Here is a 57,076-nt window from a genome sequence, read left to right as displayed (position 1 = left end):
CGGTCGAGCAGTTTCATCGGCAGCAGTTGCGACTTTTTGTAGTCCTCCTTGGACAGCACCTCGTGCATCACCGTTATGGCTGTCTCGCCCATCTTCTCGGGGTTCGAAACGATGATTGCATCCAGCTTGCCTTCGATTACCGCATGCGCTGTAGCCGGCTCCTGCCCCACACCCACGAAATATGGTCGTTGTTTAATCGTGCTCATCACCGTGAGCGCGCCGACAGTTGCAAACTCATCTGAGGTGAAGATGCCCTGCACAGGATGCTCGGCGAGCGTATCGAGCGTCGCCTGTCTGCCTCGTGCCCAGTCTGAGAGGCCATATTTGATGCTGACGATCTTGATCTGCGACTTGGCGGCGATCTCATCGGTAAACGCCTTTTCGCGCGTACTGGAGGCCTCCAGTGTAGGGCTCACGCCGATGATGCCGATTGATCCCCGGCCATGCATCAGCTCAATGAGCCTGTCGGCTGCAAGCACGCCTGCGCGTGCATCCTGCAGACCGATATACGCCGCATAGGCTGACGACGGGAGAGCAATCGGGGCGCCAGCCACCACTACGGCAATGCCAGCTTGGGTAGCACGCTGCAGAATCGAAGCCAGCACCAGCTGATGCGAAGGCGCCACAATGATCCCGTCGACATGCTGCCCGATTGCGTCCGCCACCATCGCAGCCTGCCGCTCGTAGTCAGCCGCCGACTGTGGCGCAGCGAAGCTGATGCGGTACCCGTATTTCGAGGCGTCCGCCTGGATTGCTTTCTGGAAGTCCTCCCAATAGATCTGGCCTCCCGTCATGGGGATGACCGCGATCGTGACTACGTGATGCCGCTCGCGATGGCAGGCAGTCACCAGAAGCGATGAAGACAACAGGAGCAGCGAAGCGATGCGTGCGAGAACCCGCATGGCTGGTCTTTCAAAGTGCATACCAATCAAATTACTCTATAGAGCAGCTTGAGAAACATCTCGATTGAAGTCCAGAGAAAGCAGGGTCATCATGCTGAAAACTGCACCGCGCATCTCCCGCCTTGGTCGCGGCGAAGTCTCCGAAGGAACGGCAGCCATCTATGAGCGCTACATGCGCACCCGCGGCAATGTTCCCAATATGTTCCGCACGATGGCGCATCGCCCTGAGATCTTCGAGACCATGATCGCCCATTTTGAAGCGATCCTGAACACTGGTACTGTTCCCACAAGGCTGAAAGAGTTGCTGATCGTCCGGACCTCGCAGTTGAACCGTTGCGAGTATTGCCTCGGCTCGCACACCCAGATCGCCGCCAAACTCGGCTGGACACGCGACCAGATAGACAACCTTGCCGACTATGCCTCACGCGCGGACTTCTCGCCAGCTGAGAAGGCGGCGCTCAGCCTCGCGGAAAAGATGACCCTGGACGCGAACAACATTCCGGATGAGGATTTTGCCCACCTGCGTGAGTTTTATGATGAGGGTGAGATTGTGGAACTGATGGCCGCCATCGGGCTCTTCAACTACTTCAACCGCTTCAACAATGCGCTGCAACTGGAGCCGACCAAGCCCGGAGAAGGGAACTGAGCTGTAAGCTGTAGCCTGCAGTGGCTCAGCTCGCCGGTTGCGCCCCCATGAAGAGGTAGTCCATCGGCCAATCGGGCTTGATGCCATGCTGCCTGACCAGCGTCCCAAGTTGCGCATAGTGCCTGATGGAGTGCATCAGCGTGTGAACCAGCACTGTCCGGCGCGATGCTTTAACCGTTCCCGCGCTTCGTGTGGCAAAGGTAACAGGCTGCTCCCAGTTGAACTCCGGGGTGACGATAAGCTGCCGAAGCATCTTCATCGCCTGCTCATGGGTTGAATAGATCTCTTCCGCCGTTCCAAAGGCGGTTTCTTCATAGTGGCTCTCCGGCATGCCAGCCAGGCGCTGGGCATACCGGAGTTCAACCGCGACAATGTGTTGCAGCAGCCTGGCGATGGAGCCGGTGGCCATGATGTCGCACTCGATCGCGAGAGCTTCAGGATGCTGGTTGAGCAAACTACGCCATCCCGCCGAGGTCCGCTCGACCCAGGCCATTAACTCATCTACCGTAAGCGCCGTCATTAGCCGACGAAATCCACCTTGACAGGGTGCGGAATAATGCCTCTCTCGTAACCGAGGTCCAGCAGTTTGCGGATCGCTTCACGTCCATCCGCGCCATAGCTCAGAGTGCGTTCGTTCACATACATGCCGACGAACTTGTTGGCCATGTCCGGCTCGAGGTCACGCGCAAACTGCATGGCATACTGCAGGGCCTCTTCGCGATGATCCAACCCATGCTGGATGCTGTCGCGCAGCGCATGCGTCACCTTCAGCATCACGTCTTCGCCAAGCGAGCGGCGGATAGCATTGCCACCCAGCGGCAATGGCAGCCCCGTCTCCTCGCGCCACCACTGGCCCAGATCGATGACTTTGTGCAGGCCGCTGTGGGAGTAGGTCAGCTGCCCTTCGTGGATAATCAGCCCAGCCTGGTAGTTGCCCGCGATCACCTCGGGAATGATGCGATCAAAAGGAACTACTTCCGTCTCAATCTCCGGGGCAAAAAGCTTCAGCGTCAGGTATGCAGTGGTCAGCATGCCCGGCACCGCGACCTTGATCTTCTTGATCTCGGTGGGTGTAAAGCGCTGACTGGAGACGATCATCGGGCCATAGCCCTCGCCTACCGATCCGCCGCAAGCCATCAGCGTGTACTTGTCCTGAATATACGGATAAGCGTGGAATGAAATTGCCGTTACATCGAAGAAAGCCTCATTGATTGCCCGCTGATTCAGCTTTTCGATATCGCAAAGCTGATGCGTGAATTTATATCCGGCAACGCGCACTTTATTCGTGGCCAGGCCATAGAACATAAAGGCGTCGTCTGAGTCCGGACTATGCGCAATGGTGATTTCGCGCTGGTGTGTCGAGTTGGCTGGTTCTGTTGAAGCTGAGGCAGTCACTAGGAGATTTCCTTTCTGCTATTACCGTGAACAAATCAATCTGTAAACTTATCGTTAATTCGGGGGAACCCGGGGAAAGTCCTGCAGTCCTGTTCGCCTCCGCTAATTTACTCTGCGCCAGCGTGTCCATCCTGCTGCAATCCCGGCTGCGGCCGCAGCCTTGAGCGCGTCGCCCGGCAGGAAGGGAAGAATAGACATGGTCCAAACCTTCGCCATGCCGAGATGGGTTACTGTGCCCAGCCACATCGCACCGGCGCCCAGGACGATTATGCTGCCCAGAGCTGCCGCCGCAAGCGAGCCGGCGAACGCAGGACCCAGCTTGGTGCGCAGCCATCCAGTAGCGGCCGCTGCAAAGGGATAGGCGAGCAGGTATCCGCCCGTCGGGCCGAGCAATTGGATCATTCCGCCCGCACCTGGAGTAAAGACCGGCAGTCCCGCGGCTCCTTCCAGCAGGTAGAGCGCCAGGCTCAGGAAAGCGGCCGAAGGTCCAAGCAGCAGCCCCAGCAGCAGGATTGGAAACGGCTGCAGCGTCAGCGGAACAGGCGTAAAGAAGAGGGGAATCGAAACATGAGCGCAAAGAGCGGTGAGCAGGCTGCCCGCGGCAATGGCAATCGCCTTTTGCCAGGAGTTCAGGCCGGCGCGGCTGGCGGAAAAACTAGCGGAAGTGGTTGCGGTGCTCTGACTCGTCATACTTTCTCCGTCTTATCGTTATGACCGCTGGCTGCGGCTGCATCTTCAGTGACTTCCATCTGCCGTATGCGCTCAGCTGAGTGCCGTCGAATAAGACGGGCTACAGCAATAGCTGTCCAGAGCAGGACAGCGGAGCTCAGGACGAAAGCGGCATAGAGAGCGCGCATGGCGGCAACAGTTAGCATAGCAAAGGTGGGCGTTAATCTCCGAGCGATTCGCGCAGCCAGTTCAGGTATCTCTCCCCGCCGCTTTCCGGCCCGAGCACGAGGAGTTCCGGAACCTCATAAGGATGCAACTCGCCGAAAGCCTCTTCGAGCTTTTCAAGTTGATGGACCCCAGTCTTTATCAGCAGCAGGACCTCTTCAGCGTGTTCCACTTTGTCGCGCCATCGATAAATCGAATTCACTGCGCCCATGATGTTCACGCACGCCGCCAGTCGTCGCTCCACCAGCGCTGCAGCGATCCGCCGTCCGTCCTCCAGGGTCTCCGCGGTCGTCAATACAAGTCGAATATCAGTCGCTTCCTGAATAGACATCGGTGCCTGCACAGCGAGTAAGATGATTTGGCTACTGCTTTCCTGCATCATAGAGCAGGTAAAAAACCTAAGAAAAATCAGGCAAGGATTGCGGAAGAAAATGTCCACTCAGATCAAGTTTGGTACCTCCGGCTGGCGCGCTATCGTCGCCGATGAATTCACGATCGCCAACATCCGCCGCGCCACCACCGGCATCGCGAAATATATAGCTACCCAGCCCGCTCCGCATCGCGTGCTCATCGGGCGCGATCCGCGCTTCCTGGGCGAGTCTTTCGTGGCAGAAGCCGCATCCATGCTGTCGGCGAACGGAGTAACGCCGGTTATCATCTCTGATCCCGCGCCCACCCCGGCCATTGCTTATGCTGTGCGTCAGCGCAAGGCGAGCGGCGCAATCAACTTCACCGCCTCGCACAATCCGCCGGAGTACAACGGCATCAAGTTCTCCACTCCCGACGGAGCTCCAGCACTGCCCGAGGTCACCGGCAAGATTGAAGCAGCCATCGCCGCGCTTGGGGATCAGGTCCCGGCAGCCAGCACGAAACAGGAGAAGTACGAAGAGATCGACGTCAAGCCGGAGTACCTCGCGCGTCTGGGCGAACTCATCGATTTCCCGGCGATCAAAAAGTCCGGCATCAAGGTAGTATTCGATCCCTTCTGGGGAGCGGCCCGCGGGTACAGTTGTCACATCCTGCGCGAGCACGGCATAGAAACAGCGACTGTTCATGATTATCGCGACGTGCTCTTTGGCGGCCATGCTCCTGAGCCGGATGACCATCTGCTGGGCGCCTGCAAGGAAAAGATGAAGGAGACAGGGGCAGCCATCGGCATTGCGACGGATGGAGACGCAGACCGCTTCGGCATCGTCGACGGGGACGGAACTTTCATCCAGCCGAACTACATTATTGCGCTCCTCTTCGACTATCTGGTGGAGACGCGCGGCTGGCGCAACGGCGTAGCCAAGTCTGTAGCAACTACCAACCTGGTCAATGCATTGGCAGACTTTCATAAAGTTAAACTTTATGAAACCCCCGTTGGCTTCAAGTACATCGGCGAACTCATCAACCAGGACAAGATCGCCATCGGTGGCGAGGAGAGCGCCGGTCTCACTATCCGTGGCCACGTTCCTGAGAAGGACGGAGTCCTCGCAGGCCTGCTGGTGACGGAGATGATGGCCGTCCGGGGCAAATCTTTGGGGGTGCAATTAAAGGAACTATTTGCCAAGGTTGGTTCCTTTTATCCAAATCGTGAGAACTTCCGCTTGACGCCGGAGGTGAAGACCAAGTTCACTGAAAAAGTAAAGAGCGATCCGCACGAACTGGGCGGACGCAAGGTTTCCTCTGTAGTCAGAACCGACGGTCTCAAGCTCCTGCTCGAAGACGGTTCCTGGGTCTGCTACAGGCTGAGCGGGACGGAGCCGGTGGTCCGTGTCTACACGGAAGCTCGCTCAGAGGACGACATGGAAAAGCTGAGCAAGGCAGCAAAGGACTGGGTACTCGCATAGTAGCGCTGGATGAAAAAGAGCAGCGACAATCCGACGCAGCAGAAGCTACCGCTACCGGCGGCCTCCAAGGCCGCCAGCGTAGCCTATCGGCTGCGTCGCCGCTTTGCAACCATTGCGGCCATCGTAGTGTCGCTGTTTTTCGGCTATCACGTCATCTTTGGCGAAAACGGGCTTACAGCCTACCAGCAGAAGCGTAGTGAAGATCGAACCCTGCAGCACCAGATCCAAGAACTGCAGGCCGAGAACACACGCCTGCAGGGTCATGTAGAGCACCTCAAGAACGACCCTGACGCCATCGAACACGAAGCCCGTGAGCGCCTGCACTACACCCGTCCCGGTGAGGTCATCTACACGCTCAACGAGCCAACCGCTCCTGCCACGCCTGCACACAAATAGACGAGAATGGATCAAGTGTGGGGATTAAAGGGACAGCACTGCACATTCGATCTGATAATGGATTATGTCCGATAACGTATATTCTGTTAAGTTAGGGCGTGGGCATCCCCGCTACCTCAGCCTGACCCAACTCCCAATTCCTGCTTATGATGAAATACCTGAGAGTTCCCGGCCCTCCAGCCTGGCGCCATCAAGGAGAATGCACCTATGAGCTTTAAGCGAATCCTCATTGCCGTGGATGAAAGCACCTTCGCGGCACACGCTGCGAACACTGGCCTGGAACTGGCACGCCAACTCGGAGCCGAGGTTGCGTTTGTCACCGTCGTCGATCCTGCCGTTGCCCAGACTGCCACGGACTCCGGCGTTTCGCCCGATCGCTGGCTAGCCATGGCTCAGACGGACGCCAGAAATCTTCTTCGGGCATTTTGCGAACGGGCTGCGGCGACGCCTCCGGCCCTTGAATTTCTGGAGACCGGCAAACCCGCCGCCAGCATTGTCGTAGCCGCCCGGAACTGGCCGGCGGATCTGATCGTGATCGGTACTCATGGTCGCGGCACGGTCGGCAACCTTCTTCTCGGCAGTGTCGCCCAGGGCGTCCTCCAGAATGCTCACTGTCCTGTCATGGTGATCAGGGCGCCCAAGCAGACTTAAGTCGGGCGGGTTGTGATGAAGGTCACACAGCTTGGCTGCTGAAGTCGAGTAAGATGCGGCGCATGGACACGTTCTTGCTCCACAGGATCCATTTCGCCTTCACGATTACCTACCACTACCTGTTTCCGCAATTGACCATGGGCCTGGCGCTGCTGATCGTGGTGCTCAAGTTCATCGCGCTCAAGAACAACGATGAGCGATACAACGCGGCGGCGCGGTTCTGGGCCAGGCTCTTCGCGGTCAATTTTGTCCTTGGCGTTGTGACTGGTATCCCCATGGAGTTCCAGTTCGGCACCAACTGGGCGGAGTTCTCGCGACGCACCGGCGGCGTCATCGGCCAGCCACTGGCCATGGAGGGTGTCTTCTCGTTCTTTCTTGAGTCGACCTTTCTCGGCCTCTTCCTCTTTGCCGAAAAGCGGCTCACGAAGCTCGCGCATTTCGGGTCGGCGCTCATGGTCTTCATCGGTTCATGGATCTCGGGTTTCTTCATCATCGTCACCGACGCCTGGATGCAGCACCCCGTAGCCTACCATCTGCTGCCCAACGGCACCTATGAGGTAAGCAGCTTCTGGGGGCTGCTTTTCAATCCGTGGGCGTGGCTGCAGTATGCGCACAACATGTGCGGCGCGGTTGTGACGGCCGCCTTTGTAATGGCGGCGACCGGCGCTTTCTACCTGCTCGACGGCAAGCATGTGGAGTACGGCAAGCTCTTCCTCAAGGTTGGCGTCATCGCCGGCCTCGCATCCTGCATCGTGCAGATCTTCCCCACCGGCGATTTGCACGGTCGCGCCGTTGCGAAGTATCAGCCGGCAGCCATGGCCGGCATGGAGGGTCTCTTCCGGACGGAAAAAGGCGCTCCCATCGTACTGATGGGCCAGCCGGATATCGAGCACGAAAAGATCGACAATCCAATCGCCGCGAACAAGGTGCTCAGTTTCCTGATCTACGGCACCACGAGTGCAGAGGTGCAGGGGCTCGATAGTTTTCCCCGCGACCAGTGGCCCACTGCACTGCCGCTGCTCTACTACAGCTACCACATCATGGCAGGGCTTGGAACCTACTTCGCCTTTATCATGACGCTCGCGGCTTTCCTGCTGTGGCGCGGCAAACTCTATACGACACGCTGGGTCCTGTGGCCGCTGCTGCTCAGTTTCCCGCTGCCCTACATCGCCAACACGGCGGGCTGGATGACCGCGGAGATCGGCAGGCAGCCCTGGCTTGTCTACGGGCTCATGCGCACCTCTCAGGGCTACTCCACTCACGTCTCCGAGGGAAACAGCCTCTTCACGCTGCTGGGCTTCATGGGGATGTACACCGTGCTGTCGATTCTGTGGGTCGTGATCGTCTATCGCCTGATTGGCGCAGGACCGCAAACTGCAGAAGCTCACTACGAAACGATGACCGCGTAAACGAAGCCGTCAGGAGAGACAAAGAATGGGTGCAATCTGGTTCTGGATCGTTGCGGTCATGCTGGCTGCGTATGTTGTGTTGGACGGCTTCGACCTCGGAGTAGGAATTCTCTATCCCTTTCTCGCGCGGACTGATGAGGAGCGCAGAACGGCAATCCATTCCATCGGGCCGGTCTGGGACGGAAACGAAGTGTGGCTGCTGGCTGGCGGCGGCACCTTGTTCTTTGCCTTTCCGCTGCTTTACGCCTCGGCCTTCAGTGGCTTCTATCTGCCGCTGATGATCGTGCTCTGGCTGCTCATTCTGCGCGGTCTCGGCATCGAGTTGCGCAGCCACATGGAGAACGCCGTCTGGCGCACCTTCTTCGACGGCATTTTCTTTGTCGCCAGTGCCCTGCTTGCCATCTTCTACGGCGCCGCTCTGGCGAATGTTATTCGCGGCGTGCCGCTTGGCGCTGACCGCTATTTCTTTCTGCCACTCTGGACCAACTGGCGGGTCGGCCCGTCACCCGGCATTCTCGACTGGTACACGGTCCTGGGCGGGGTGGTCGCCCTGGTGGCGCTTGCCCATCACGGCGCTCTCTGGATCGCGCTCAAGACAACCGGATCGCTGGGCTCGCGTGCCACGCTGGCCGCTCGCCGCCTGTGGCCCGCAGTCGCGCTGGTCACGATCATCAGCCTGCCGGCAACGGTTGCGGCGCGCCCTTCCTCACTGGCAAACTACCGCTCCTACCCGGCGCTCTTCGTCATTCCCGTGATGGTGGCTCTGTCGCTCGGCTCTGCGGCCTTCTTTCGTGCCCGAGGAAAAGAGCTCCACGCCTTTCTGTCCTCCTGTCTCTACTTGGCGGTCATGCTCGTGGGTGCCGCTGCGGGGCTCTACCCGACGCTGCTTCCCTCCTCCATCTCGCCTGCACAGAGCATTACGGTTGCAGAGGCGCTCGCCGGCAGCCATTCCGTTCACGTCGGTCTGGCGTGGTGGATCTTTGGCATGCTCCTGGCAACGCTCTATTTCGTCACGTCTTACTGGTTGTTCCGCGGAAAAGTTACGGAGGGGGCTGGTTACGGACACTGATTGCGCCCGGCTGTGTGATGGCCATCACACAGCTATGTATCGCACAACACTGCAGGCCCGCTCCTTTCGGAGAGACAGTAGACCGTAAGGAGAGAGATCGATGAGCATGACCAATCAAGCAGACTTCAACACCAGCCTCTTTGCGGCCCCGGACACCATCGTTGTAGCCACTGATCTTACGGACATGGCCGAACTGCTGCCCCACGCGATTGCCCAGGCCAAAACAGCGCATGCAGTGTTGAAGATTGTCCATGCCATTGCCCCGGAGATGACTTATGATCCGGAATCGGGCATGATCCCCGGCCCCGATCCTCTCAAGGCTTCGCGCGATGCACGCCTGCGTATGCTGGAGATCAGCCATCAGGTTGAGCAGCAGGGCGTGTCCTGCTCCACGGCCGTGCGCCACGGCTTCGCTGCAGATGTCATCGCCGAGGTCGTCCATGAGACTGATGCCGGACGGGTGCTGGCCCGCACCCATGGCCGACGTGGAATCAAGCGCCTGGCTCTGGGTTCCGTCACGCTCCAGTTGCTCCAGCATCTGGATGTGCCCGTCTGCACCATTGGTCCGCGCTGTGCGGGAGTTTCGAACGCCGGCCTCCATCGCATCCTGCATCCGACCGGCTTGGGTCCGGACTGTGATGCAACAGCTCATCTTGCGCTCGATCTGGCGCAGGACAGCCGCGCCGAGCTGACCATGCTCTATGTCCTGCGCGAGGAAACAGCGGTTGAACCCTATCTCGATCCCGACTACAGCTTCGAGCGGCTGGAGTCGCTCCTGCCCGCTATGCGTGGAGACCTTTGGTCGCCGGTGCGCACCAGGATTGCAGCAGGCAATCTGGAGGAAGAGATATTGCGCTGTGCAAAGGACACCTCCGCAGACCTGATCGTAATGGGCGTTCATCCTGCCCAGTCTTTCTGGCCGGGTCACAGCGGCGGCAAAACAGCCTATGCGATCATGGCCGCCGCCACCTGTCCTGTGCTCTCATTCCGCGTGCCCGCAGGTTACAGCATGATGACAAGCCAACCAGAACAGCACGCCTGCGTCCTCGGATAAAGGGCAGGCCAGAATGCTCACGGAGGTGAGTTGTGATTTGTGCGAATCCACACTGTGCTGCTCAGGCTATCTACTTCAGGAGCGGTAGCCTGCACTGGATCAACGAGGCGAAGCAGCAGGCTGGCGGCGGCTCAGAGCGGCAGCGTCCTATCTGGCTTTGTGCCGCGTGCACTGAGCTTTACGTAGTGCAGACATGGCGTCCGGCTGGCGAGCAGTTGCGTCTTAAATCCGTTGCGCCTGTGGAGCTGCCACGGCCGTTGAGGCGCTGGCAGGAGGCTGCCCCTGTCCGGTCGACGCTGCTCGACCTGGTAGCCAGTTAATGGAAGATAGCATCAAATGCGAGTCGCGGGTTTGAAATCTTTGGCGGACGGGAACATACTCATGTAGACCATGTTTCCCGCTTCCTCTCAACCCGCTGAAAAATGTTCGGAATGCGGTCACCGCAAGACGCGGACCTTCTGCAATCTCGGACCTCTTGCGCTTGCGTCATTTGATGACATTGGCGCTCATGTAATGTATCCGGGCCGGTCGGTCTTGTTCGAGGAGGGTCATCGATCGAACGGGGTTTTCGTGGTTTGTGCAGGTCATCTCAAGCTCAGCGCCTCGTCCCGCGAGGGCCGCACCATGATCCTCAAGATAGCCGGCCCGGGGGATGTGCTTGGCCTCGGTGCGACGCTCAGTGACGGCCCCTACGAGGTGACGGCGGAGACGCTAGAGCCCTGCACGATCAAAGCCGTTCGCCGGAATGAGTTTGTAAAGTTTCTCGAAGGGTTTGGTGAGGTCAGCCAGCACGCAGCGCAGTCACTGGCACGCGAATATAGCGACGCTTTCCAGAATGCGCGTCGTCTCGCGTTATCCGGATCGTCTACCGGTCGCCTGGCGCAGTTGCTGCTGGACTGGGCACGCACCGCGGCATGCGGCAAGCCTGAGCTTAGGTTCACCATGGCTCTGACACATGACGAACTCGCGAGTATGGCCGGAACTTCGCGCGAAACCGTTACCCGTCTGCTCAACCAGTTTGAGCGCGAGGGTTTGATCGAACGCCGAGGCGCCACACTGGTAATTCTCAAGCCCAGCCAGCTTGAGGCTCACGTCCGCTAAATTGCTCCTATCGTACCTCGCCTTGTCAGTGATGCAGATCACATGAGATTGTGGTCGCCATCACGGTGCTCGGCCTCCTTCGGCGCTTAAGATCATGGTCAAAAGCCAGTTCTATGGAGAGCCGCAATGACCGCAAAGAAAACTACTTCCGCACCTGTTGAAATTGACCGGGGCGCAGGACGCGCGAAGAACCGGAAGCCCTTTTCCACCATCATGCTCGTCGCGGATCTCTCAGTGGAGGACTCCTCCGCCCTGCGTTATGCGCAGCAGCTTGCACGGCTGCAGCAGGCGAAGCTGCTCCTCGTGCACTCCATTGATCCCATGCTCTATGCCTTCCCGCACGGCGCGCCCTCCGGCGTTCTCCATGATGAGGAGGCTATTAAAGAGTTGGCAAAGGCCGAGAGCGATGCCGCCGAGCACAGGGATACCCATCATTCCATCGTGGAGCGCGACCGCGTATGCCAGGACATTCTGGACGAGGCAAACCGCTCCGGCGCCTCCATGCTTATTCTTGCGACCCACGGACGCACCGCCGCCGGCAGAGCAGCACTCGGGGCGGTCGCGCGGCGTCTGCTGGTGCATGCGCCGTGCCCAGTTCTCACGCTCGCTCCGCTCGCAGGGTTGGGCAAGGCCAAAGCCGATCGCTGGAACAATGTCCTGATCGCCACAGACTTCTCAGCGCAAGGGCTGGCCGCGCTGCATTGCGCACATCACGTCGCCCTGGAACAGTTAACCGTACTCCACAGCGCCCAGTGCGGCAACGAGGAGAATTGTGCTCATTGCCTGGAGCGCTTGCGTCTGCTTGCCCCGCTCAATGAGTCCCACACGCTGCCTGTTGACCACGTTGTCGCCTCCGGTGAAGCCGCGGCCGTCATTGCTGCGCACGCGGCGAAGCTCCATCCTGATCTTCTGGTGCTGGGTGCGCCTGCCAAGGAGATGGAAGGCGATAGTCTTGAGGGGAGCACTGTCTTTCAAGTAATCTTCAACTCACATTGTCCCGTTCTGCTCGTCCCCGCAGCGCGCAGACAAAGCGGTGGCACGCTGATCAAAGAGGTCACGTACGCATGAGGATAGAGGCGACAGTCCAGGCTCGGACCCTGGTGATTCAGGGTGCTATCGCTCTCGGGTTAGGGTTGACCTTTTTCTATCTCGGTGCGGTAATGACAAATCCGCTCTTTGAGGCTATCGCTATCATGATGGCCGTTCTGCTCTCCGCCTCTGCGCTTGCTCTCATCGCGCTCACGGACTGGGCGCTCGCCTATCAATGCGAGCCCAAGGACCCGATACGCGGGGTCTTTTACATGGTCGCAGGCGTTTTGCTGGCGTCCGCCGCCGGGCTGCTTTTCTTCTATGCCGAATGGACCATGCGGATTCTCCTCATCTCAGCAGCCGCGCACGCGGTCGTTGCCGGCTGCTGGGCCATCTTTTTTATTCGCCGTCATCTGCCCACCAGTGGCGCGCGCGTGATCGCTTACAGCTTCGGCGCGATCTCGCTGATCTTTTCGGGGTTGCTGCTCTGGGCGATGAAGTTTAGCCATCGAGGCGCTATCATCGCGCTCGGCCTTTACACTGCCTTTGAAGGCATCAAGCTTCTCCTGCTGGGCTGGCAAACGGCGCGCATGAATGCGGTAGGGCACCGCACGGGGACCATCCGCCCCAGCCACGCCTGAGTCTCCTTCCAGACCGTTGTACGAAGAAACACTCAAGGCGTGGCTGGTTCGGGAAGATGGGGCGTTCTAATTACCGCTCACGCCATGACCCAGCGCCTTCGCAATGGCCTGTTCGGCCAGCGGCGCCATGATTGCGTATCCCTTGGCTGTCGGATGCACCCCATCAAAGGACAGGCCCGGACGCATCGCGCCCTTCTCATCTGACATCGCCGTGTAGTAGTCCAGATAAACGCATCCGTTGCTGGAGCAGAAGTCGCGGAGCCATTGATTCATCGATCGGATTTCCGCGACCGGACTCACCCCCGGCTTCCATGGATAGGCGTACGCAGGTGTAATGGATGCGAGCACCAGCTTGATGCCGCTTTGCTTCGCAATGGCAGCCATCGCGGTAAAGTTGTCCTCGATCATCTGGGGTGTTGATGGACCCGTGTTTCCGGCAATGTCATTCGTCCCCGCCAGAATCACCACAGCTGCCGGGTGGAGATGCACGACATCCTGCTCAAACCGCACCAGCATCTGCGGTGTGGTCTGCCCGCTGATGCCACGATTCACATAGGGCTTGCCCGGGAAAAAGGAGCCTGTTTCTGGTCGCCGTCCCCACCCATCCGTGATGGAGTCGCCGAAGAACACCACCCGTTCTTCTCCGGCTGCCGGCGGCGGCAGAGCTGCGTCATCGGCGCGATAGCGGTTCAGGTCTGGCCAGTCCAGCAGCTGCGCCTGCATCTTTTCTACCTGGCTGGCAGTCGGGGGCGCAGCAGATGCAGGCGATGTGTTGGCTGGTAGCTGGCCTGCGTAGGAAGCCGCTGTCTGTGCTACAAGCAGTGCGGCGCAAATCATCACCGGGCGAATCATTCTCTCTTGTCTCCTCAAATTCGAACTGCTTCTTCAACAAGCGAAGTTTACACGCTTCCCTAAAGAAGCTTTCCACGAAAGAGGTAGACCAGCTCGATGGCGAGGATGATAACGACTGTTACTTCAAGGAAGAAGGCACGGCTCTGGTTAAACTGGTCCACCATGAACCGATAGAGCTCTTCAGCCGTCTGAACCTTCTTCGTCACAAGATCCTTGTAGTCCGGGACGCCCACCTTGGAAGCGGCAAGCTTGTAAAAGCGGGCGGAGAACATGTCACTGAGAAACTTGATGGCATTATCCGCGTGCTCCGTCAGCTCCTGAACATCGAGGAGTACTGTATGCAGCCGGGTCGCCGATCTAGCCATCCTCCATCGCGCGAGAACGCCGGTGTCCTTGTCGAGCAACTTGTAGACATTCTCCAGCTCCCGTGTGAGCAGATTGTCATAGTGTCGGAACTCGAGCAATTGCGAGTTCGCATACTCCAGCAACTGGATGGCAGTTTCCGCATCCGATGCATTGTCATAGATAAACGCGGCGTTCCATCCAATAACCGCCAGGTCAGTTTCATAGTAGGAGATGCGCGACCGCAGCACTTCATTGATCTCGCTCTCAGCCAGTCTCCCCATGTCGCCGCGAACTACTTTTGCAATGGATGGTCCATGGTGCTGGATCAACTCGGAAATCGAGTCTGCATGCGGAGCGTGTTGAATCTGGAAAATCAGGTAGTCCTCGCTCAGCCAGCTGCTGTAGGGCTTCACCAGCGCTGAACCCACCCGCTCAAGTCTTCTACGGACAAGCTCCGTTGCCTGCGCAGCAAAATCAATGTCCCACACCCAGCGGCTGGCCAGCTGCAGCAGATCCTGCCACTCGCCGGCAAACGGCAGTTGAAAGACCACGCTGAGCACACCATAGTCGTAGTATTTGATCTCGCCTGCCAGGCGCTCGCCGCTTTCGAGCACAAGCGTCTCCAGAGGCTCCACGACCGGCGGCCGCTGGTAGCGTATGTAGCCAGGTGCAGGATGATGAGATTTAAGCGAGGCCACCTGGTGTTCGCGAATCAGCTCGCGCAGCTGATCCAGGCGAATCGATTCGCACACGTCGAATTGGAGCAGCACAAGCACCGCACCCTGCAGCGGGCCTTCAACCTGTGGTGGGCGGATGTTGCTCATAGTGCGGACTCAGGGGATGACATTACCACTGCCTCTTCGTGTGGCAATGATACGATGCTCCCCTTTCCGCGAAGATGAAATTCTTCTTTACACGGCTTCCCTGCTTTCACCAGACGCCAATCTCGCATTGCCGGCGTGAAGCTCAGCTGTGTACCAGTCTCTTCGGGTGAGAGGCAGGCCACTGTCTCCGCGATGAGGGCGGCTGAGCAAGGTTTGATAGACGGCAATATCACCTCGATGAAACGCGGCTGCACATCCTGCCATATAAAGGAGCCATATGCGATAGGTAACATTCGGTACGAGCTGGAGGATCTGCGTGGCGTTTTGCTGCAGGTGATCCACCCAGGCACGCAGCGTCAGCTCATAGTGTTCGCGCAGATTCTCAACATCGCGAACTTCAAAACCTGCCTGCTCGGCTATGCGTACTGCTTCAGAGATCGTAGCCAGTTCACCATCCGGGAAGACGTATTTATCCATGAAGGCTGAATCATGAGCATGCCTGATCCAGGGAAGACGGTCGAGCGTCGGCTCAATATATTTATTGAAGAACGACCCGTCGTTGCTCTGCCTCAACGTTGTGCGCGCAATCCCGTGGTTGAGAAAAACCCCTCCGGGTGTGAGGATGCGGTACGCCGTCTGAAAATACCGCGGCAGATTCTGTAGACCCACATGTTCAAACATCCCCACGCTGGCAAGCTTGTTGAACGGAGCAAAGCGGGCCGGAACATCTCGATAGTCCAGCAGATCCACTTTGCAGCTTTGCGTGAGATGTTCACTGTCGATACGTGCCTTCGCAACAGCTGCCTGTTCGCGGCTGATGGTGATGCCCTGCGCATAAACGTTATGCCGGGAAGCCGCATGAAGGATAAGGCTCCCCCATCCGCAGCCGATATCAAGGAAATGATCGTCAGGATGAAGGCGCAGTTTTCTACAGATAAGATCGAGTTTATGCTCCTGCGCTGCGTCCAGATCATCTTCAGGGCACTGAAAGTAAGCGCAGGAATAGACGAGCGATTCACCGAGCCATGGCCGGTAAAAAGTGGCAGGTTGATCGTAGTGATGAGCAATCGCGGCGCGGTCTCTCTTGGCTGAGTGCCGAATCCCGCTGTTCCACGACTGAGCCATGTTGAGTAAGGCGCGGGACGCCGTCTCGAGCAGCTTCTGTCGTTGCCCCTCGGGCCGCCGAAAGAGGTAATCGGCCATCACGAAGACCGAAAAGATATCCCCCGTCACGTCGATATCGCCCTGGAGAAATGCCTCTCCCAGGGTGATTTCGCTGGGCCGTACGATCAGTGCCTTGAATGTTTTGTAGTTATTGATGACGAGGTTGCAGCGCGGCCTTTCGTGCGAATGTGAACACCAGTGCCAGCCATCCCAGAGTCTGATTTCAAATGAGGGCCCCTCGTAGCCCTCAAATAAAAGATCCAACACCTTCGAAGGTTCACAATAGGAGGATGTAGGCATCGCTTTCTGTCTCCCGGTATGAGATCACATCTGCGACTTGCACTCGCTACGCCGTTATCAGGCTGCTCCAGCGGGAGCGACGTGCGAAGATGGCTTCCTGCTCGCCGCTGGGTGCCGTGAGATAGCAGCGATCATATAAGAAGTATGTTCTGCCGTGTCTCGCAATGCAACGTCTGCCTGCGAGACAATGCCTACGCATATCCCCTGCTTGTCGACTACGGGCATGCGCCTTACCTGACGCATGGCCATCTTCGCTTCGCAGGACTCAATCAGGTCCTCGGCCTGGCATGTTTCTACCGATCGGGTCATCACTTCCGACACCTTCACTTTACCGCTCGCTTCCCCCTCAGCAGCAATCCTGAGGCATATGTCGCGATCCGTGATAATGCCGAGCAGCTTCTTTTCGTCACAGTCATTCACCACCGGAATCGCTCCAACATCGTGCGCCTTCATGAGTAGCGCAGCTTCCTGGACCGTATCGGTTGGTTTGCAGCAGTAGGGGAGAGTAGTCATTACATCTTTAACGTTCATGGAGTCTCCTTTCATTTCCGAGCTTCCGTCATTGACGCTACAGCGTTGTCGCACCTCCGCACTGTGATTTGAATCACACCCGGCGTAGAAGCAGCCAATGGGCAGTGCTGCATTTGGCGCGGGATGGGTCTGGCTCTCTCTCAAACCTTTCCGCAGGACCCTGAGATTGTGGGAACTGTTCGCCCTCTGCCTACGTATGCAGCATTCAGGACTAGCTGTTGCCAAGGGCAGCGTGAGTCGCAATGCCCACAAAGGCAAGGACATATGACATTGTTGATCGGTCAATTTAAGCAGGTTTTGCGCAGGCTCGGCCGTGCGCCTCTCTTTACAACCATCACCCTGCTCACGCTCGCAATCGGTGTAGGTGCGAACACCGTTATCTTCAGTGTTGTAGAGGGTGTGCTGCTGAAGCCGCTTCCCTACCCTCATCCGGAGCAGTTGATAGGCGTATGGCATACTGCTCCAGGCATTGGGCTCAAGGAACTGAATATGTCGCCGTCGATTTACTTTATCGACCGCGAACAGAACACCACACTTCAGGACATAGGCGTCTACAGCGGCGACTCCCTGAATGTAACGGGTGCCGGTCAGCCGGAGCACGTGCGTGGCCTGGACGTCACCGATGGGACCTTGCCGATTCTGGGCGTGGCTCCTGCGCTCGGACGCCTGTTCACTCGCAACGACGATTCGCCGGGATCTCCTGAAACGGTGCTGCTCTCCTATGCGTACTGGCAAAAGAAATTCGGCGGCGCATCTTCCGTCCTCGGCCGCTCCATTACCGTGGACGGAAAGCCGCGGCAGATCATCGGGGTTCTCCCCCGAGGCTTTCATTTCCTTGACCAGCAGGACGCGGCGCTCATCCTGCCATTCCGCTGGGACCGCAGCAAGATCAAGCTGGGCAACTTTAGCCAGCGCGCAATCGCACGGTTGAAGCCAGGAGTGACGATGGCGCAGGCCAGTGCAGACATGGCGCGCCTGCTTCCTGTCGTGCTCCGGAGCTTCCCGGCTCCTGAAGGATTCAGCGCCGACCTCCTTGAGAAGGCTCGAATTTCGCCGAGTCTCCGGCCGCTGAAGCAGGATGTTGTGGGAGACGTAGGGAAAGTCCTGTGGGTGCTGATGGCGTCCATCGGCCTGGTTTTGCTGGTTGCCTGCGCCAACGTCGCCAACCTTGTCCTGGTTCGGGTGGAAGGTCGCCGTCAGGAACTTGCGATCCGCTCCGCACTGGGTGCCGGCTGGCGGCGGATCGCCGAAGAGTTGCTGTTTGAGAGCATCGTTCTTGGGGTTGGCGGCAGCGTGCTCGGGCTGGCGTTTGCCTATGGTGGTCTGCGGCTTCTGGTGGCTCTTGCTCCTACGGGTCTACCGCGTATTCATGAGATCGGCATTGATCTGCCTGTGCTGCTCTTTACTCTTGCGCTGGCGCTCTTCACCAGCCTGCTCATCGGCTCCATCCCTGTCGTCAAGTATGCGGGCGCCGCATTGAACAGCGGGCTGCGGGAGGGAGGACGGGGAGCGAGCCAGGGCCGCGAGCGGCATCGCGCCCGCAAGGCGCTCGTCATCGTACAGGTTGCACTCGCGCTGGTTCTGCTCATCTGCTCAGGCCTCATGATTCGCACCTTCCGCGCGCTGATGCATGTCTCGCCCGGCTTCACCGCGCCGGAGTCTATCCAGACATTCCGCTTCTACATTCCCGAAACACAGATACCCGATAGCAAACGTGACCAGCTCATACAGATGAATCAAACCATCATGGACAAGCTGGCAGCGATCCCCGGCGTCTCCGCTGTCAGCTTCTCAAACTCTGTTCCGATGGATGACTATGACTCCAATGACGTGCTTTATGCTCAGGATCATGTGCTGGCCGAAGGGGAGCTGCCGCCAATTCGCCGCTTTCAGTTTATTTCGCCGGGAACGTTCGCCACGCTGGGCACAAAGCTGCTGGCAGGCCGCGATCTCACCTGGACCGACATCTACCAGAAGCGGAATGTAGCAATCATTTCGGAAAACTTTGCGCGCGAATACTGGCAGAGTCCGAACCGCGCAATCGGTAAGAGAATCCGCGTGGGCGGCACCGACGAATGGCGTGAGATTGTCGGCGTTGCGCAGGATGTTCACCAGAATGGTGTGGATCAGCCAGCCCCATCCATCGTTTATTGGCCGCTCATGCAGAACAACTTCGAAGGTCAGAAGGAGATGGTCCGGCGCGGGGTGGCCTTTATCATCCGCAGTCCGCGCGCCGGTTCCCTGTCCTTCATCAATGAAATCCAGCGGCAGGTCTGGTCGGTCAACCCTGATGTTCCTCTGGCCGATATCACCACCCTTGGAGAGCTATACACGAAGTCGATGGCACGGACTTCCTTCACTCTCGTCATGCTCTGCGTCGCAGGCGGCATGGCCCTGTTGCTGGGAATGATCGGGATTTACGGAGTCATCGCCTACTCCGTTTCGCAGCGGACACGCGAGATCGGCATCCGAATGGCGCTGGGTGCGCAAAGGAGGGCGCTGATTGCTATGTTTGTGCGTCAGGGGCTGCTGCTGACCGGCATCGGGATAGGATGCGGCCTGGTAGTGTCCTTCGTTACGATGCGGCTCATGTCCGCGCTGCTCTTCCATGTCAGCCCGGTCGATCCCATCACCTATGCCACCATCACCGCGGGTGTCGTGGCCATTGCCTCTTTCGCCTGCTATCTCCCGTCACGTCAGGCGGCGACGGTCGATCCAATGGATGCTCTGCGGGCAGAGTAGCGACGGGTAGTCCTTCTTTATGCAAAGACTCTCATCCTCATGGCAGTGAACCGGGTAGAATTCACTTGTCAATTGAGGTCGCAGAGATGAAGGCATACCGCATCGCAACCATCCCCGGCGATGGCATAGGCAAGGAAGTGATCCCCGCCGCACGGAGAGTGCTTCAGGAGATGGCGCTCTCCGACGGCTCCTTCAATGTGGAGTTTGAAAACTTCGACTGGGGAGGGGATTACTTTCGCGAACACGGCGCGATGATGCCTGCCGATGGGCTCGATGCCTTGCGCGGCAAGGACGCCATTCTTTTCGGCTCCGCGGGTGATCCGCACATTCCCGACCACGTGACGCTGTGGGGCCTGCGACTTAAAATCTGCCAGGGGCTGGACCAATATGCCAATGTGCGCCCCACGCGAATTCTGCCCGGTATCGACGGACCCCTGAAGCGATGCGCTCCAGAGGATTTGAACTGGGTGATTGTGCGGGAGAATACCGAGGGTGAGTACTCGGGCGTTGGCGGCCGCATGCACCAGGGCCACCCGATTGAGGTTGCCACTGACCTCTCGCTGATGACCCGCGCCGGAGTGGAGCGCATCCATCGCTATGCCTTTCGGCTGGCTCAGTCGCGTCCTCGCAAGCTGCTGACGGTAATTACCAAGAGCAACGCGCAGCGTCACGCCATGGTGATGTGGGATGAGATTGCGGCTGAGGTTGCGAAAGAATTTCCCGACGTGAGCTGGGATAAGGAACTGGTCGATGCCGCTACTGCGCGAATGGTGAATCGTCCGGCATCGCTGGATACGATCGTTGCTACCAATCTCCATGCAGACATCCTGAGCGATCTTGCCGCGGCGCTGGCAGGCAGCCTTGGCATTGCGCCCACCGGCAACATCAATCCTGAACGCCTCTATCCATCGATGTTCGAGCCGATCCACGGCTCAGCCTTCGACATCATGGGCCAGGGCATTGCCAACCCGGTCGGCTCCTTCTGGTCTGTAGTCCTGCTGCTCGAGCACCTTGGCGAAAAGAGCGCGGCCGATCGCCTGATGAAGGCCATCGAGCATGTCACCGCAAATCCGGCGCTCCACACGCGCGATCTGGGTGGCACGGCCACAACCGCTGAAGTGACGGAGGCAGTCTGCGCACAGGTCTCTTCCCTTGCCCGGAAACCTCTGACCATAGCCTGATGATCCCCGAAACGAATGCCTGACGATCTGGAAGCCCGCGTTCTACGCAAGATCAGCTGGCGCATTCTTCCCTTCGTCATGCTGTTGTATTTCGTCAGCTTCCTTGACCGCGTCAATGTCGGCTTTGCCGCATTCACAATGAACAAGGCGATCGGTCTCACGCCAGGCATGTACGGCTTGGGCGGAGGGCTTTTCTTCGTTGGCTACTTTCTGTTTGAGGTTCCCTCCAATCTCATTCTTTGCCGTGTAGGCGCACGACTCTGGATTGCCCGGGTCATGGTCACCTGGGGCATCGTCTCCGCCTGTTCCGCATTTGTGACCGGACCGCACAGCTTCTATGCCCTGCGCTTTCTGCTGGGCGTTGCGGAGGCTGGCTTCTTCCCCGGAATCATCCTCTACCTGAGCCTCTGGTTTCCGGTGCGCTTCAGGGCTGTCACCGCTGCCGTGTTCATGGCTGCCGCGCCGCTGTCGACAGCCATCGGTTCGCCCATTTCAGGCGCGCTGATGGAGTTGCCGCGGTTTGCCGGTCTCAGCAACTGGCAGTGGCTCTACCTGATGGAGGCGATTCCGGCCATCCTGCTCGGCTTCGTAGTTTTGCGAGTGCTGACCGACACGCCGGCGCAGGCCGAGTGGCTGCAGCCGGAGGAACGGGCATGGCTTGTGGCGACGCTGCAAGGCGAACGGCGCGACTCAAAGCCGCACGAGACGAGCATCGCTGCCGCATGGCGCACCATGCTGGACCCACGTGTGCTGGTGCTGTCCATGATCTATCTGGGCACCTCTGCGGGCCTCTATACGCTGGGGCTCTGGGCGCCGCTGATTCTGCGCCAGTTTGGCTTTTCCCCTCTTGCAACAGGCTGGGTCAATGCAGTGCCGAGCGTTGTAGCCGTCGTTGCAATGACCTTTTGGGCTCGCCATTCCGACCGGACGCTTGAGCGCACATGGCATGTCGTGATCCCTTGCGTAGCTGCATGCGCCGGATTCATCTGGGCCGGGAGCGCCCACTCCGCGCTGGGTGTGATCCTCGCTCTGGTGGTCGTGAACATAGGAGTCAGCGCCGCCAAAGCTCCCCTGTGGGCCATGTCGACCACGTTTCTCTCCGGCGCCGGCGCTGCCGCCGGTATCGCCATCATCAACTCCATCGGCAACCTGGGCGGATTCCTCGGCCCATACATGATCGGCTGGCTCAAGGGTAAATGGGGCAGCTATACCGGCGGCTTGTACGTGGTGGCTGCTACGCTCGCCGTATCTGCCTTGTTGACCCTGCTCATCAGCCGACACGCCGGCGGCCCCATGAAATCAGAAGCCGCTCCATAGCAGCAACCCGGTTTCATGGCTGGCAGAAAGGCCGTTTGCGGAACGCCTCAGGCTCGTCCCGCAAACTCTCCAGTCTCGGTTGATACCTTGACCTTTTCACCCTCTTTGATAAAGAGCGGCACGCGAACTTCCAGGCCGGTCTGCAGCTTCGCCACTTTTGTAACGCTGCCGCTCGATGAGTCGCCGCGCACGCCCGGCTCCGTTTCCGCAACCTCCAGTTCGACGAAGTTGGGCAGTTGCAAGCCGATGGGATTGCCGTTGTACTTGTGCAACTGGATCAGGACGCCCTCAATCAAAAAGTCCAGCGCGCTCCCAATCATCCCGTCAGAGAGAGTGAGCGTCTCGTAGCTTTCCTGATCCAGAAAGTGATGACCATCTTTGTCGCTATAAAGATAAGTTGCGGGGACCAGTTGGAGGTCAGGCTCCTTGAACTTTTCATTCGCTTTGAATGTCTTATCGAAGACCGCATTCGTAAGAAGGTTGCGCATCTTCAGCCGCACGAGAGTCTGGCCACCGCGGGCAGTCGGTGAGTTTACCTCTGCTTCCATGCAGTAGAACGGAATATTTTCAAACTCAAATACAACCTTGCGCTTGACGTTGATAGCTTCAATTAAGACGGCCATGAAATCCTCAAAGAATAATCTCGAACCACATCAGAATACGATTCCGATTCTAAATTCAGACGATACGATCAGCCGCAGCCGCAGTCATTCTCCTTCGCAGCCTTCCCTTTCAGCAGCAGGACTCTGCTGTTGCAGGGCCGATGCTTCTCTGGCTTCCATCCACCCGCGCAGGATTACAACAGCCGCGACCTGATCGATCACATACTTGCGATCGCGCCGATCATGACCGGCTTCATCCAGAATCTCATGCGCCGCGACTGAGCTAAGCCGCTCGTCCCACATATGCAGCGGCAGCCCGGCGCGCTCGCGCAACTCTTCGGCAAACTGCTGCACCTTCGCCCCCCAGGGGCTCACTTCTCCGGACATATGCAGCGGATTCCCCACTACAATTTCTACAACTTCATATCTGCGGATCAGTCTGAGCAGACTGCGTAGATCTTCGCTGCGGTTCTTGCGCCAAAGTGTCAAGAGTGGCTGCGCCGTATAGCCCAGTGGATCCGAGAGCGCCACACCGACGCGCGCCTTCCCTACATCCAGTGCCATCACCCGCCCTATCGCCATATTTCTAGTCTAGCGCTCCTGCTCCTGCGCGTTGGCGGCAGCGTTACAATACGTTTGGTTCATAACTCCAGACGGAACCGCTGTTGAAAGTGGGACAGATTCGTGCACAAAACTCAGGACTGGCCGAAGCAGTCTCCGCGCCTTCGCCGTGCTCTCCTCATCCTCATTGCATTCTTTGCTGCCATCCTTTTTGGAAGCCGCACCGTTTTGTCCTATTACGTCGATGCCCTCTGGTTTCAATCTCTCGGCTATCTGGATGTCTTCCGTAGATCGCTCGGCATTGAATGGCTGGTGCTGGCGGTCTTTTCTGTCACTACCTTTCTCATCCTCTACGGATGGTTTCTGGCGTTGAGGCGCATTCATCAGGCAGATTTGCCGCGTGACCACGCAATCATGATCGGAGGACAGCAGGTAACTCTCCCGGTGCAGAGTGTCCTGCGCTTTCTCGGCATCGTTGTTTCGCTCGCCGTTGCGGCAATGGCGGGAACCGTCATGATGGCGGAGTGGCCGACACTCGCGCTTTATTTATACAGCCCGGACGCGGGCCGTGGCGTCGTAGATCCTGTATTCAACAAGCCGCTCAACTTCTATCTATTCACGCTTCCTGCCTGGCAGCTCCTCATAGGATGGCTGCTGATCCTGGCTCTGATCGCCGGTGGCATCGCGATCCTGTTTCTCTTCCTCTCCGGCAGCAACAGGACGATTGCGATCACTCCGGGCAATCAACGGCGCTTCCCCATCCCGCTGCGTGGACTCTCCATTGCATTGGCGTTTTTCCTGGCCGTGCTCGCTGCTCGCGTCTACATCAGTCGCTTTGAGCAGTTGTTCAACGATCACACCATCTTTGGCGGCATCACCTACACGGATGCGCACGTCACCCTCGTCGGGATGCTGGTGATAGCTCTGGCGCTCATGGCTGGTGCAGCGATTGCTGTCTACAATGCCGTATCGTTCCCGCGGTTGCGATTGATGTTGCTGGCGCTCGCTCCGGCCGTTGTCTGCTACTTTGTCTTCCAACTGCTCGGCTGGTATGTCGGCACCTTTATCGTGAAGCCGAACCAGTTGATGCGTGAACGTCCTTACATTGCGTGGAATATCGAGCTGACGCGAAAGGCCTGGGGGCTGGATCGCATCGCGCAGCGTGAATTCCCCGCCGAGACAACGGTTGAAGCTGCCGACCCTGCGAACAACCAGGCTACTCTCCAGAACATCCGCCTGTGGGACTGGAAAGCGCTTCAGGACACGCTGCGTCAGGTGCAGGAGATTCGTACTTACTATGACTTTCCCGACATCGACATCGACCGCTACAAACTAGATGGCACGATGCGCGAGGTGATGCTTGCAGCGCGCGAGTTGAACGTAGACAAGCTCCCTGACAGCAGCCGCAACTGGATCAACGACAAGCTGATCTACACCCACGGCTACGGCATCACCATGAATCCCGTGAACGGGTTCACTCCAGAAGGCCTGCCGAATTTAATTCTGAAGAACATGCCCGTCCAGAGCACCGTGCCCGGCATTACGGTAAAGCGTCCGCAGATCTACTTCGGCGAACTCACCAACACAGACGTCTACGTCAAGACGCGCCAGCAGGAGTTTGATTATCCTCAGGGCCAGGCCAACAACCTGACATCGTACGAGGGCAGCGGCGGCATTCCTTTGGGAGGACCTCTGCGCCGCATCCTTATCGCGGCTGATCGCGGCGATCTCACCAAGGTTCCGTTCAGCGACGACATCACCGCTCAGAGCCGGCTGCTGATGCGCCGCAATGTACGCGACCGCGTCGAGGCCATTGCGCCATTCCTCACCTATGACTTCGATCCCTACGTTGTAGTCGGCGACAATGGCCGCCTCTACTGGATGATGGATGCCTTCACCACTTCAGACACTTATCCGTACTCCACTCACTATCCGCTTAACGACGCGCCCATCAACTACATGCGCAACAGTGTCAAGGTAGTCATCGACGCTTATGACGGGACTACATCGTTCTATGTCTTTGACCCGCAGGACCCCATCATTGCTGCCTATCGCCGGATCTTCCCATCGCTCTTCAAGGATGCAGCGACGATGCCGACGGACCTTCGCAGGCATGTGCGTTATCCCGAGTTGCTGCTCAAGCAGCAGGCGGCCGTATACGGCCTCTACCATATGACCGATCCTGACGTGTTCTACAACCGCGAGGATCTGTGGACCATAGCTTCCGAGGTTGGCATGGGCGAGTCCGGCGAGCAGCAGACCCAGACGCTGGAGCCGAATTTCGTACTGATGAAGCTTCCCGGCGAAACCGCAGCCGAGTTCGTCGAGATTCTCCCCTTCACCCCGGCGAACCGCAACAATATGATCGGCTGGATTGCCGGGCGCAGCGACGGCGCGAACTACGGCACATCAATCGTCTACGACTTTCCAAAAACGAAACTCGTTGACGGTCCTATGCAGATTGAGGCGCGCATTGATCAGAACGCGCAGCTCTCCGGCCAGCTCACGCTCTGGAATCAACAGGGTTCTCACGTTCGCCGCGGAACGCTGCTCGTGATCCCCTGCGGCCATGCCCTGTTATACGCGGAGCCTATCTATCTGCAGGCAGAGCGAAGCCCTATGCCGGAGTTGCGCCTGGTCGTACTCGCGCTTCAGGATCGCCTGGCATACGGGCCCACTTTTGAATCGGCCATGAGTGCCCTCTTTAGCGGAACGGCTTCCTCGCTCAACGCAGCCCCCGCTTCCGCCGAGCAGATGCCGACCGCACTCACTGCGAAACCAGGCTCCCCCGTGGGCTCAAGTCGCGCCGCGCTCATTGCCGGAGCCGCGCAGGATCTGGCCGACTACCAGCGCCTGACCGCGGAAGGCAAACTGGGCGACGCGGGACAAAAGCTGGAACAACTCAAGCGCAAACTGGACGAACTGAACGCGCATCGCGATTAGCTCTTGGCTACGCAATGTCGCGGGCAGTATCTATTCGAAGACAGGTGTCAGCAGTCGCACCAGTTGCTCGGGCTCGGCCAGGAAGGCGTCGTGGCCGTGCAGGGACGCCATCTCGCGATAGTCGCAACGCACGCCAGCAGCTCCTATGATGGCCGCCAGCGAACGAATATCCTCTGGCGGAAAGAGCCAGTCGGTTGAGATGCCAACCAGCGTAAGGTGCGCCTGGATTCGCTCATATGCGGCATAGGGCGAGGTATGCGCGCGCACCGGGTCAAAGATATCCATCGTCCGCGTAATCGAAATATAGGAGTTGGGGTCGAAGCGGGCATTGAATTTCTCGCCCTGATAGTCAAGAAATCCCGCAACATCGAACCGCCCATTCTGCCCGGCTGCAGTTGAGATCCACGGGTTCTCCCCGTTGCGGTTCGGCTTGCGGTTGAATCGCTGCTCGAACAGCTCCACTGACTTATAGCTGATGACTCCCAGCGCGCGGGCCAGCGCTAGACCGCCGCGAGGCGCATCCTCCGGAGCGTAATGGCCGCCCTTCCACTTTGGGTCGAGTTGGATGGCCTGCCGCTGCAGGTGGTTCAAGCCCAGCCCCATGGCGCCAAGCGGAGCGACCCCGATGCTGATTGCGCGGGCAACGCACTCGGGAAAGAGGATCGCCCATTCCAGCACCTGCATCCCGCCAATCGAGGCGCCTATAGCCAGCTTCAGCTTCCGGATGCCCAGAGAATCGATCAGCTTGGCCTGCGCGCGGACAATATCGCGGACATTGATCAGCGGAAAGGTAGGGCCATACTTGTTGCCGGTCTGCGGGTCGATCGATCCCGGCCCCGTTGACCCGTAACATGAGCCAAAAATGTTGATCCCGATCACGCAGTCGCGCTTCAGATCAAGCAGCCCTCCCGGCGCAAAAAGCTGCGGCCACCACTCCGCCACCAGCGCCGACCCTGAGAGTGCATGGCACACCAGTACCGCATTATCGCGCGCCTCGTTCAATTGTCCGTACATCGCATAGTGCTGCGTGGGACGGCACAGCACCTCGCCGCTTTCGAGAGAGACAACCTCATCGAGCTGGAAGTCTCCCTCGAAAGTGGGCTTGGGAATAGAAGGGTGAGTGCCTGGCGTCATTGTGCGGCGACAGCGTCCTTCTGGAGTGAGCTGCCGTTGGCAAGCTCGATCGCCTGGTCCAGATCCGCAAGAATGTCGCGGATATCTTCAATGCCCACCGAGAGCCGCACGAGGTCAGGGGTGACGCCAGTGGCGCGCTGTTCCTCTTCTGTCAGCTGCTGGTGAGTTGTCGATGAAGGATGGATGACCAGGGACTTTGCATCGCCAATATTGGCCAGCAGTGAGAAAAGCTTGAGCGAGTTGAGCAGCTTCTTGCCTGCGTCAAAACCGCCCTTGATACCAAAGGTGACGAGTGCGCTCTGGCCATTGGGCAGATACTTCTTCGCGCGCTCGTAATAGGCGCTTGAGGGTAGCCCCGGATAATTTACCCAGGCAACGCCGGGGTGCTTTGCAAGATGCTGTGCCACGGCCAGTGCATTCTGCGAGTGGCGCTCCATCCGGAGGTGCAGCGTTTCGGTTCCTTGCAGCAGCAGAAAGGCATTGAAGGGCGAGAGCGCAGCACCTGTGTCGCGCAAACCTTGCACGCGTGCTTTCAGAATAAAGGCCAGCGGTCCAAACGCCTCTACATAGGAGAGGCCGTGGTATGAAGGATCCGGCTCCACAAAATCGCGGAAGCGCCCCGAGGCCTTCCAGTCAAACTTGCCCGCATCGACAATCACTCCGCCGATGGAGGTGCCATGGCCGCCGATAAACTTGGTTGCCGACTCCAACACAATATCGGCGCCCCACTCGATCGGGCGCACCAGGGCAGGCGACGCAACCGTGTTGTCGATGACCAGCGGAATCCCATTCTCGTGAGCAATCGCTGCCAGCTTTTCTATGTCCGCAATGTCGAGCTTGGGATTGCCAAGTGTCTCCGTGTAGAGCGCTCGCGTTTTGGAGTTGATGGCAGCGCGAATCCCATCGAAGTCGTCCGCGTCCACGAAGCGCACCGTGATGCCCAGCCTCGGCAGCGTGTAGTGAAAGAGGTTATATGTGCCGCCGTAGAGCGATGTTGTGGAGACGATCTCATCGCCAGCGCCCGCCAGCGTCAGGATGGTCAGCGTCTCTGCCGCCTGCCCTGAAGCCGTTGCCAGGGCAGCTGCTCCGCCTTCGAGCGCAGCCACGCGCTGCTCAAAGGCGTCGGTAGTGGGGTTCATGATGCGCGTGTAGATGTTGCCGAACTCCTGCAGCGCAAAGAGCCGCGCCGCGTGATCGGCATCATTGAAGACGTAGGAGGTTGTCTGGTAAATCGGGACCGCGCGCGACCCGGTGGCCGGATCGACCTTTTGCCCGGCGTGTACGGCGAGCGTGGCAAACTGCTGCTTTTTCAATTCCTCTGGCATAATGCTTTCTCCTTAAAAGTACCAAACCGTGCGAGCCCCGAAATTGCGCTCCTAAAAGAAAACGGCCCGTTGTCTGTGTGAGACCGCGGGCCGCATATAACCTGAGTAGTCGTGCTCAGCCGCTGCTCCCACTTGGGTCCGCGATACTACACATTCCCCGATAGCAGGAACATGACCGCATTCTCAATGCATGGCGAGTGAACGACATTGTCGCTATCATCGGCGGCTGCGCGCATCATGTCAAGCAGCATGCGTTCAGCCGCAGGCTGTCTTTGGTTGCGCAAGTTCCCTACTCTTTCCGAAATACCGGCGGCGGTTGAAGCTCCGTTGCCGAGGGCTCCTGCGGCTGCAGTTCAAACTTCAGCTCTGTGGTTCCAGGGCTCAGCATGGCGACGGGCAGCCACATGTGGTCGTAGGGCTTTCCATTCAGTGAGACGTGCCGCACATACGGCCCCGTTCCTGCACCCTCTATGATCAGCGTGCGCCCGTTCGCCAGCTGCAGTGTCGCCTTCTGGAACATTGGCGTCCCCAGCAGCATCCCGCCCACGCCCGGAATTCCCGGATACATTCCCAGCGCATTCCAGACATACACGCCTGAGGTTGCACCCAGGTCGTCATTGCCTGGAACTCCATCCGGCTTGGTGCTGAAGGTCTGCTCTTCGATGCGCTCGATGACTTTATCCGTCTTCCACGGCTTATTGGTGAATTCATACGCATAAGGCGTCACAAAATCCGGCTCGTTCGCCATGTTGAAGCATGGTTTGCCCCAGCACACCAGCGTGCTGAAGAATTGATCCAGCCGATGCACCACCGCCTCGTCTCCACCCATCTTCTGGAACAATCGCGGATAATCAAACGGGATCATGAAGGAATATTGATAGGTATTTCCCTCTTCGAACCCAAACTGGTCCGTCGATACGGGCGCATCCGGGCGCTTCGGCAGCGACCGCTCCGCATCGAAACCCTTCAGCCAGCTTCCATCGGTATTTCGTGGACGTATCCATCGCGTCTCCGGGTCGAAGAGGTTTTCCCAGTTGCCTGCCTGCTTCATAAACTTCGCGGAGTCGGCGGGGTCGCCCGTAGCCTTCGCCAGTTCGGCAATGGAGAAGTCGTCACTCGCATACTCAAGGGTCCGTGACGCGTCAATGGAATCCTTGTCCGCCGGCACATATCCCAGCTTGAGTTCGTCAGCGAGAAACGGTCTCTCTTCCTTGCCATGCGGGCCTACGCCTGGCTGGGTTGCTGCCTTCATCATGTACTTCAATCCCGTCTGCACATCAAATTGCCGCGCTCCAAAGGCGTAGGCCGACGCCAGCAGAACCGCGGGCGAATCTCCGCCCATTACATAGGTCACGTCATTGGCAGCCGGCCAGCGCGGCAGCCACCCTGACTGCTCCGCATCGTTGACCAGCGACTGAGCCATGTCACTCACCCGGTCTGGCTCCAGCAGCGCCTGCAGTTGAATCACATTGCGATAGGTATCCCAGTCGGAAAAATTGGCATACTGCGCCCGGCCAGCCTTCAGCGATCTCACCTTCCAGTCGAAGCCCGTGTACTGGCCATCCTCATCGCTGAAGATCGTGGGCGTCAGCAGCATGTGATAAAGCCCGGTGTAGAAGATTGTCCTCTGGTCTGCGGTGCCGCCCTCTACCGCCACACGATCAAGCAGCTTCGACCATCTCGCTCTGGCGTCCGCATGCACCTTTTCAAACTCCCATCCGGGAATCTCCGCATCGAGATTTGCTTTTGCCTTGGCCGCGCTCACGTACGAGAGGCCGACCTTCATCACCACATCGCGTTGTTTGCCGAAGTCAAGCCACGCTCCAGCTCGTCGTCCTGTCTCCTCCCGCGCGTCCTTCTCGAGGGTCTTGTCCTTCCACATCGCCGTCTTCGCAAATGGCTGCTCGAATTGCGTCGAGAAATAGAGGGTGTATCGCGTAGGCGAGCCGCAGAAGCCACCTGATCTCGCCTCTCCGGCAACCGCATCGTTGCCCTCGATCTTCATCGAGTAGCCGTCATGTTCCCTGCCCACCGGAGGCAGGATCGCCATGTGCACATCCGAACTCGCGCTTCCTCCTGCATTCAGCAGCAACCGTGCAGGCATTCCGGCGGGGAAATGAAAGCGCGCGATCCCGGCCCGCTCCGTGACCGTAATCTCCACCGTGATTCCGTTCGCGAGCTTCACCGCGTAGTATCCCGGGTGAGCCTTTTCCTGGCTGTGATCAAAGGCCTGCGTGTATCCGAGGGGGTTCTTTTCAGGGCTCTCGGTGAGCTCACCGGTCCACGGCAGCACGGGCAGATCACCATAGATCGGGCATCCAACGCCGCTCAGGTGCGTCATGCTGAAACCACGAATCTGCTTCTGGTCGTAGTCATACCAGCCGCCATCTCCGCGCGTTTCAGGGCTCCACTGGATCATTCCGAACGGCAGCGATGCTCCTGGAAATGTATTGCCGCCGCCTGCCGACCCGATAATCGGATTTACACTCTGGTAGGCCGTTCCACTCGTTGCACTTGCTGCCTGTGACTGCCCGAGAGCAGTTGGCAGCAACCCCGCCACTGCCGTAGCCAAAAGAAGACCCATCCCTCGCTGCAACTTCATCGTTCACTCCATAAAAAATACAAATCAATATCCGGCGATCACTCTAGCAGAGAAATCGTAGATTACGCTTCCTCCATGCTTCCAGTGAGTGACGAGATAGACTGATGCTTCACCCATGCAGATCGTCCAGACCGTCACCGGCACCTATCACCATTTCGATCTTGCACACGAACTTCATCGTCACGGTCATCTCAAGCGCGTTTACTCGACCTACCCCTGGCAGCGGCTCAAGCGTGAAGGACTGCCGCGCGATCTGGTCTCAACCTTTCCCTGGCTGCACGCACCGATTCTGCTTGCAGCACAGCGCGGCCTGCTCTCTGGCCGCTTCGCCGCCAATCTTGACTACGCGAATCTGGAACTCTTCGACCGCTGGGTAGCTGCGCGCCTACCGGAGTGCGATGCGGTCCTCGCACTCTCCGGCTCCGGGCTGCATACGGGCAAAGCGGTGCAGGCCCGCGGTGGCCGCTATCTCTGCGACCGCGGCTCGTCGCACATTCGTTATCAGGATCAGATACTCACCGAGGAGTATCGCCGCTACGGAGTCGATCGCCCTGCCTGTGATCCGCGATTCATGCGCCGCGAAGAGGCGGAGTACGCACAGGCCGATGCGATCACGATTCCCTCTGAGTTCTGCCGCAGGACATTTCTCGAGATGGGCGTGCCGGCGGCCAAGCTCTACAAGGCTTCTTACGGCGTTCGCCTCGACCGCTTCTGGCCCGAGGGGCAACCGCCGCAGGATGAATTTCGCATCCTCTTTGCAGGACAAGTCTCCTTTCGCAAGGGCATTCCCTACCTGCTGGAAGCCTTCCGGCTCTTCCCTCATCCGCGCAAACGGCTGGTGATCGCAGGTGCAGTGCTGGGCGAGATCAAGCCGTGGCTCGCCGCGCAGGACTTGAGCAATGTCACGTTCACCGGGCCTCTGCCGCAGGCTGATCTACGCAGGCAAATGAGCACCAGTCACGTGATGGTGCTGCCCTCGATTGAAGAGGGTCTGGCGCTGGTGCAGGGGCAGGCGCTCGCCTGCGGCTGTCCGCTCATCAGTTCGCTGCATACCGGCGGGGATGATCTTTTCACGCACGGGGTGGAGGGTTTTCTGGTGCCGATCCGCTCGGCGCAGGCCATTGCAGAGCGGTTGCAGCAATTGGCAGACGATCCGGATTTGCGCGCGCAAATGAGCGCAGAAGGCCTCAAACGCGTGCAGAAAATGGGTGGTGTAAGCGATTACGGCGACCGAATTCTCGAAATTGCGAGAACTATTATCAAGGGATAACGATTATCGGACGATAATCGTTATCCCTGATTCGAGCTTTTGCTCCCTTACGGCTGCTTCGCTCTTATTGCTCCTGTACCGCGTTGACGAGGTTGGTAAGCGCGTCAAGGACAGTAAAACGAACCAAAGCATCGGGCTTTTTAGCGTCCGCGAGGATGGCCAGTTTGCCCTGCTTCCATCCGGCGGGAGCCTTGGTCCCATTCGACAGATAGCCGACTGCTTCCATTCCGGTGGTCGCCAGACCTGGCAACTGCTGTGCGCGCTGCTGCGCCTCGGCGAGCAGGGGCGAGCGGGTCATCTGGCGCTGAAGCTCCGGCGTAGCAGCAAGCCACTGCTGGAAGGTTGCGTTGAGCTGTTCCCGTTCGTTGACCATCCCGGCAGGATTCTTCAGGAAGTCGCGCACGAGCAGGTTCATCGTATGCCGTGACGGCGGATCGGGGCGCACTGCATCGACCAGCCGATCCAGCGGAGTGAGTTGCGAGGTGTGCTGGCCGTGGTAGCGTTCGCCGAAGCTGACCGGCTCAAGCACAGAGGCCAGCAGGCGCAGCCCGGCGATGTTCTCAGAGCCTGCCAGTTCTCGCAGTCCCGCATCCTGCTGGGTGAGGTGGGTGAGCCCGAGTGACTCGAGCTGGATCGACTCGACCCATAGCCTGCGGTACATGTCATCGACATTGGTGACGGTTGCCGGGGACCAGAAGCGCTCGGCTATGGCAGCGGAGCGCGGCCAGATACGCGAGTCGATGGTGCGGCCATCGAGCTGTTCGCCCCACATGCAGATTTCGCCGCCAAGGATCAGCTTCTGCTGCTCGGCGGTGAGGTCAGAGGATGCAGGAATGGGGTCGGCCAGATAGTGCGTCTCCGACGACTTCATCGCGTCGAGGTAGTAGGGCGCGGAGAGGATGCCGGCGTAGCCCTGCTTTGCGCCTGCCGACAGAGACTCGATGCCGCGCCAGGATTGAATCGTCACATCCTTGGGCAGCCCCGGATTCAACACTTCGTCCCAGCCGACCATGCGCTTGCCGTGCTTCTCAACGATCTTGAGCAACCGCGTGTTGAAGTAGGCCTGCAGCGCGCCCGTGTCCTTGATGCCGTGCTGCTGCATGAACTTCTGGATCTCGGGATTGGACTTCCACTGCTTGCCGTTGCTCTCGTCTCCGCCGATGTGCATGTACTGGTCGGGGAAGATCGCTGCCATCTCGCCGATGAACTTGTCGAGGAACTTGTAAGTGCTTTCGCGGGTGGGGTCGATGGCGCCGTCATGGACGCCGAAGACACGCTGGATCTGATATGGCCCAGGCGCGCTGGCGAGCTCCGGGTAGCCGACAAACCAGCTCGTCGTGTGGCCCGGCATATCGAACTCAGGCACGACGCGGATGCCGCGCTGGCGTGCATACTCGACGAGCGCCTTCGCCTGGTCCTGCGTGTAGAAAAGTCCGTCAGAGCCCATGCCGGTCAGCTTGGGGAAGATCTTGCTCTCGATACGGAAGCCCTGGTCTTCCGTCAGGTGCCAGTGGAAGACGTTCAACTTGACGGCAGCCATTCCGTCGAGGGTGCGCTCGAGCACCGGGATGGGTTCAAAGTGGCGGCCGCAGTCGATCATGAGTCCGCGCCAGCGAAAGCGGGGGCTGTCTTCAATCGATACGGCAGGCAGGAAGTAGCCCTCGCGGGTGGTCTGCACCAGCTGCACCAGTGTAGCGAGGCCGCGCATGGCGCCGACCACGGTGGCGGCGTGCAGCTTTGCTCCCTGGGGAGTGATGTTGAGCGAGTAGGACTCATCTTCGTCGATGGACTGGATCTTATTGCCGGTGCTCACGGCGTCGATGACCAGCGCGCCGCCGTCGCCAGCGGGAGTCTGGTGCGAGAACTCCAGGCCGGTCTTCATTTCAAGCTGGTGGAGGGTGCGGCTGATGGTGCTGTCCAGGCGGTCATCGTGCACGCCTGCGAGGCTGATGTTGAAGCTCGCGGTCAACGCAAAGCTTCCCTGCTGCGCGGTGAGCTGCGCAGGCTCAGGCATGAGCGTGTTCACAAATGCAGGAGCAGCCTGCGCGAAAAGCGGGAAAGAACAGCCAGCAAGCACTAAAGCAATCATGACTCGACGCATGGTGCGTATTTCCTCCACCCGGACTAACAGATATAGAGAACTATACAGGTTCGGCAGAGCTGCTGAATTCCAAATAAAGGCAGCTCATAGGCGGTCCTCGGGAGTGAAATACAGAGCAGGCAAATGGCCATGGCTCTGTTACTCTACGGTTTCCACATTTCCTAGGAGCCCACCTGATGCAGAAACGCTTTGCTGCTCTCTGTCTGTCCGTCTCATTTATAGCCCTCAGCTCTGCGCCGAGCCTGCGCGCGCAGGTCGACGATAAGACGCGCCAGCTCTCTCACGATATCTTCAAGCAGCTCATCGAGATCAACACTACGGACTCGGTCGGCAGCGTTACCGCGGCTTCAGAAGCGATGGCCAAGCGGCTGCTCGACGCGGGCTTTTCGCAGTCGGATGTGCAGGTGCTCGGGCCGAACGATCGCAAGAAGAATATGGTGGCCCGGCTGCATGGGAGTGGCAAGGGGCCGACGGTGCTCTTCATCGGACATCTCGATGTCGTTGAGGCGAGGCGCGAGGACTGGACTACCGACCCCTTCAAGTTTGTCGAGAAGGATGGCTACTATTACGGACGCGGCACGCAGGACATGAAGGAGGCGGACGCGATCCTGGTCACAACCTTCATCCGGATGAAGCAGGCGGGGTTTGTGCCGGACGGAGACCTGATCCTCGCGCTGACCGCCGATGAGGAAGGCGGCAAATCGAATGGCGTCGACTGGCTTATCCGCAACCATCCCGAGCTGGTGAAGGCAGACTTCGCCATCAACCCGGACGCAGGCGGAGTCGATACGGAGCATGGCAAGGTTATCGCGGTCGATGTGGAAGCCACCGAAAAGCTCTATGCCGACTACCAGCTGCTGACGACGAATCCGGGCGGGCACAGTTCCCTGCCGGTTCCTGATAACGCGATCTACCATATCGCAGACGCGCTGACGAAGCTGCAGAACTATAACTTCCCGTTTGAGCTGAACGAGGTGACGCGGGCCTTTTTCAAGAAGATGAGCACCATCGAGACCGGCCAGAAGGCGGCGGACATGAACGCGATCCTCTCGACGCCGCCGAACGAGGAGGCAATTAAGCGGCTGGCGGTGAACCCGGTCTACAACTCCACCATGCGGACCACCTGCGTGGCGACGAGGCTGCTTGCCGGCCATGCGAACAACGCGCTGCCGGGGATGGCACAGGCGAACGTCAACTGCCGCATCCTGCCGGGTCACTCCCGGGAAGAGGTCAGGCAGGCGCTGATCCATCTCTTCGACGATCCCAAGGTCACGGTCAACTATGTCAACGATGCGGGAACGGTGTTCAACAAGGCTCCCGACGCGGTCGCACTGCCGCCGGTGCCGTTGAAGGCTGAGGTGATGAAGCCGCTGGAGAAGACGGTCGAGGCGATGTGGCCGGGTGCTCTGGTGGTGCCGGAGATGGAGCCGGGCGCTTCCGACAGCATCTATACCAACGGTGCGGGAATACCGACCTACGGCATCTCAGGGATCGCGATCGATGTAGGCGACATCCGCGCCCATGGCAGGGATGAGCGGGTTCCGGTGGCGTCGTTCTATCAGGGCGTGGATTTCTACTACCGGTTTGTGACGGCGCTGGCCAAGAGCAAGTAAGACGGAAGCCGCAGCGGCGATTACCGCTGCGGCTTCGTGGAGCAGATATTACCCGGACAGCCAGCAGGCAGAATGCAGGTGCGGGCTGTCAAAGTGATGAGCGCCACCCAGAGCAGGTCTGCCCCGAAGAGGTGTACGACCTGCATCCATACCGGGGCCCGCAGCAGGACGTCGGCAATGCCGAGAAAGTACTGGAGCAGCAGCAGGCCGGCAACTCCGGCGGCAAGGCCCTGGTTGCGTCGCGCCCCTCTCAACAGAAGCCAAAGAATGAAAGCACCGGCAAGCAGGCTCATCGCGGGATGAAGCCAGCGAAGGCGCAGCAGCCAGGAGGAGCTGGAGGAAAAGTCCTGCGCGAAGGCGGCGCGGAGATTCTCTGCTGGAAAGAGGGTGTCGCCGAGGGCTGCCAGCGAACCACTGACGCCGACGAGCAGAGTGGCGAAGAGTCCGGCTGAGACCGGCGCGAGGGAGTGGTAATCGACGCTGCCCCGCATGTAGCCGCGCTCGCGGGAGAGGAAGTGCGCGGTGAGAGTGAGGGCGGCGAGCAGCAGCAGCGTATTTGCGAGATGCAGCGAGAGGTAGACGCCGCGCGAGGCGGACTGGTCATGTGCGACCTTGCCGAGCAGAACCAGCAGCGCGCCAAGAAGCGCTTCGTTGAACGTAAGGATAGCCGCTGCGGCGACTGCTGCCCGCGCGAGGTGGCCGCGAGCGGTCTGCCGCCAGATCCAGACGAGGAGGCCGATCATGAGCAAGAGGGCGACGCCGCTCGTCATGCGGTGCGCCAGCTCAATGAGCGTGGCTACTTGCGGATGATGCTGCACGACGGAGCCATTGCAGAGAGGCCAGTGTTCGCCGCAGCCTGCTCCGGAACTGGTGGCGCGGACCACCGACCCCCAGAGGATGACGGCGATGTTGTAGGCCAGGACACCCCAGGCAAATCGCACCAGGGTCTTCTGTCGCGGGCTGGTGACCGGAGGAACGTGAAGCGCTGGTGCGCTGAGGCTCATGCCGTCCTTTCGCTACCTTCCAAAGTTACATTTTATCGTCAGGCTGACAACTCCTGCTTCCGCTTTTGCTTCTCTCTCTACTGATATGAAAACTACACGCCCATTTCGACACTTCGCCTCAGCAGTTCTTGCCGCCACATTGACCTTTGGAGTGACAGGCATCGCGGTTGCCCAGTCGGACAACACGGCCAAGCAGGACATGAAGAACGCAGGCACGGACAGCAAGGACGCTGCCAAGAATGCCGCCAATGGCACCAAGCGCGGGACCAAGAAGGGTTACGACAAGACAAAGGAAGGTACCCACAAGGCCTATGACAAGACCAAAGAGGGTACCGTAAAGGGTTGGGACAGGACCAAAGAGGCGACCGACAGCGCTGTCAATCGCAATAAGGAAGCGTCCACCAAGGCCAAGGACCGGGCCCACCGCGCCAAGATGAAAGCGAAGGACAAGGCCGGCCAGGAAAACCAGCAGATCAAGGACAACGCTAACCCACAGTAGGCTTTAGCCTGCTGCCAGCTCCTTAGCCCTCTGGGTGGCCCGCATAACCGCTTTGATGAGCGTGACGCGCAGGCCACCCTCTTCCAGTTCAAGGATGCCGTCGATGGTGCAGCCGGCTGGGGTAGTGACGGCGTCTTTGAGCAGGGCCGGGTGATATCCGGTATCGAGCACCATTTTGGCGGACCCGAAGGCCGTCTGCGCCGCCAGCAGGGTCGCGATATCCCGCGGCAAGCCCACCTTGACGCCCGCCTCGGCGAGCGACTCCAGAATGATATAGATGAAGGCCGGACCGCTGGCTGAGAGGCCGGTGACGGCATCCATGTGCTTTTCGTCAACGGTCACGGTGCGGCCGACGGTTTCAAAGACCTGGGAGGCGACGAGCATCTGGGCATCGGTGACGTAGCGTCCGCGGCAGAGCCCGGCTACGCCTGCGCCGAGCATGGAGGGCGTATTGGGCATGGCGCGAATGACGGGGATTTCAAGGCCGGCGGCCTCTTCAATGGCGCTGGTTCGGACCGAGGCGGCAAAGGACAGCAGCACCTTGTCCGGCGTAAGGGCCGGCTTGATGGTCGCGATCAGGTCGGGAATCTGGAAGGGCTTGACGCCGAGCAGGATCAGGTCCGCTTCGGCGGCGGCGGCGCGGTTATCCGTGGTAACGTTGACGCCCCACTGGGTGGCGAGCACCACGGCCCGCTCTTCATGGGCGACGGTGGCCGAAATCTGTTCAGGCGTAAAGAGTTGCTGCTTGAGAAAGGCCTGCAGCAGGATTCCGCCCATTTTCCCCGCGCCCAGGACGGCGACGCGCAACTGAGAAATATCCTTCATTTATAACCACGCTTTCAATCTTTGTTTATGACGGTTTAAACAGTAGCGTACTGGTATTATGGTGCCACTGCGCGAGAGGGTTCCGGGAACTATTTGGAATCCGATTGCGTAAAGCTTTTGAGGGCCGCGCTATTCTGGCCTTTTGAAACTGCTAAGGGACGGGAAGGCGCTCTTGAAAAAGATTCTCATCGTTGTGGTAGTCGTGCTTGCGGTTGCGGGTATTGTTGGGCTGACTGTCATGCGAGCTCAGTCCGGCTATACGAAAGTATTAACCGGTAAGGTAGTTCAGGGCAATCTCACGTCGGTGGTCAGCGGCACTGGCCAGATCAAACCGAAGACTTATGTCAATCTTGGCGCTACGGCCATGGGCCGGATCACGCACCTTTATGTAAAGGAAGGCGATCGGGTCAAGCGCGGCCAGACGGTTGCCAGTATCGAAAGCGTGCAGCAGAATGCCAACGTGCAGGGGCAGAAGGCTGCTATCGCCGCTGCTAATACGGATATTTCCGCCTATGTCGCTGCGGAAAAGACCGCTGAGGCCAATGTAGAGCACGCAAAGGCCGACCTTGAACAGAAGCAGCTCGATTACAAACGTGCACTGGCTCTCTATAACGAAAAGCTGATCGCCAAGCAGGATTTCGACGCAAAGAAGGCGGCCTACGATACCGACATGGCTACGCTGGCGCAGTCTCAGGCAGCCCTGGCGCAGGCCAAGGCGCAGACGGACTCGGCACGGGCTCACATGGAGACCCAGGTCTCCATGCTTCGCGCCAATGAAGACCTGCTGGGCCGCACCGTTGCAATTGCTCCTTTTGACGGGCTGGTAACGAATCTTCCAGTACGGGAAGGCGAAACGGTCGTCGAGGGCATCCAGAATGCAGAAGGCTCAACCCTGATGACCCTGGCGGACACCTCCGTGCTTACCGCCGAGGTGAAGGTGGATGAAACGGATATCGTCAACGTAGCCATGGGTCAGCCTGCCGATGTGACTGTCGATGCCCTGCCGGGGAAAGTCTTCAAAGGACACGTGACAGAAGTCGGCGACCAGGCGCTGCTGCGCTCCACCGGCGTAGCGACGAGCCAATCGACCAGCGGAACGGAAGAGGCAAAGGATTTCAAAGTAGTGGTTACGCTCGATCAGGCGAACGACCAGCTGAAGCCGGGACTCTCCGCGACGGCGAAGATCACCACCGCGAGCCGGAAGGATGTGCTGTCGATCCCAATCCAGGCGCTGACCATGCGCAGCCCCGACCAGCTGAAGGACGCCTCGAACAAGTCCGGAGTGGTCTCGGCCGCATCGGCTCCGGCGCCCAATGGGACGGATGCCCAGCAGAAGCAAGGTGTTTTCGTGGTTCGCCAGGAAGGCGGCAAACTGCACGCTACGTTCGTTCCTGTCACGACGGGGATCACCGGCACGACGGATATAGAAGTGACGAGCGGACTGAAGCAGGGGGATGAGATTGTGATTGGAACGTATCGAACCCTGCGCGATCTGAAGAACAATGCGCTGGTCAAACGCGACAAGACGCCGCCTCCGGTACCGAAGGACGACTCCTCTTCCGGTTCGTAGATCAAACGCTGACAACGCCAAGGACAAGCGGAATGACATCACAGACAGCGAGCGAGGCCGGGTTGGACACAAACGCGGCCGCAGGTCCGAACGAGGGCGAAGTCATTGTCGTCCACGATCTCTGGAAGACTTACGACATGGGCTCCGAGCAGCAGGTGCATGCGCTGCAGGGGGTGACCGTGCGCATCAAGCACAACGAATATGTCGCCATCATGGGGCCCTCGGGATCAGGCAAATCGACTTTGATGAACCTGATCGGCTGCCTGGACACCCCCAGCCGGGGACAGTACTGGCTGAACGGCCACCTGGTCAGCGAGCTGAACGATGACGAGCTGGCGCGCATCCGGAACAAGGAGATCGGCTTCGTCTTTCAGACCTTTAACCTGCTAGCCCGGGCGACGGCGCTGCACAACGTGGAGCTGCCGCTGATCTACAACGGCACTCCTGCTGCGGAACGCCTCCAGCGCGCAGAGGCAGCGCTTCGCGCCGTCAATCTGGATGGCCGCATGCACCACAAGCCTAATGAGCTCTCGGGCGGCCAGCGGCAGCGCGTGGCCATTGCGCGTGCGCTCATCAACCGTCCCTCGATCATCCTTGCCGATGAGCCGACCGGAAACCTTGACTCGAAGACCGGCGACGAGATCATGGCTCTCTTTGACGAGCTGCACTCCCGCGGGAATACGATCGTGCTGGTTACGCACGAACCGGATATTGCCGAGTACGCGCATCGGGTCGTGCATATTCGGGACGGAAAGATCTTCTCGGATCAACCTTCTTCGCGGGTTCGCAAACCAGAGTGAACAATCTGTAACTTTTGCCGATAAATCCTCCAGAGCAATCTGGAGGACAGGGCCATCGTGTCGGCAGGTCATATTGCACAAGCAGTAACGGGTACCGGACTGGCGGGAATCGGATTCAAGCCTGTGCCGCGAGAGGAATTCTCGGGGCTGGGCGCGATGAGCGGCGCGAGCCCGGTGATGGAGCGGCTGTTTACGCAGATGCGTACGACTGCGCCTCACCTGCGGGTGGCCGCGATCGAAGGTCCGTCCGGGGCGGGCAAGGCGCTGGCCGCACGCACCCTGCACAATGCCGGGCCGGCCTCTGCGGGGCGATTTGTGCCCACCCGCGCAACCACCTTCTTCGCCGACAGCCAGGCGCTACTGGCTGAGGCATCTGGCGGCACGCTTTTTCTCTCGCATATCGACGAACTCGATCGCGGCCAGCAGGCGCGGCTCGCCGACTTCATGGAGTGGCTGGAGCATATGCACACCCGTAAGGTCGAGTATGTGCCGCGGCAGCTGTTCGCCAGTTCGCGGATGCCACTGCGTCGCCTGGCCGGGGAGGGCGGTCTGCGGCCGGAGCTGAGTCACCGGCTCTCTGCGATCTGCTTTGTGCTGCCGCCGCTGGTCGAGCGGCGACAGGATATTTCGCTCCTCGCGGAACGCTTTATTGAAGATTTTTCTCAGCGGCACGGCAAGCCGGTGCGGGGACTGGGACCGGGAGCATTGCCCCGTCTGCAGGCTCACACGTGGCCGGGTAATGTGCGGGAGCTGGAGAGCGTGATCCACGCGGCGGCGCTGAGCTGCGAGGGCCAGTGGATACGCCCGATCGATATCCCGGCGCTGAATGCTTCTGTAAGCTTCCCGTCAGGGCGCGAGGACGGGGACAACGGCAGATGGAGCACGGACGCGAAGGCCGGGGCCGGAGCAGCCGCTCAGTCTCTGGAAGAGGAAGCGAATCTTGATCGCGCGATACTGCGGCATGTGCAGGCAGTGCTGACTGCCGTGAAGGGCAATAAGCTCCGGGCTGCGCAGCTGCTTGGCATCAGCCGGTCTACCCTTTACCGGCTACTGGAGGCGCGGAGCTTCAGCGAAAAGCTCTGATGCGGCGGCAATCTCAATGCCCGGGTCCGCCGCTCCTTGCGGTAAACTCCACTCACTGATGAAAAGGCTACTCTCCGCCCTCCTTGCCGTTGTCTTCCTTGCAGCGGCTCCCGCTGCGTTCGCCCAGGATAGCGCTGCCAGCCGCAGCAAGGCGCTCAACGACCTCTTCAACGAGATGTGGCAATACCGGCTGAAGCACTCGCCGGAGTTCGCCTCCTCGATTGGCGACAAGCGCTACAACGATCAGCTTTCCGACTACTCTGTCGCGGCCTATAACGCGGAGCTGTCGCAGAACCGCCAGTTCCTGACGGAGCTGAGCGCGATCGACACCACGGGCCTCAGCGACCAGGAAAAGCTCAGCAAAGACCTGATGGCGCGCCAGTTGATCGACCGGCAGGAGGAGTCGGAGTTCAGGCCGTGGGAGATGCCGGTGAACCAGTTCAACGGTATTCACCTGGAGCTGCCGCAGTTAGTCGCCCAGCTCAGCTTCAAGGAAGTGAAGGACTACGACGACTATATTGCCCGGCTGCACGCGGTTCCCAAGGCCTTTCGCCAGGTGACGGACAACATGATGACGGGCATCGACGACCATCGCGTGCCGCCGAAGTACCTGCTCGAAAAGGTGCTGGTGCAGGTGAATAACCTCGACCAGTTGAAGCCGGAGGACAGCCCCTTCGCGCGTCCGCTGGCCAAGTTCCCTGCTACGATTCCCGCCGCTGAGCAGCAGCGCATTCGTACCGAGGTGTTGGCTGCGATTCAGAAGGAAGTGCTGCCCGCCTATGTGCGCTTCGGCAGGTTTCTGCAGGCGCAGTATATTCCTGCCGGACGTACCGATCCGGGCGTCTGGGCGCTTGCCGACGGCGACAGGTATTACGCTTTTCGCGTTCGCCAGAGCACGACGACGGACCTGACACCGGCGCAGATCCACCAGATAGGCGAAGACGAGGTCAAGCGCGACGAGGGTGAGATGCTGGCCATCGCTACCAAGCTGGGGTTCAAGGACCTGGCTGCCATGCGTGCCGCCATGCTTAACAACCCCAAGCTCTATGCGCAGTCGAAGGAGCAGTTCCTCAACGCGTATCGCGGCTATCTGGACCAGATGCGGCCCAAGCTGCCGCAGCTCTTTGGGCGGCTGCCGAAGGCTCCACTGGTGGTTGAGCCTGTGCCTGCCTTCATGGAGAAAGACCAGGCCCCTGCCTACTATGAACATGGGACGCCGGACGGCAGCCGTCCGGGGATGGTCTTCGTGAATACGTATGACTTCCAGCATCGTTCCCTGGCGAATGTCGAATCAGTTGCGTACCACGAAGGACTGCCCGGGCACCACCTGCAGATCTCCATCTCACAGGAGCTGACGGGGCTGCCGGAGTTTCGCAAGTATCTCCACTACACGGCCTACACCGAAGGCTGGGGACTCTACGCCGAGCGGCTGGGCAAGGACGTCGGCTTCTACCAGGATCCCTACTCCGATTATGGACGGCTGGAGGCGGACATCTTCCGCGCCATCCGCCTGGTTGTGGATACGGGCGTGCATTCGCAGCACTGGACGCGCCAGCAGATGGTCGACTACTTCCACGCTCACTCAGGGCTGGACGATGCGACCGTGCAGGCCGAGGTGGACCGCTATATCGCGTGGCCAGCGCAGGCTCTCGGCTACAAGATGGGGCAGCTGAAGATTCTGGAACTTCGCGCGAAGGCGCAGAAGGCGCTTGGGCCGAAGTTCGATATCCGCGCCTTTCATGATGAGGTGCTCGACTCAGGAGCGCTGCCGCTCGATGTGCTGCAGGACCGCGTGGATGCGTGGATCGCGCAGCAGCAGGGCAAGTGATCCACGTATCCAGCGGGTGGTTTAGCTCCGGATGTTGAGTGCGCTCAGCTCCGGGGCGAGCAGGTCGCCGATGGTTTCGCGGCGGCGGATCAGCTTGGCGGTTGCGCCTTTGACCAGCACCTCGGCCGGCCGCATGCGGGTGTTGTAGTTTGAACTGAGCGACAGGCCGTAAGCTCCGGCATCGAGAATGGCGAGGAGATCGCCTTCACGAGCGGTGGGCAGCAGGCGGTCGCGGGCGAAGAAGTCGCCCGATTCGCAGACGGGCCCCACTACATCGACCGCAATCTGGCGCGAGCCCTGACGCCGGACGACAGGCAGAATTTCGTGATGCGCCTGGTAGAGCGCCGGGCGGACGAGGTCGTTCATGGCGGCGTCGGTGACGACGAACGTCTTTTCGCCATTCTTCTTTACATAGAGCACGCTGGTGAGCAGCGCGCCGGCCTGCGCCACGAGGAAGCGGCCGGGTTCGAGCAGCAGCGTGATGTCTTTGAGCGGGGCCAGAGCGGCGATGAGCTGCCGCGCGTATTCCTCTGCCTGGGCTTTGGCGTTGAACTTCGCGCCTGCTGTGTATTCGATGCCGAGGCCGCCGCCTACGTCGATGGAGTCGATCTTGATGCCGTCCGCGCGAAGCTCCTCGGCAAGAGCGACGACGCGCGCGGCGGCATCGGCGAAGGGCGTGGCGCTGCGAATCTGCGAGCCGATGTGGACGCTGATGCCGCAGGGCTGAATGCCCGGCAGACGCCTGGCGCGCTGATAAACAGCGCGAGCCTCGCGGATGTCGATGCCGAATTTGTGTTCGCGGAGGCCGGTGGAGATGTAAGGGTGTGTCTCGGCGAAGACATCTGGATTCACACGCAGGGCGATGCGGGCGGTGCGACGGACGCGACGGGCGCGTTCGGAGAGCAACTCCAGTTCGCCGGCGCTCTCTACGTTGAAGATGCGGATGCCGGCCTTGAGGGCGAGATCCATCTCGGGCGCGGTCTTGCCGACTCCGGAGAAGACGACGCGTTCGGCAGCCTTGCGGTTGATGCGGAGCACGCGCTCGAGTTCCCCGCCGGAGACGATGTCAAAACCCGCACCCTGCTTGTCAAGCAGGCGAAGAATACCTAGTGCCGAGTTGGCCTTGACGGAGTAGCAGATGAGGTGGGGTATCTCCTCGAAGGCATGGCTGAAGAGCTCAAAGCGCTCGACGATCTGGTCGGCTGAGTAGACGTAGAGGGGGGTCTTGAAGCGCTTTGCCAGCTTTTCAAGCGGCATCTTGCCGCAGTGCAGCGACGAGCCGGGAATGGGATAGACGAATGGGCGTGCGGGAGTCAATCGGCCTCTTGAGAGTGGATGTCTCTTGAGCGTAAAGCAGCGGAAGAGACGAGGCAAGTCTGCTTCCGCTTAAGGGCTTCACCGCCGGGGTGGAAGGACATAGGCCGCGCGGCTGCGCAGAATCAGAGCCCGGATGCCCCAGACGATGAGGACGAGAAAAAGCAGTGGGATGAGAAAAATGATGAAGGGGAAGGCGACCTGATCGCCGTCGATGCGCGCGTTGCTCCGGCGGTCGATCATTCCGCCAAAGACGACACAGTCCCCGCCGATGGTTACGTCCTCGGCAATGCTTGCGCCCCCCAGGAAGGAGACAACGTCTCCATTGATATCGCCTGATGTCCTGACGCTGCCGAGGAAGGCGACGGCATCGCCGTGAATGATGCCGTGGTCATTGTGTATGGAGCAGAGAAAGCAGACGGCATCCTCCACCTCCTGGCCCGGCTCGACCTTGATGTCGCTGAGGAAGGAGACACGACTCTGCGCGGCATGCGCCTGCGTGGCGGCAAACGAGGATACGAAAAGCAGTAGCAGTGCGAGACGGCTTATCATGTCAGATCCTCCGCTTATTCAGCAGGCGTCAAAGAAGCGACGCAGTATGGAGCCTACCGTTTCCGGCTGCTCCAGGGGCGCGTAATGTCCTGCATCCGGCAGTTCGTGATACTCAGATTTGTTCACCAGCCCTGCGAGCTCGCGCATGTCCGCAGGAGTGCTGCTCGGGTCTTCAGCCCCGGCGACGATGCAGACCGGTACACTGATGGCCTTCGCCGTCTCGATCGAGGATGGGCGCTCGGCGAGCCCCTGCTGCACGGCAATGACGGACGCAGGCCGCATGGCAAGCATCATCTCGCGAGCCCTTGCCACGATCTGCGGGTCGCGGCCGCGAGCGGTAGGGCCGATGAGAGTGACGAGCATATTCTCGACAAAGTCAGCCGTACCGCGCTGCTCGACCTTGGCGATGGTCTCGCGGCGGATGGCGCGGTTCTGCTCTGTATCGGCGTGCGGCTTGCTGCAGCAGAAGGCCAGCGCCCGCATCCGTTCGGGGGCGCGACGCCACAGCTCATAGAGCGTGTAGCCGCCTATAGAGCAGCCGGCAAACTTTGCCGTGCGAATATCCAGTTCATCCATCAGACGCAGCACGTCGTCGCCCAGCTTCTGAATCGTCACCGTTCCCTCGCCGGATTCCGACTGTCCATGAGCGCGGAAGTCAACCGTGGTGATGCGATAGCGGTTCGCAAGCATGGACTTCAGCGGCTGCCAGAAGGCGTGATGCACCGGCGTGGGATGGAGCAGAATTACATCAGGGCCGCGGCCCGTGGATTCCGCAAAGAGCTGTGCGCCGTCCGAAGCTGAGTAAAGCACAGTGCCTAATTCCCTCCTGAGGCGGGATACGAAGTAGTGGCCGTAGGCGGCAACGCGTAAGGCTCTTCCGGCATGACAATCCAGAAAATAACATAGGCGATCAGGCCAGCGCCGCTCGAGAAAATGGTGATCAATACGGTGAGCACGCGTACCCACACCACATCCCAGTGATAGGTGACTGCCAGTCCCTGGCAGACTCCCGCCACCATGCGTCCGGCGCGGGGACGGTACATCCTGGTCTGTGCGAAAGGCATGGGTGCGGGTGCGACTCCGGTTATCTGCGCTCCGCATGCGGAGCAGAAGCGCGCATCATCACCCATTGCCTTGCCGCAGTTGCTGCAATAAATAGCCATGGCTGGTACCCCTCTGTTTCTGATGGGATGTACGCGAACGATCGAACAAAAGTTCCCGCGTCTCTCAAGCAGGATTGTATGCCAATCGCGCAGCTGCGCCTGTCGCGCATGGAGGGATGGAGAATCTATGGTGTGGTTATCGGTTAAAGCCGAGGGAGACGGGCTGGTTTTGCGCCGGAGTGCGGGAGTGATCCTGCGTATGAGAAAGAGGCTCAGGCTCTCTCGTAGAGGATCCTGAGCCTGGATGCGACGATTAGAGCTTTGCAATCTCCGGCTGCTGGTTCTGGCCCACCGGCAGTTCGCCGCCTTTTTTGTGCAGCTGATGGTGGAGGCAATAAAGCGCCAGTTCAAGGCGATCGGAGACGCCGAGCTTGTCGTAGATCTTACGAAGGTAGTTCTTGATGACCTGTTCGCTGGTACCCAGCTGGTAGGCGATTTCCTTATTGCGCTTACCTTGCGTAATGCAGGAAATGATGGCCAGTTCCTTGGGCGAGAGCCGCGGCTGGGATTTGGGATTCGTGAGCTGCGTAGCCTGCGAGCGATAGGCCTCGATCACCCAATTGACGGACTGGTTATCAATCCAGGTCTCGCCGGAGGCGATTTTACGCACACACTTGATGAGCAGATCGGGCGAGATGGAGCGCGGAATGATGCCGCGCACACCCCGGCGGTAAAGCTCAACCGTGTTGGTCTCGTCCGTTGCCGAAGCCTGCACGATGATCTTGATATTCGGCGCCAGGTGCATGATCTCAGGGATGGCATTCGAGGTGGCCGTGATCAGTGCCCCCTCAAGCAGGAGAACGTCCGAGGGATATCGCTGGATGGCTCCATGCAGCGTGGGGAGACTGTCTGCCTGCGCGACGACGCGCAGGTCATCTTCCACTGCAAATACCTTCCGCATCCCTACGCGATAGATAGCTTGCGAGTCGGCCAGAATGATCCTGACCAGCGCTTTGTCCGAGGCAGGTTCGCTGGACGGAACGATTTCATCAGATAATTCTTCGTTTACTTCAGGATTAATATCAGCCATATATCTTAGAAACCACTATTGAAAACGATATTCGTCGATCACTGCCGCTACGTATGCAGAGGGAGCCTTGTAATATGAGCGCACGACACGTCCCAGGCAATGAACGGCCGCAGTCGACTGTCCGCTCAATACGGTCGCAGGCACCTCAATCAAAAAATCAATCGGTACATCTACAGGAAGTTCCTGTTGCATCCTAAACAACACGCCGCTCGCGGAAATGTTTTCCGTGAAGGCCTGATACTCGACGCCCAAGGCGATGACCCTGGCAGACAGTTGGAGAGGAAAACGTACCGCACACCGCACCCCTGTCGGCGGCTCCTGCTGTATGACCGGTGGCATTGTGAATGCAATTCCCATAAGAAGTATGCCTCGCGTTTCGCTTCGAGGGATTCCTTACGATACCCCGAACAGCCGCTCTTGCCCAATTACTAAAGTTTAACCTTAGGGAAGCCACCTCCGGACGGTCTAAAGAGCTGTTTTTTCAATAAACTAAAGAGTCTTCAAGGCAGGAAAAAGGCTGCTGACGCGCCGACCCATTCCTGGTTACGGTTGTGGTCGACGCCCATCATCTGCCCGCGGCCCATGCGGACCAGTGAGAGGACCGGCTCCATATGCCCCTGGTCAGGCCACAGGTAGAGGATCCTGATCTCGGCCTGGGTCTTACCGTGCGGAGTATCGATGACGGGCTCGAACCTGACCCGCTCCTGTAACAGGTAGTTCCTGCGCTGCTTCACCGGGATGGCGTGCAGCTCCTCGTCAGTCGGTGCGAAGCGGACCCCGGCGCCGGCAAAGGAAAAGAGCGGTTTGAGAACCCAGTCTTCCCTGCTCCCGGCGAGCGCCGTGCCTTCCTTGCCCGCGAGGAAGCGATCGAGAAAGACGGCGCGAGGTACAGCCCAGTGTTGAAGATATGGAAGAGAAAATTTGCTGATGTGGAAGTACCAGTTGGGGTGTCCGGCCCATTCCACCTCAAGCGGTTCGCCATAGCCGAACTTCAGCGGCACCTGTTTGCGCACCAGCTCGTCGACGATAGCGCGATTGTAGATGCGCTTTACGGCGATGCGCCGGCCGTCCTTGCGATAGTAGAGCTTCTGTCCGTCGGGTTCCAGCTCAGCGATATCGACGATGCTGATGCCGAGGCGATCGGCGGTTACATGGAAGTCGGGGAGCGTCTTCTGCGTGGCAGGCTCGACGTCTGCGAGCACAACCGTTTCAGGATCATGTCCGGCGACGATGATGCGCTCCATCAGCTTCCAGAAGCTCGCTTCAGTATGGCCGTTGAGGAAGTAGCTGAGCGACGGATCAAGGTTGTAGGCGGCGCGGTAGAGTTCGCTGACTACAAACTGAAAGCCGAAGACCGAGGGAAAGGCCTGCATCTCTACCAAGCGCGGCGTGATGCTGCCGTCCGGCTCGCGCACCAGGCCGAAGTCGGCGGTCATGAAATGAGGATGGCTGGTCTCGTTGGCTACGCGATACGCTTCGGGAATGGCAGCAGTCGAGGCCTCAAGGTAGGCGCGGTCAGAGACGAGACGATGCGTAAGTTCAGCGCCAGCTGCTGCCATCGATTGCAGCAGCTCGCGAGGAAAAAAGCAGGGCGTCTCAGAGACTCTGAACTCAACGTGCGTTCTTACGCAGGCATCGAGCGAGTGGAGAAAGTGCCGGTAGGTCTGCGGCAGGTAGCGCCGATTGAACTCGTCTCTAAGGGCCGGAATCACGGGCTGCCCTCCAACGCACAAGCCTACCTCAGACGCGGCACTCCTGTCAGGGGAGTTTGACGTCGGAATCGTTGTAGAGCTGGAACTCGCGGATGTGAGCCTCGGTGGTGGTCGAAAGCAGGTTGAGGCGGACGCGCTGGGCGGTCACAGGCTTGAAGATATCTATCTTCTTGTGGCCGATGGCCTCAGCCTCGACAATGCGCTTCCAGTGGCCCTGCGTGTAGACCTCAACAGCATACTTCTCAATATGCTGTCCGTCGTTGAGCCACTCCATGGTGAGGGTGCGGTCAAAGGTGACGGGCCTGGGGAAATCCACTTCAAGCACGGCGCTATGCGAGCCGGCGGGCGCCGACCAGAAGGTGTCCGGATCGTTATCGACTGCGGCAGCATAGGCGGGAGCGACGTGGGCGTGATCCTCTACCACCAGGTTGTGCGAGTAGAGCGCGCGAATGGCGTCGCCGAACTCCTTAAGCCGCGCAACATCGACGGCTGGCAGGCGGCCGTCCTTGTCAGGAGCGACGCCCAGCATCAGCTGGCCGCCGCGGCCTACGCTGGCGTTATAGGTGTCCACCAGCTCTTTGACGGACTTGAGGCTGGCCTCGTCGTTGGGATGCCAGAACCAGTGATAGGCGCGCAGCGGCGTATCTGCCTCAATTGGCCGCCAGCGGAGATAGCCGGCGCGATCCACTACGTTCCAGTTCTCGAAGGGGACGTAGCCGCTCTCAGTGCCCACCCAGCGCAGATCGGCATATTTGAAGAGGTCCACATCGGCAAAGACCATCGTATTTGGCTGGTAAGTGCGGAGCGTCTGGATGATCTTTTCAAAGTCATAGGTGCGCCCGCCGCTGCCTGCTCCGTCCAGCCAGAACTCCGTCAGGTTGCCGTAGTTCGACGCGAGCTCGGTCAGTTGCGCGAGGTAGTACTTGTCATAAGCGGCAGGATCCTTATAGCGAGGGTCGTGGCGATCCCAGGGCGAGAGATAGACGCCAAACTTGAGCCCGTTGGCGCGCGCCGAATCGGATGCCATGCGGACGAGATCGCCTTTGCCGTTCATCCAGGGGCTGCTCTTGACACCGTAGTTCGTCTGCGCGCTCGGCCACAGGGTGAACCCGTCATGATGCTTCGCCACCAGGACGGCATAGCGTACGCCCGCCGCCTTCACTGCCTTCATCCACTGGTCGGTGTCGACACAGCAGGGGTTGAAGACCTTGGGGTCGGCGGTGCCGTCGCCCCACTCGCGATTGAGAAACGTATTGGTGCTGAAGTGGATGATGACGCCGATTTCCAGATCCTGCCATGCGACCTGCTGCGGACTGGGCTTGACGTCCACCGCGTTCACGGTCTGGGCGCCTGCGTTAGCGGCTAAGGCGGAAAGAGCAAGCACGAGGGCTGCGCAGGTCGATTTGATCGTCATCATCCGGTCTCCGAAGAAAAAGTTACAGTAAAACTCCGCCGGCAGCAGGAACATTTGCGCAGGCGAAGAAGTGCGGCTTCACTGCAGATTAATGTATAGACAACTATTCATTAGCGCAATGGCATTTTGGCGGATGAATTTCAGAAAGAGGGCCGGCCTGCGCCTATGATGGTCCTCGAAGACTGACGGGAGGAACGCTGCGTGGTGAGAAGCGATGGCGCCTCAACAACAAGGAGTTTTGGAATGGTTCGCTTTCTCAGCATCAGCATTGTGTTTCTCTCGGTGGCGGGCGCAGGTGCGGCCCAGGCCCAGCCGCGGCCGACACCGCCTACGCGCGACGCTCACTCGGCGGGGTACGTCACGGCGAAGGATCTGCCGGATGGCGTGACGCCCCCGCCGACGGCGGACGGCAACTTCATCCTTGGACCTACCCATCATCCGGCGCCGGAGATGAGCGTGCAGCCGGGCGTGCCGCAGGGCACGGTCTATACCTTCACCATGAACTCGGCTGACAGCAGGATCTATCCCGGCATCGCGCGGGATGCAAATACTTTCGGCACGGTGGACCCGGCGCATCCCGGCAGATTGATCGTGACCACGAGCCACCCTGCGCCGTATACGCGGCGGGTTGCAGTGTATGTTCCCAGGCAATATGTCGCGGGCACGGCTGCTCCGTTCATTGTGGGTGCTGATGGGCCAGACCCTGCCCTGTTCACGGCGCTCGATAACCTGATCGCCGAACATCGGGTGCCGGCGATGATCGCCATCTCGATCAGCAACGGCGGAGGCGATGCCCAGGGCAGCGAACGTGGGCTGGAGTATGACACCATGTCAGGCCGGTATGCGGAGTTTGTCGAGAAAGAGGTGTTGCCGCTGGTCGAGGCGAAATACCATGTGAAGCTGACCCATGATCCGGATGGCCGAGCGACGATGGGCGGCAGCTCCGGCGGCTCGTGCGCGTTGATCATGGCGTGGTACCACCCGGAGCTCTACCACCGCGTTCTCACCTACTCGGGCACCTACGTGAACCAGCAATGGCCCTACAACCCGCAGACTCCGCATGGAGCATGGGAGTTTCACGAGCACCTCATCCCGAAGAGTCCGGCGAAGCCGCTGCGTATCTGGATGGAGGTTGGGGACAGGGATCTGCTGAACCCGAACGTCATGCGCGAGCAGATGCACGACTGGGTCGTTGCCAATGAAAACATGGCGAGGGTGCTGGCGGCCAAAGGCTATCACTACCAGTTCGTCTTCGCGCAGAATGCCGGGCATGTCGACCACGCAGTAAAGCAGCAAACGCTGCCGGAAGCCCTGGAGTATGTATGGCAGGGTTATCCCATCGCCGGCGCGAAGAACTGATGGGAGCAGGAGCGCTGCTAGCTCACAAAGTGGCGCAGATAACCCAGGGCAGAGGCTGCGGGGAGATGCTGCAGTGCGCGATAGCAGAGCTGCACGCCGATGAGCAGCAGGCAGGCGGCGAGTGCCAGCCGCAACTGGCGTTGCGGCACATGGGGAGCAAGTGCGCTGCCGGCGATGACGCCGACCGCTCCCCCGCCGATGAGCGTGAGGAGCAGAGAGCTGTCGCAGCCGCCGGTGAAGAGATGAACTCCGCCGCCGGCAAGCGAAAGGGCAAAGCCGAAGGCGAGGTCCGTGCCCACTACCTCAGAGGGCGTGAGCGAAGTGAAGCCCATGAGCGCAAGCGAGCCGAGCGCGCCCGCGCCTGAAGACGACAGGCCAACCTCAAACCCCACCGGCAACATGAAGGCGGCGAGACGGCGCAGGCGCGGTGGTCCCTGCACGACCTGCGTGCCGGGACGAAAGTGTCTCCATAGATGCCACGCCGACGAGACGACGATGATCACCCCCAGGACAGCGTAGAGCGGACGCTGCGCGTGGACGAGAACAAACCGCCGCAACATGAGGGAGCCGAGCACCACGCCGGGCAGGCCGCCTGCAAGCATCCAGCCGGCGACGCGGTAGTTGATCTTGCGGCGAACGATCTGCACGGGAAGCACGAGGAGCTTGATGACCGACGCGTAGACAAGCGCGGTGCAGACAGCCACCCCGAGCGGCACATGCAGGAAAAAGATGAGCAGCGGCGCTGTCAGCGTACCGGCGCCAACGCCGGTGACGGCGATGGCGACTGCGATCAGAAATCCAACCAGAAACTCCATGAACTGCCCGCGCTCTCAGTGCTGCTCTGGCTGACCTTCGAGGTGAATGCCGCATTCCACTTTCTGTCCGCCCCAGCGGCCTGAGCGCGGATCGTTTGGATCAGAGGGCAGGCGCGTGCAGGGCTCGCAACCAATGCTGGGGTAGCCAAGATCGTAGAGCGGCAGCAGCGGTATGCCGTGTTCTGCGGCATAGCCCCACACGTCCCGCGTGGACCAGTCGGCAAGCGGGCTGATCTTGGCGAGTGAATGTCCGCCGGGAAGGCGGAAAGTGTCTACCGCTTCAAGACCTGCGCGGGTCTTCGCCTGTTCGCGGCGCAGCCCTGTGAACCATGTTTCATAGGCTGCCAGCGCGGAGAAGAGCGGCCCTACCTTGCGCAGCGCGCAGCAGCGGTCGGGGGCGGTCTGGTGCAGGATGCCGAACTGGGCCTCCTGCTGCACAACCGTTAGCGTGGGCAATACGTTTTCGAGATTCAGCTGCCACTCGGCGGCCATGCGGTCGCGATACTCGTATGTTTCGCGGAAGTGATAGCCGGTCTCGAGGAACAGCACGGGAACATCGGGTGAGAACGAGCGCACGATGTCGAGCACCACCATGTCCTCGGCCTGAAAACTGCAGGTGACGCATACGCTGTCCTGCTTTTCGAGTTGGCGCGCGACCAGGGCGCGGGCGTCGGCAGCCTTCTGCGTGGGATAGATACTCATGCTCTCTCCTTGGATGAATAGGACAGGACCGCAAGCAGCAGGTCTGCCTCGGGCAACAGCGGCTCGACCGCGATCCCTGTTGCCCCATCCAGATGCGCCAGCATGGGGCCCGTGGTCCGGTCGGCCAATACGAGTACGGTGACGCCGATCTGCAGCAGAGAACGCCAGACCGAACGATCTGTAACCCGGGTAGTTACGATTATGTGGCCGCGCGCGGCGAGTGCCTCCTCAAGGCCGCGCATCTGCGCGGCAGAGGCCGTGACCACGGCAACTGCTTCCCTGCTCTTCAACGGCTCAGCCTGCGCGGAGATGCTGCGGATCATGCCCGCGGCGGCGGTGCTGTTCGTCTCCGGATCGATGAGGATGAAGCTGCCGGTGATGCGGTTATCGCGATAAGCGTCGGCGAGCAGCGGCTGGCTGGTCTCGATCTCGACGCTCGCGATGCCGTTCATCTCAAGCGCGCCGTCGGTGCGCTCATCGAGCGTGTTGATATCGATGCGATGCCGCAGCCTGACCTGCGCCTTCACCGTGCGGGTGGTGTGTTTCAGCAGATAGGTGCGCGCCGGATCGAGCGGCTCGTTCTGCATCCAGACGAGCGATGCCTCGAAGAGCGAGGCGGCCTCGGCCGTTTGCTGCGCAGCGGTGATGAGGTCGCCACGGCTGATATCGAGTTCACGGTCGAGCGTGAGAGTGACCGATTGTGGTGCGTGGGCCAGTTCCAGTTCACCGTCGAAGGTCACAATGCTTTTTACCCGCGCGGTTCGCCCGGAGGGCTGCACGCGAATTTCATCCCCGGGCCGGATCACGCCAGAGGCGATCTGTCCGGCAAAGCCTCGGAAATCCTGATGTGGGCGCAGCACGCGCTGAACCGGCATACGAAAGGCGGCATCGAGCGTGAACTCCTTCGTCGGGACGGTCTCCAGATGTTCGAGCAGCGTGGGTCCGTCGTACCAGGGCATCCGCTCGCTCGGGCTGACGACGTTATCGCCCTCAAGCGCGGAGATGGGAATGGCGAGCAGGTCGGGAATCGCAAGCTCACGCGCCAGCTCCGCGAGTTGCTGCTGCAGCGCAAGAAAAACCTCCTGCGAATAGTCGACGAGGTCCATCTTGTTCACGGCGGCGATCACGTGGGGAATGCCCAGGAGTGAGGCGATGAAGGCGTGACGGCGGCTCTGCGTCAGGATGCCTTTGCGCGCGTCGATGAGAACGATGGCGAGATCGGCTGTCGATGCGCCGGTGGCCATGTTGCGCGTGTACTGCTCATGGCCCGGCGTATCGGCGATGATAAAGCGCCGCCGGGGCGTGGTGAAGTAGCGATAGGCGACATCGATGGTGATTCCCTGCTCGCGCTCGGCGCGGAGGCCGTCAGTAAGCAGCGCAAAGTCAATCGAGCCCTGCGTCTGGGTGACGGCGCGCACCTGGTCCTCATAGACGTTGCGCGAGTCGTAGAGCAGCCGCCCGATGAGTGTCGATTTGCCGTCATCGACGCTGCCCGCGGTGGTGAAGCGAAGCAGATCCTTGGCCTGTTCCGCTGCCAGAAATTCTTCGATGGTGAGCTCTTCTTCAATGGCCGGCATCAGAAATATCCCTCGCGCTTCTTGATTTCCATTGATCCATCCTGGTCGTGATCGATGATGCGGTTGGCGCGCTCAGAGGAGCGGAAGCCAATCAACTCGGCGATGATCTTCGGCACGGTATCCGCCTCAGAGCGGATGGCGCCGGTGCAGGGGCTGCAGCCCAGCGAACGCAGTCGGCAGTTGACGAGCTGCTCCTCGCCGGGCAGGCCGCGCACAAAGGGCTGCTCCAGCGGAATGAGGCTGTCGCCGCGCACCAGCATCTGACGCGGCTTGGCAAAGTAGAGCGGCACGACGGGAATTTTTTCAAGATGGATGTAGTGCCACACATCGAGCTCTGTCCAGTTCGACAGCGGAAAAACGCGGATGCTTTCGCCGGGCCCGATGCGGCCGTTGTAGATGTTCCATAGCTCGGGGCGCTGGTTCTTTGGGTCCCACTGCCCGGCGCGGTCGCGGAAGGAGAAGATGCGCTCCTTGGCGCGCGAACGCTCTTCGTCCCGGCGCGCGCCGCCGAACGCGGCATCGAAGCCGTATTCGCGCAGGCCATCGAGCAGAGCCTGTGTCTTCAGGTAGCCGCAGCAGCGCTGCGTGCCCAGTTCCACGGGGTTCGCGCCCTTGGCGAGCGCTGCCTCGTTCCGCCAGACGAGCAGGTCGAGGCCGAGCTCACTGGTGTACCGGTCGCGAAACTCGATCATCTCAGTGAACTTGTAGCCGGTGTCGACGTGGAGCAGCGGAAATGGAATGGGCGCGGGGTGGAAGGCCTTCTGCGCGAGCCGCAGCATCACGGAAGAATCCTTGCCGATGGAGTAGAGCATTACGGGCTTCTGAAACTCCGCTGCAACTTCGCGGAAGATGTGGATGCTCTCAGCCTCAAGCTGTTCAAGATGGGTGAGGCTAAGCTGAGTTGCTGCACTCGCCATGGGACGAAAGCTCCAAATAGTGTCTGGGTTTGAGGGGAAGATTCAGGTGGGCAAATAAAAAACCCACGCCAGAGAATCTAGCGCGGGCAGAAACCGGGTGCTGCCGGTTCTTCTACTCTCTACCCACGCTGGAACGCGCAACAGCCGCAACAACAGCGGCGTGGCATTCGACAAGCGAGGTTAGAAAGGCTGTGCAACATCGTGTAACAAGAATGGGGCAGATTGGCTTTCATGTCAAACATGGCAGCTGTCCAAACGATTTAAGTTGAACAATCTGCACCAACAAACTAGAACTTCTGCTATGCCTCGACGCACGAAAACGACCGCTCCCGACGAAGAGCCCGAAGAGAAGAAAAGTCCCTTTCTTCCTGGCAGGCCTATCAGCCTGCGAACCCTGGGAGACTATCTCGACCTCTCCCCTGCAACCATCTCGCTGGTGCTCAACAATGCGCCGGGGGTCAAGTCCATTCCGCAGGAGACGCGCGA

At 59.7% G+C, this 57,076-nt stretch carries 53 protein-coding genes (2 of these 53 only partly in view); 24 read left to right on the top strand and 29 right to left on the bottom strand.

All coding sequences use genetic code 11. The features are described 5' to 3' along the window. Positions 1–902, bottom strand: the 5' portion of a protein-coding gene (locus C7378_RS05830; protein WP_165876683.1) for a sugar ABC transporter substrate-binding protein. 40 nt of this gene lie to the left of the window's left edge; 902 of the gene's 942 nt are visible here — the first part of the coding sequence; it begins with the start codon at positions 900–902; its stop codon lies off the left edge, out of view. Between the two features lie 91 nt (positions 903–993). Here C7378_RS05830 and C7378_RS05825 point away from each other — a divergent pair, with 91 nt between their 5' ends. After that, positions 994–1,548 carry a carboxymuconolactone decarboxylase family protein gene (locus C7378_RS05825; protein ID WP_131993294.1) on the top strand — a complete coding sequence of 185 codons (555 nt, stop codon included), beginning with the start codon at positions 994–996 and terminating at the stop codon, positions 1,546–1,548. 25 nt (positions 1,549–1,573) lie between these two features. Here the strand turns inward: C7378_RS05825 and C7378_RS05820 are convergent, their stop codons facing one another. The 4 genes from C7378_RS05820 to cutA all read right to left on the bottom strand — a co-directional run bounded on the left by C7378_RS05820 (position 1,574) and on the right by cutA (position 4,168). Continuing rightward, entirely contained in the window at positions 1,574–2,068 is a 495-nt protein-coding gene (locus C7378_RS05820) for a DinB family protein (protein WP_131993291.1), read from the bottom strand. Beyond that, positions 2,068–2,943, bottom strand: coding sequence for a menaquinone biosynthesis family protein (locus tag C7378_RS05815; RefSeq protein ID WP_243648095.1), 876 nt, complete (start codon positions 2,941–2,943; stop codon positions 2,068–2,070). The genes C7378_RS05820 and C7378_RS05815 overlap by 1 nt, the downstream gene beginning before the upstream one ends. 102 nt (positions 2,944–3,045) lie before the next feature. Further along, positions 3,046–3,633 (bottom strand): biotin transporter BioY, encoded by a 588-nt coding sequence (locus C7378_RS05810; RefSeq protein ID WP_131993288.1) that lies wholly within the window; start codon positions 3,631–3,633, stop codon positions 3,046–3,048. A 199-nt stretch (positions 3,634–3,832) separates the two neighbouring features. Further along, entirely contained in the window at positions 3,833–4,168 is a 336-nt protein-coding gene (cutA, locus tag C7378_RS05805; protein WP_131993285.1) for a divalent-cation tolerance protein CutA, read from the bottom strand. A gap of 100 nt (positions 4,169–4,268) precedes the next feature. Here cutA and C7378_RS05800 point away from each other — a divergent pair, with 100 nt between their 5' ends. The 10 genes from C7378_RS05800 to C7378_RS05755 all read left to right on the top strand — a co-directional run bounded on the left by C7378_RS05800 (position 4,269) and on the right by C7378_RS05755 (position 13,019). Further along, on the top strand, positions 4,269–5,669 hold the full coding sequence (locus C7378_RS05800; protein ID WP_131993282.1) for a phosphoglucomutase/phosphomannomutase family protein: 1,401 nt from the start codon (positions 4,269–4,271) through the stop codon (positions 5,667–5,669). Positions 5,670–5,678: 9 nt separating this feature from the next. Continuing rightward, positions 5,679–6,065, top strand: coding sequence for an FtsB family cell division protein (locus C7378_RS05795; protein ID WP_131993279.1), 387 nt, complete (start codon positions 5,679–5,681; stop codon positions 6,063–6,065). 207 nt (positions 6,066–6,272) lie between these two features. Beyond that, positions 6,273–6,716 (top strand): universal stress protein, encoded by a 444-nt coding sequence (locus C7378_RS05790; RefSeq protein ID WP_131993276.1) that lies wholly within the window; start codon positions 6,273–6,275, stop codon positions 6,714–6,716. 62 nt (positions 6,717–6,778) lie between these two features. Beyond that, on the top strand, positions 6,779–8,125 hold the full coding sequence (locus C7378_RS05785; protein ID WP_131993273.1) for a cytochrome ubiquinol oxidase subunit I: 1,347 nt from the start codon (positions 6,779–6,781) through the stop codon (positions 8,123–8,125). A 25-nt stretch (positions 8,126–8,150) separates the two neighbouring features. After that, a complete protein-coding gene (gene cydB, locus C7378_RS05780) occupies positions 8,151–9,194 on the top strand; it encodes a cytochrome d ubiquinol oxidase subunit II (RefSeq protein ID WP_131993270.1) in 1,044 nt (347 codons plus the stop codon). A 106-nt stretch (positions 9,195–9,300) separates the two neighbouring features. Further along, positions 9,301–10,248 (top strand): universal stress protein, encoded by a 948-nt coding sequence (locus tag C7378_RS05775; RefSeq protein WP_165876682.1) that lies wholly within the window; start codon positions 9,301–9,303, stop codon positions 10,246–10,248. A gap of 32 nt (positions 10,249–10,280) precedes the next feature. Continuing rightward, entirely contained in the window at positions 10,281–10,568 is a 288-nt protein-coding gene (locus tag C7378_RS05770; protein WP_131993264.1) for a hypothetical protein, read from the top strand. A gap of 193 nt (positions 10,569–10,761) precedes the next feature. Then, positions 10,762–11,349 carry a Crp/Fnr family transcriptional regulator gene (locus tag C7378_RS05765; protein ID WP_279388577.1) on the top strand — a complete coding sequence of 196 codons (588 nt, stop codon included), beginning with the start codon at positions 10,762–10,764 and terminating at the stop codon, positions 11,347–11,349. 126 nt (positions 11,350–11,475) lie between these two features. Then, positions 11,476–12,417, top strand: a complete 942-nt coding sequence (locus C7378_RS05760) for a universal stress protein (protein WP_131993258.1) — start codon at positions 11,476–11,478, stop codon at positions 12,415–12,417. Further along, positions 12,414–13,019, top strand: coding sequence for a hypothetical protein (locus C7378_RS05755; protein WP_131993255.1), 606 nt, complete (start codon positions 12,414–12,416; stop codon positions 13,017–13,019). The genes C7378_RS05760 and C7378_RS05755 overlap by 4 nt, the downstream gene beginning before the upstream one ends. Before the next feature lie 66 nt (positions 13,020–13,085). On the opposite strand, the gene C7378_RS05750 is transcribed toward C7378_RS05755, so the two are convergent. The 4 genes from C7378_RS05750 to C7378_RS17645 form a co-directional block, all read right to left on the bottom strand. Next, entirely contained in the window at positions 13,086–13,871 is a 786-nt protein-coding gene (locus C7378_RS05750; protein ID WP_165876681.1) for an SGNH/GDSL hydrolase family protein, read from the bottom strand. A 59-nt stretch (positions 13,872–13,930) separates the two neighbouring features. Continuing rightward, on the bottom strand, positions 13,931–15,040 hold the full coding sequence (locus C7378_RS05745) for a hypothetical protein (protein ID WP_131993252.1): 1,110 nt from the start codon (positions 15,038–15,040) through the stop codon (positions 13,931–13,933). Between the two features lie 87 nt (positions 15,041–15,127). Continuing rightward, the gene (locus C7378_RS05740) at positions 15,128–16,504 is read right to left on the bottom strand and encodes a class I SAM-dependent methyltransferase (protein WP_131993249.1); all 1,377 of its coding nucleotides are present in this window, start codon (positions 16,502–16,504) and stop codon (positions 15,128–15,130) included. Between the two features lie 57 nt (positions 16,505–16,561). After that, positions 16,562–17,035, bottom strand: coding sequence for a CBS domain-containing protein (locus C7378_RS17645; protein WP_165876680.1), 474 nt, complete (start codon positions 17,033–17,035; stop codon positions 16,562–16,564). Between the two features lie 264 nt (positions 17,036–17,299). On the opposite strand from C7378_RS17645, the gene C7378_RS05730 reads away from it, so the two are divergent. The 3 genes from C7378_RS05730 (at position 17,300) to C7378_RS05720 (ending at position 22,275) form a co-directional block, all read left to right on the top strand. Beyond that, positions 17,300–19,777 carry an ABC transporter permease gene (locus C7378_RS05730; RefSeq protein ID WP_131993243.1) on the top strand — a complete coding sequence of 826 codons (2,478 nt, stop codon included), beginning with the start codon at positions 17,300–17,302 and terminating at the stop codon, positions 19,775–19,777. Between the two features lie 86 nt (positions 19,778–19,863). Next, positions 19,864–20,958 carry a tartrate dehydrogenase gene (locus C7378_RS05725; RefSeq protein WP_131993240.1) on the top strand — a complete coding sequence of 365 codons (1,095 nt, stop codon included), beginning with the start codon at positions 19,864–19,866 and terminating at the stop codon, positions 20,956–20,958. Between the two features lie 15 nt (positions 20,959–20,973). Further along, positions 20,974–22,275, top strand: coding sequence for an MFS transporter (locus tag C7378_RS05720; protein WP_131993237.1), 1,302 nt, complete (start codon positions 20,974–20,976; stop codon positions 22,273–22,275). Positions 22,276–22,322: 47 nt separating this feature from the next. On the opposite strand, the gene C7378_RS05715 is transcribed toward C7378_RS05720, so the two are convergent. Together C7378_RS05715 and ruvX are read right to left on the bottom strand one after the other, a co-directional pair. After that, entirely contained in the window at positions 22,323–22,898 is a 576-nt protein-coding gene (locus C7378_RS05715) for an elongation factor P (RefSeq protein WP_131993234.1), read from the bottom strand. Positions 22,899–22,982: 84 nt separating this feature from the next. Next, complete coding sequence (gene ruvX, locus C7378_RS05710; RefSeq protein ID WP_131993231.1) at positions 22,983–23,459, bottom strand: Holliday junction resolvase RuvX; 477 nt, start codon at positions 23,457–23,459, stop codon at positions 22,983–22,985. Positions 23,460–23,561: 102 nt separating this feature from the next. Between ruvX and C7378_RS05705 the strand changes: the two genes are divergently transcribed. Beyond that, a complete protein-coding gene (locus C7378_RS05705; RefSeq protein WP_131993228.1) occupies positions 23,562–26,381 on the top strand; it encodes a UPF0182 family membrane protein in 2,820 nt (939 codons plus the stop codon). A gap of 30 nt (positions 26,382–26,411) precedes the next feature. Here C7378_RS05705 and metX read toward each other — a convergent pair whose 3' ends face one another. The 3 genes from metX to C7378_RS05690 form a co-directional block, all read right to left on the bottom strand. Next, on the bottom strand, positions 26,412–27,515 hold the full coding sequence (metX, locus tag C7378_RS05700) for a homoserine O-acetyltransferase MetX (protein WP_131993225.1): 1,104 nt from the start codon (positions 27,513–27,515) through the stop codon (positions 26,412–26,414). Beyond that, on the bottom strand, positions 27,512–28,840 hold the full coding sequence (locus tag C7378_RS05695) for a homocysteine synthase (protein ID WP_131993222.1): 1,329 nt from the start codon (positions 28,838–28,840) through the stop codon (positions 27,512–27,514). The genes metX and C7378_RS05695 overlap by 4 nt, the downstream gene beginning before the upstream one ends. Before the next feature lie 289 nt (positions 28,841–29,129). Then, on the bottom strand, positions 29,130–31,442 hold the full coding sequence (locus C7378_RS05690) for a GH92 family glycosyl hydrolase (RefSeq protein ID WP_131993219.1): 2,313 nt from the start codon (positions 31,440–31,442) through the stop codon (positions 29,130–29,132). A 115-nt stretch (positions 31,443–31,557) separates the two neighbouring features. On the opposite strand from C7378_RS05690, the gene C7378_RS05685 reads away from it, so the two are divergent. After that, entirely contained in the window at positions 31,558–32,712 is a 1,155-nt protein-coding gene (locus C7378_RS05685; protein ID WP_131993216.1) for a glycosyltransferase family 4 protein, read from the top strand. Positions 32,713–32,776: 64 nt separating this feature from the next. On the opposite strand, the gene C7378_RS05680 is transcribed toward C7378_RS05685, so the two are convergent. Beyond that, positions 32,777–34,813 carry a beta-N-acetylhexosaminidase gene (locus tag C7378_RS05680; protein ID WP_131993213.1) on the bottom strand — a complete coding sequence of 679 codons (2,037 nt, stop codon included), beginning with the start codon at positions 34,811–34,813 and terminating at the stop codon, positions 32,777–32,779. A gap of 176 nt (positions 34,814–34,989) precedes the next feature. Here C7378_RS05680 and C7378_RS05675 point away from each other — a divergent pair, with 176 nt between their 5' ends. Then, positions 34,990–36,426: a M20/M25/M40 family metallo-hydrolase gene (locus tag C7378_RS05675; protein ID WP_131993210.1), complete on the top strand. Its 1,437-nt coding sequence runs from the start codon at positions 34,990–34,992 to the stop codon at positions 36,424–36,426. A gap of 20 nt (positions 36,427–36,446) precedes the next feature. Here the strand turns inward: C7378_RS05675 and C7378_RS05670 are convergent, their stop codons facing one another. Continuing rightward, the gene (locus C7378_RS05670; RefSeq protein WP_131993207.1) at positions 36,447–37,430 is read right to left on the bottom strand and encodes a COX15/CtaA family protein; all 984 of its coding nucleotides are present in this window, start codon (positions 37,428–37,430) and stop codon (positions 36,447–36,449) included. A gap of 85 nt (positions 37,431–37,515) precedes the next feature. Between C7378_RS05670 and C7378_RS05665 the strand changes: the two genes are divergently transcribed. Continuing rightward, on the top strand, positions 37,516–37,929 hold the full coding sequence (locus tag C7378_RS05665; protein WP_131993204.1) for a hypothetical protein: 414 nt from the start codon (positions 37,516–37,518) through the stop codon (positions 37,927–37,929). Positions 37,930–37,932: 3 nt separating this feature from the next. On the opposite strand, the gene proC is transcribed toward C7378_RS05665, so the two are convergent. Beyond that, positions 37,933–38,754, bottom strand: coding sequence for a pyrroline-5-carboxylate reductase (gene proC, locus C7378_RS05660; protein ID WP_131993201.1), 822 nt, complete (start codon positions 38,752–38,754; stop codon positions 37,933–37,935). Between the two features lie 172 nt (positions 38,755–38,926). On the opposite strand from proC, the gene C7378_RS05655 reads away from it, so the two are divergent. Genes C7378_RS05655 through C7378_RS05640 form a run of 4 tightly spaced genes read left to right on the top strand, consistent with a single transcriptional unit; the run spans position 38,927 to position 44,035 of the window. Next, complete coding sequence (locus C7378_RS05655; protein WP_243648093.1) at positions 38,927–40,324, top strand: efflux RND transporter periplasmic adaptor subunit; 1,398 nt, start codon at positions 38,927–38,929, stop codon at positions 40,322–40,324. Positions 40,325–40,356: 32 nt separating this feature from the next. Further along, positions 40,357–41,124 carry an ABC transporter ATP-binding protein gene (locus C7378_RS05650; RefSeq protein ID WP_131993198.1) on the top strand — a complete coding sequence of 256 codons (768 nt, stop codon included), beginning with the start codon at positions 40,357–40,359 and terminating at the stop codon, positions 41,122–41,124. 57 nt (positions 41,125–41,181) lie between these two features. Then, positions 41,182–42,207 carry a sigma-54-dependent transcriptional regulator gene (locus tag C7378_RS05645; RefSeq protein ID WP_131993195.1) on the top strand — a complete coding sequence of 342 codons (1,026 nt, stop codon included), beginning with the start codon at positions 41,182–41,184 and terminating at the stop codon, positions 42,205–42,207. Positions 42,208–42,265: 58 nt separating this feature from the next. After that, on the top strand, positions 42,266–44,035 hold the full coding sequence (locus C7378_RS05640) for a DUF885 domain-containing protein (RefSeq protein ID WP_131993192.1): 1,770 nt from the start codon (positions 42,266–42,268) through the stop codon (positions 44,033–44,035). 21 nt (positions 44,036–44,056) lie between these two features. Here C7378_RS05640 and lysA read toward each other — a convergent pair whose 3' ends face one another. The 8 genes from lysA to C7378_RS05600 form a co-directional block, all read right to left on the bottom strand. Then, positions 44,057–45,352: a diaminopimelate decarboxylase gene (gene lysA, locus C7378_RS05635; protein WP_131993189.1), complete on the bottom strand. Its 1,296-nt coding sequence runs from the start codon at positions 45,350–45,352 to the stop codon at positions 44,057–44,059. A 78-nt stretch (positions 45,353–45,430) separates the two neighbouring features. Then, complete coding sequence (locus C7378_RS05630) at positions 45,431–45,901, bottom strand: hypothetical protein (RefSeq protein WP_131993186.1); 471 nt, start codon at positions 45,899–45,901, stop codon at positions 45,431–45,433. Positions 45,902–45,919: 18 nt separating this feature from the next. Further along, the gene (locus C7378_RS05625; RefSeq protein WP_131993183.1) at positions 45,920–46,711 is read right to left on the bottom strand and encodes an alpha/beta fold hydrolase; all 792 of its coding nucleotides are present in this window, start codon (positions 46,709–46,711) and stop codon (positions 45,920–45,922) included. 5 nt (positions 46,712–46,716) lie between these two features. Further along, complete coding sequence (locus tag C7378_RS05620) at positions 46,717–47,064, bottom strand: PspC domain-containing protein (RefSeq protein WP_131993180.1); 348 nt, start codon at positions 47,062–47,064, stop codon at positions 46,717–46,719. A gap of 253 nt (positions 47,065–47,317) precedes the next feature. Beyond that, a complete protein-coding gene (locus C7378_RS05615) occupies positions 47,318–47,965 on the bottom strand; it encodes a response regulator transcription factor (protein ID WP_424221390.1) in 648 nt (215 codons plus the stop codon). 144 nt (positions 47,966–48,109) lie between these two features. Then, positions 48,110–48,433 carry a PilZ domain-containing protein gene (locus tag C7378_RS05610; protein WP_207901357.1) on the bottom strand — a complete coding sequence of 108 codons (324 nt, stop codon included), beginning with the start codon at positions 48,431–48,433 and terminating at the stop codon, positions 48,110–48,112. A 161-nt stretch (positions 48,434–48,594) separates the two neighbouring features. Next, positions 48,595–49,806: a hypothetical protein gene (locus tag C7378_RS05605; RefSeq protein ID WP_131993171.1), complete on the bottom strand. Its 1,212-nt coding sequence runs from the start codon at positions 49,804–49,806 to the stop codon at positions 48,595–48,597. A 46-nt stretch (positions 49,807–49,852) separates the two neighbouring features. Beyond that, a complete protein-coding gene (locus C7378_RS05600) occupies positions 49,853–51,223 on the bottom strand; it encodes an alpha-L-fucosidase (protein ID WP_131993168.1) in 1,371 nt (456 codons plus the stop codon). Positions 51,224–51,463: 240 nt separating this feature from the next. Between C7378_RS05600 and C7378_RS05595 the strand changes: the two genes are divergently transcribed. Beyond that, positions 51,464–52,579, top strand: a complete 1,116-nt coding sequence (locus C7378_RS05595; RefSeq protein WP_131993165.1) for an alpha/beta hydrolase — start codon at positions 51,464–51,466, stop codon at positions 52,577–52,579. A gap of 17 nt (positions 52,580–52,596) precedes the next feature. Here the strand turns inward: C7378_RS05595 and C7378_RS05590 are convergent, their stop codons facing one another. From C7378_RS05590 to cysD, 4 genes are read right to left on the bottom strand one after another with little or no spacing between them, the layout of a single operon-like run. Further along, on the bottom strand, positions 52,597–53,394 hold the full coding sequence (locus tag C7378_RS05590) for a sulfite exporter TauE/SafE family protein (protein ID WP_131993162.1): 798 nt from the start codon (positions 53,392–53,394) through the stop codon (positions 52,597–52,599). Between the two features lie 15 nt (positions 53,395–53,409). Next, positions 53,410–54,096 carry a phosphoadenylyl-sulfate reductase gene (locus C7378_RS05585; protein WP_131993159.1) on the bottom strand — a complete coding sequence of 229 codons (687 nt, stop codon included), beginning with the start codon at positions 54,094–54,096 and terminating at the stop codon, positions 53,410–53,412. Then, positions 54,093–55,673 carry a sulfate adenylyltransferase subunit CysN gene (cysN, locus tag C7378_RS05580; RefSeq protein ID WP_131993156.1) on the bottom strand — a complete coding sequence of 527 codons (1,581 nt, stop codon included), beginning with the start codon at positions 55,671–55,673 and terminating at the stop codon, positions 54,093–54,095. Before cysN ends, C7378_RS05585 begins: the two co-directional genes overlap by 4 nt. Then, complete coding sequence (cysD, locus tag C7378_RS05575) at positions 55,673–56,590, bottom strand: sulfate adenylyltransferase subunit CysD (protein ID WP_131993153.1); 918 nt, start codon at positions 56,588–56,590, stop codon at positions 55,673–55,675. The genes cysN and cysD overlap by 1 nt, the downstream gene beginning before the upstream one ends. A gap of 301 nt (positions 56,591–56,891) precedes the next feature. Here cysD and C7378_RS05570 point away from each other — a divergent pair, with 301 nt between their 5' ends. Further along, on the top strand, positions 56,892–57,076 hold the start of the coding sequence (locus C7378_RS05570; protein ID WP_131993150.1) for a LacI family DNA-binding transcriptional regulator. The gene runs 937 nt beyond the window's last position; 185 of the gene's 1,122 nt are visible here — the first part of the coding sequence; the start codon lies at positions 56,892–56,894; its stop codon lies beyond the right edge, outside the window.

Origin of the sequence: Acidipila rosea, assembly GCF_004339725.1 — a bacterium.
Classification (GTDB): Bacteria; Acidobacteriota; Terriglobia; order Terriglobales; family Acidobacteriaceae; genus Acidipila; species Acidipila rosea.
This window is presented reverse-complemented; position numbering and strand designations above follow the sequence as displayed.

What these genes read in the sequence shown, in the direction of transcription:
- C7378_RS05825 (WP_131993294.1), top strand. Translation starts at nt 994, where the DNA reads ATGCTGAAAACTGCACCGCGCATCTCCCGCCTTGGTCGCGGCGAAGTC.
- C7378_RS05820 (WP_131993291.1), bottom strand. Translation starts at nt 2,068, where the DNA reads ATGACGGCGCTTACGGTAGATGAGTTAATGGCCTGGGTCGAGCGGACC.
- C7378_RS05810 (WP_131993288.1), bottom strand. Translation starts at nt 3,633, where the DNA reads ATGACGAGTCAGAGCACCGCAACCACTTCCGCTAGTTTTTCCGCCAGC.
- cutA (WP_131993285.1), bottom strand. Translation starts at nt 4,168, where the DNA reads ATGTCTATTCAGGAAGCGACTGATATTCGACTTGTATTGACGACCGCG.
- C7378_RS05800 (WP_131993282.1), top strand. Translation starts at nt 4,269, where the DNA reads ATGTCCACTCAGATCAAGTTTGGTACCTCCGGCTGGCGCGCTATCGTC.
- C7378_RS05795 (WP_131993279.1), top strand. Translation starts at nt 5,679, where the DNA reads ATGAAAAAGAGCAGCGACAATCCGACGCAGCAGAAGCTACCGCTACCG.
- C7378_RS05790 (WP_131993276.1), top strand. Translation starts at nt 6,273, where the DNA reads ATGAGCTTTAAGCGAATCCTCATTGCCGTGGATGAAAGCACCTTCGCG.
- C7378_RS05785 (WP_131993273.1), top strand. Translation starts at nt 6,779, where the DNA reads ATGGACACGTTCTTGCTCCACAGGATCCATTTCGCCTTCACGATTACC.
- cydB (WP_131993270.1), top strand. Translation starts at nt 8,151, where the DNA reads ATGGGTGCAATCTGGTTCTGGATCGTTGCGGTCATGCTGGCTGCGTAT.
- C7378_RS05775 (WP_165876682.1), top strand. Translation starts at nt 9,301, where the DNA reads ATGACCAATCAAGCAGACTTCAACACCAGCCTCTTTGCGGCCCCGGAC.
- C7378_RS05765 (WP_279388577.1), top strand. Translation starts at nt 10,762, where the DNA reads ATGTATCCGGGCCGGTCGGTCTTGTTCGAGGAGGGTCATCGATCGAAC.
- C7378_RS05760 (WP_131993258.1), top strand. Translation starts at nt 11,476, where the DNA reads ATGACCGCAAAGAAAACTACTTCCGCACCTGTTGAAATTGACCGGGGC.
- C7378_RS05755 (WP_131993255.1), top strand. Translation starts at nt 12,414, where the DNA reads ATGAGGATAGAGGCGACAGTCCAGGCTCGGACCCTGGTGATTCAGGGT.
- C7378_RS05750 (WP_165876681.1), bottom strand. Translation starts at nt 13,871, where the DNA reads ATGATTCGCCCGGTGATGATTTGCGCCGCACTGCTTGTAGCACAGACA.
- C7378_RS05745 (WP_131993252.1), bottom strand. Translation starts at nt 15,040, where the DNA reads ATGAGCAACATCCGCCCACCACAGGTTGAAGGCCCGCTGCAGGGTGCG.
- C7378_RS05740 (WP_131993249.1), bottom strand. Translation starts at nt 16,504, where the DNA reads ATGCCTACATCCTCCTATTGTGAACCTTCGAAGGTGTTGGATCTTTTA.
- C7378_RS17645 (WP_165876680.1), bottom strand. Translation starts at nt 17,035, where the DNA reads ATGAACGTTAAAGATGTAATGACTACTCTCCCCTACTGCTGCAAACCA.
- C7378_RS05730 (WP_131993243.1), top strand. Translation starts at nt 17,300, where the DNA reads ATGACATTGTTGATCGGTCAATTTAAGCAGGTTTTGCGCAGGCTCGGC.
- C7378_RS05725 (WP_131993240.1), top strand. Translation starts at nt 19,864, where the DNA reads ATGAAGGCATACCGCATCGCAACCATCCCCGGCGATGGCATAGGCAAG.
- C7378_RS05720 (WP_131993237.1), top strand. Translation starts at nt 20,974, where the DNA reads ATGCCTGACGATCTGGAAGCCCGCGTTCTACGCAAGATCAGCTGGCGC.
- C7378_RS05715 (WP_131993234.1), bottom strand. Translation starts at nt 22,898, where the DNA reads ATGGCCGTCTTAATTGAAGCTATCAACGTCAAGCGCAAGGTTGTATTT.
- ruvX (WP_131993231.1), bottom strand. Translation starts at nt 23,459, where the DNA reads ATGGCGATAGGGCGGGTGATGGCACTGGATGTAGGGAAGGCGCGCGTC.
- metX (WP_131993225.1), bottom strand. Translation starts at nt 27,515, where the DNA reads ATGACGCCAGGCACTCACCCTTCTATTCCCAAGCCCACTTTCGAGGGA.
- C7378_RS05695 (WP_131993222.1), bottom strand. Translation starts at nt 28,840, where the DNA reads ATGCCAGAGGAATTGAAAAAGCAGCAGTTTGCCACGCTCGCCGTACAC.
- C7378_RS05690 (WP_131993219.1), bottom strand. Translation starts at nt 31,442, where the DNA reads ATGAAGTTGCAGCGAGGGATGGGTCTTCTTTTGGCTACGGCAGTGGCG.
- C7378_RS05685 (WP_131993216.1), top strand. Translation starts at nt 31,558, where the DNA reads ATGCAGATCGTCCAGACCGTCACCGGCACCTATCACCATTTCGATCTT.
- C7378_RS05680 (WP_131993213.1), bottom strand. Translation starts at nt 34,813, where the DNA reads ATGCGTCGAGTCATGATTGCTTTAGTGCTTGCTGGCTGTTCTTTCCCG.
- C7378_RS05675 (WP_131993210.1), top strand. Translation starts at nt 34,990, where the DNA reads ATGCAGAAACGCTTTGCTGCTCTCTGTCTGTCCGTCTCATTTATAGCC.
- C7378_RS05670 (WP_131993207.1), bottom strand. Translation starts at nt 37,430, where the DNA reads ATGAGCCTCAGCGCACCAGCGCTTCACGTTCCTCCGGTCACCAGCCCG.
- C7378_RS05665 (WP_131993204.1), top strand. Translation starts at nt 37,516, where the DNA reads ATGAAAACTACACGCCCATTTCGACACTTCGCCTCAGCAGTTCTTGCC.
- proC (WP_131993201.1), bottom strand. Translation starts at nt 38,754, where the DNA reads ATGAAGGATATTTCTCAGTTGCGCGTCGCCGTCCTGGGCGCGGGGAAA.
- C7378_RS05650 (WP_131993198.1), top strand. Translation starts at nt 40,357, where the DNA reads ATGACATCACAGACAGCGAGCGAGGCCGGGTTGGACACAAACGCGGCC.
- C7378_RS05640 (WP_131993192.1), top strand. Translation starts at nt 42,266, where the DNA reads ATGAAAAGGCTACTCTCCGCCCTCCTTGCCGTTGTCTTCCTTGCAGCG.
- C7378_RS05630 (WP_131993186.1), bottom strand. Translation starts at nt 45,901, where the DNA reads ATGATAAGCCGTCTCGCACTGCTACTGCTTTTCGTATCCTCGTTTGCC.
- C7378_RS05620 (WP_131993180.1), bottom strand. Translation starts at nt 47,064, where the DNA reads ATGGCTATTTATTGCAGCAACTGCGGCAAGGCAATGGGTGATGATGCG.
- C7378_RS05615 (WP_424221390.1), bottom strand. Translation starts at nt 47,965, where the DNA reads ATGCGGAAGGTATTTGCAGTGGAAGATGACCTGCGCGTCGTCGCGCAG.
- C7378_RS05610 (WP_207901357.1), bottom strand. Translation starts at nt 48,433, where the DNA reads ATGCCACCGGTCATACAGCAGGAGCCGCCGACAGGGGTGCGGTGTGCG.
- C7378_RS05600 (WP_131993168.1), bottom strand. Translation starts at nt 51,223, where the DNA reads ATGATGACGATCAAATCGACCTGCGCAGCCCTCGTGCTTGCTCTTTCC.
- C7378_RS05595 (WP_131993165.1), top strand. Translation starts at nt 51,464, where the DNA reads ATGGTTCGCTTTCTCAGCATCAGCATTGTGTTTCTCTCGGTGGCGGGC.
- C7378_RS05590 (WP_131993162.1), bottom strand. Translation starts at nt 53,394, where the DNA reads ATGGAGTTTCTGGTTGGATTTCTGATCGCAGTCGCCATCGCCGTCACC.
- C7378_RS05585 (WP_131993159.1), bottom strand. Translation starts at nt 54,096, where the DNA reads ATGAGTATCTATCCCACGCAGAAGGCTGCCGACGCCCGCGCCCTGGTC.
- cysN (WP_131993156.1), bottom strand. Translation starts at nt 55,673, where the DNA reads ATGCCGGCCATTGAAGAAGAGCTCACCATCGAAGAATTTCTGGCAGCG.
- cysD (WP_131993153.1), bottom strand. Translation starts at nt 56,590, where the DNA reads ATGGCGAGTGCAGCAACTCAGCTTAGCCTCACCCATCTTGAACAGCTT.